This is a genomic window from Streptomyces sp. NPDC057638 (assembly GCF_042800315.1).
Taxonomy (GTDB): domain Bacteria; phylum Actinomycetota; class Actinomycetes; order Streptomycetales; family Streptomycetaceae; genus Streptomyces.
This window is the reverse complement of record NZ_JBHVHF010000005.1, coordinates 1-57,671: the sequence shown is the minus strand read 5'-3', so window position 1 is coordinate 57,671 and position 57,671 is coordinate 1. Positions and strand designations below refer to the sequence as shown.

The 57,671-nt window shown below is 69.4% G+C and carries 39 protein-coding genes, 3 pseudogenes and 3 CRISPR repeat arrays; of the genes and pseudogenes, 24 read left to right on the top strand and 18 right to left on the bottom strand.

Going from position 1 to position 57,671, the window contains the following annotated elements; all coding sequences use genetic code 11:
* Positions 1-289: 289 nt before the first annotated feature.
* Positions 290-1,264 (top strand): hypothetical protein, encoded by a 975-nt coding sequence (locus tag ACFVIM_RS01530; RefSeq protein ID WP_384297201.1) that lies wholly within the window; start codon positions 290-292, stop codon positions 1,262-1,264.
* A 438-nt stretch (positions 1,265-1,702) separates the two neighbouring features.
* Here the strand turns inward: ACFVIM_RS01530 and ACFVIM_RS01525 are convergent, their stop codons facing one another.
* Together ACFVIM_RS01525 and ACFVIM_RS01520 are read right to left on the bottom strand one after the other, a co-directional pair.
* Complete coding sequence (locus ACFVIM_RS01525) at positions 1,703-2,110, bottom strand: DUF721 domain-containing protein (RefSeq protein ID WP_384297231.1); 408 nt, start codon at positions 2,108-2,110, stop codon at positions 1,703-1,705.
* A gap of 282 nt (positions 2,111-2,392) precedes the next feature.
* Positions 2,393-2,767: a hypothetical protein gene (locus tag ACFVIM_RS01520; RefSeq protein ID WP_384297200.1), complete on the bottom strand. Its 375-nt coding sequence runs from the start codon at positions 2,765-2,767 to the stop codon at positions 2,393-2,395.
* Positions 2,768-4,089: 1,322 nt separating this feature from the next.
* On the opposite strand from ACFVIM_RS01520, the gene ACFVIM_RS01515 reads away from it, so the two are divergent.
* From ACFVIM_RS01515 to ACFVIM_RS01495, 5 genes are all read left to right on the top strand, one after another.
* Positions 4,090-8,271 (top strand): hypothetical protein, encoded by a 4,182-nt coding sequence (locus ACFVIM_RS01515; RefSeq protein ID WP_384297198.1) that lies wholly within the window; start codon positions 4,090-4,092, stop codon positions 8,269-8,271.
* Positions 8,268-8,912 carry a hypothetical protein gene (locus tag ACFVIM_RS01510; RefSeq protein ID WP_384297197.1) on the top strand — a complete coding sequence of 215 codons (645 nt, stop codon included), beginning with the start codon at positions 8,268-8,270 and terminating at the stop codon, positions 8,910-8,912. The genes ACFVIM_RS01515 and ACFVIM_RS01510 overlap by 4 nt, the downstream gene beginning before the upstream one ends.
* 422 nt (positions 8,913-9,334) lie before the next feature.
* Positions 9,335-9,742 carry a hypothetical protein gene (locus ACFVIM_RS01505; RefSeq protein WP_384297196.1) on the top strand — a complete coding sequence of 136 codons (408 nt, stop codon included), beginning with the start codon at positions 9,335-9,337 and terminating at the stop codon, positions 9,740-9,742.
* Positions 9,743-10,637: 895 nt separating this feature from the next.
* Positions 10,638-11,588: a DUF3883 domain-containing protein gene (locus ACFVIM_RS01500; RefSeq protein WP_384297195.1), complete on the top strand. Its 951-nt coding sequence runs from the start codon at positions 10,638-10,640 to the stop codon at positions 11,586-11,588.
* A gap of 164 nt (positions 11,589-11,752) precedes the next feature.
* Positions 11,753-13,660, top strand: coding sequence for a DNA/RNA helicase domain-containing protein (locus ACFVIM_RS01495; RefSeq protein WP_384297193.1), 1,908 nt, complete (start codon positions 11,753-11,755; stop codon positions 13,658-13,660).
* A gap of 217 nt (positions 13,661-13,877) precedes the next feature.
* Here the strand turns inward: ACFVIM_RS01495 and ACFVIM_RS01490 are convergent, their stop codons facing one another.
* Together ACFVIM_RS01490 and ACFVIM_RS01485 are read right to left on the bottom strand one after the other, a co-directional pair.
* Positions 13,878-15,023, bottom strand: a complete 1,146-nt coding sequence (locus ACFVIM_RS01490) for a helix-turn-helix domain-containing protein (RefSeq protein WP_384297229.1) — start codon at positions 15,021-15,023, stop codon at positions 13,878-13,880.
* Positions 15,016-15,636: a hypothetical protein gene (locus ACFVIM_RS01485; protein ID WP_384297192.1), complete on the bottom strand. Its 621-nt coding sequence runs from the start codon at positions 15,634-15,636 to the stop codon at positions 15,016-15,018. The genes ACFVIM_RS01490 and ACFVIM_RS01485 overlap by 8 nt, the downstream gene beginning before the upstream one ends.
* Before the next feature lie 551 nt (positions 15,637-16,187).
* Between ACFVIM_RS01485 and ACFVIM_RS01480 the strand changes: the two genes are divergently transcribed.
* From ACFVIM_RS01480 to ACFVIM_RS01470, 3 genes are all read left to right on the top strand, one after another.
* The gene (locus tag ACFVIM_RS01480) at positions 16,188-18,404 is read left to right on the top strand and encodes a hypothetical protein (RefSeq protein ID WP_384297190.1); all 2,217 of its coding nucleotides are present in this window, start codon (positions 16,188-16,190) and stop codon (positions 18,402-18,404) included.
* A gap of 922 nt (positions 18,405-19,326) precedes the next feature.
* Positions 19,327-19,611 (top strand): hypothetical protein, encoded by a 285-nt coding sequence (locus tag ACFVIM_RS01475; protein ID WP_384297189.1) that lies wholly within the window; start codon positions 19,327-19,329, stop codon positions 19,609-19,611.
* 240 nt (positions 19,612-19,851) lie between these two features.
* On the top strand, positions 19,852-20,082 hold the full coding sequence (locus ACFVIM_RS01470) for a hypothetical protein (RefSeq protein ID WP_384297188.1): 231 nt from the start codon (positions 19,852-19,854) through the stop codon (positions 20,080-20,082).
* A 2,235-nt stretch (positions 20,083-22,317) separates the two neighbouring features.
* Here the strand turns inward: ACFVIM_RS01470 and ACFVIM_RS01465 are convergent.
* The 3 genes from ACFVIM_RS01465 to ACFVIM_RS01455 form a co-directional block, all read right to left on the bottom strand.
* A complete protein-coding gene (locus ACFVIM_RS01465; protein WP_384297186.1) occupies positions 22,318-23,028 on the bottom strand; it encodes a hypothetical protein in 711 nt (236 codons plus the stop codon).
* Positions 23,029-23,147: 119 nt separating this feature from the next.
* Entirely contained in the window at positions 23,148-23,861 is a 714-nt protein-coding gene (locus ACFVIM_RS01460) for a hypothetical protein (RefSeq protein WP_384297185.1), read from the bottom strand.
* 966 nt (positions 23,862-24,827) lie between these two features.
* Complete coding sequence (locus ACFVIM_RS01455; RefSeq protein WP_384297183.1) at positions 24,828-25,178, bottom strand: hypothetical protein; 351 nt, start codon at positions 25,176-25,178, stop codon at positions 24,828-24,830.
* Positions 25,179-25,473: 295 nt separating this feature from the next.
* On the opposite strand from ACFVIM_RS01455, the gene ACFVIM_RS01450 reads away from it, so the two are divergent.
* Positions 25,474-25,947, top strand: a complete 474-nt coding sequence (locus ACFVIM_RS01450) for a hypothetical protein (protein WP_384297182.1) — start codon at positions 25,474-25,476, stop codon at positions 25,945-25,947.
* Between the two features lie 367 nt (positions 25,948-26,314).
* On the opposite strand, the gene ACFVIM_RS01445 is transcribed toward ACFVIM_RS01450, so the two are convergent.
* Entirely contained in the window at positions 26,315-26,566 is a 252-nt protein-coding gene (locus tag ACFVIM_RS01445; RefSeq protein ID WP_384297181.1) for a hypothetical protein, read from the bottom strand.
* 18 nt (positions 26,567-26,584) lie between these two features.
* Positions 26,585-26,863 carry a hypothetical protein gene (locus ACFVIM_RS01440; RefSeq protein WP_384297180.1) on the bottom strand — a complete coding sequence of 93 codons (279 nt, stop codon included), beginning with the start codon at positions 26,861-26,863 and terminating at the stop codon, positions 26,585-26,587.
* 572 nt (positions 26,864-27,435) lie between these two features.
* Between ACFVIM_RS01440 and ACFVIM_RS01435 the strand changes: the two genes are divergently transcribed.
* A complete protein-coding gene (locus ACFVIM_RS01435) occupies positions 27,436-27,732 on the top strand; it encodes a hypothetical protein (RefSeq protein ID WP_384297178.1) in 297 nt (98 codons plus the stop codon).
* Positions 27,733-28,116: 384 nt separating this feature from the next.
* A CRISPR array of direct repeats spans positions 28,117-28,572; the repeat unit is 28 nt; unit sequence GGTCCATCCCCGCGTGTGCGGGTTCGAC.
* A gap of 269 nt (positions 28,573-28,841) precedes the next feature.
* Here ACFVIM_RS01435 and ACFVIM_RS01430 read toward each other — a convergent pair.
* Both ACFVIM_RS01430 and ACFVIM_RS01425 read right to left on the bottom strand, forming a co-directional pair.
* On the bottom strand, positions 28,842-29,858 hold the full coding sequence (locus ACFVIM_RS01430; RefSeq protein ID WP_384297177.1) for a sensor histidine kinase: 1,017 nt from the start codon (positions 29,856-29,858) through the stop codon (positions 28,842-28,844).
* A gap of 380 nt (positions 29,859-30,238) precedes the next feature.
* Entirely contained in the window at positions 30,239-30,919 is a 681-nt protein-coding gene (locus ACFVIM_RS01425) for a response regulator transcription factor (RefSeq protein ID WP_384297176.1), read from the bottom strand.
* A gap of 210 nt (positions 30,920-31,129) precedes the next feature.
* Between ACFVIM_RS01425 and ACFVIM_RS01420 the strand changes: the two genes are divergently transcribed.
* A complete protein-coding gene (locus ACFVIM_RS01420) occupies positions 31,130-31,423 on the top strand; it encodes a hypothetical protein (protein WP_384297174.1) in 294 nt (97 codons plus the stop codon).
* Positions 31,424-31,628: 205 nt separating this feature from the next.
* Complete coding sequence (locus ACFVIM_RS01415) at positions 31,629-31,907, top strand: hypothetical protein (RefSeq protein ID WP_384297173.1); 279 nt, start codon at positions 31,629-31,631, stop codon at positions 31,905-31,907.
* Between the two features lie 139 nt (positions 31,908-32,046).
* Positions 32,047-32,200: a CRISPR direct-repeat array (repeat unit 27 nt; unit sequence GGTCCATCCCCGCGTGTGCGGGTTCGA).
* Positions 32,201-32,466: 266 nt separating this feature from the next.
* Positions 32,467-32,870: direct repeats of the CRISPR family, unit length 24 nt; unit sequence GTCCGCTCCGCGCGAGCGGAGGTG.
* A 116-nt stretch (positions 32,871-32,986) separates the two neighbouring features.
* Here ACFVIM_RS01415 and ACFVIM_RS01410 read toward each other — a convergent pair.
* Positions 32,987-33,583, bottom strand: a complete 597-nt coding sequence (locus ACFVIM_RS01410) for a hypothetical protein (protein ID WP_384297172.1) — start codon at positions 33,581-33,583, stop codon at positions 32,987-32,989.
* 378 nt (positions 33,584-33,961) lie between these two features.
* On the opposite strand from ACFVIM_RS01410, the gene ACFVIM_RS01405 reads away from it, so the two are divergent.
* Positions 33,962-34,564 carry an HD domain-containing protein gene (locus ACFVIM_RS01405; RefSeq protein ID WP_384297171.1) on the top strand — a complete coding sequence of 201 codons (603 nt, stop codon included), beginning with the start codon at positions 33,962-33,964 and terminating at the stop codon, positions 34,562-34,564.
* Between the two features lie 722 nt (positions 34,565-35,286).
* On the opposite strand, the gene ACFVIM_RS01400 is transcribed toward ACFVIM_RS01405, so the two are convergent.
* Entirely contained in the window at positions 35,287-35,949 is a 663-nt protein-coding gene (locus ACFVIM_RS01400) for a GntR family transcriptional regulator (protein WP_384297169.1), read from the bottom strand.
* Positions 35,950-36,080: 131 nt separating this feature from the next.
* Here ACFVIM_RS01400 and lhgO point away from each other — a divergent pair, with 131 nt between their 5' ends.
* The 5 genes and pseudogenes from lhgO to ACFVIM_RS01375 all read left to right on the top strand — a co-directional run bounded on the left by lhgO (position 36,081) and on the right by ACFVIM_RS01375 (position 40,747).
* Positions 36,081-37,328, top strand: coding sequence for an L-2-hydroxyglutarate oxidase (lhgO, locus tag ACFVIM_RS01395; protein WP_384297168.1), 1,248 nt, complete (start codon positions 36,081-36,083; stop codon positions 37,326-37,328).
* Positions 37,329-37,423: 95 nt separating this feature from the next.
* Positions 37,424-38,824: an MFS transporter gene (locus ACFVIM_RS01390; protein WP_384297166.1), complete on the top strand. Its 1,401-nt coding sequence runs from the start codon at positions 37,424-37,426 to the stop codon at positions 38,822-38,824.
* 527 nt (positions 38,825-39,351) lie between these two features.
* Positions 39,352-39,876 (top strand): annotated as a pseudogene (locus ACFVIM_RS01385) (RICIN domain-containing protein); the annotation flags it as partial.
* Positions 39,864-40,256 carry a metalloregulator ArsR/SmtB family transcription factor gene (locus ACFVIM_RS01380; RefSeq protein ID WP_384297165.1) on the top strand — a complete coding sequence of 131 codons (393 nt, stop codon included), beginning with the start codon at positions 39,864-39,866 and terminating at the stop codon, positions 40,254-40,256. The pseudogene ACFVIM_RS01385 and the gene ACFVIM_RS01380, both read left to right, overlap by 13 nt.
* Positions 40,253-40,747 carry an SRPBCC family protein gene (locus ACFVIM_RS01375; RefSeq protein ID WP_384297163.1) on the top strand — a complete coding sequence of 165 codons (495 nt, stop codon included), beginning with the start codon at positions 40,253-40,255 and terminating at the stop codon, positions 40,745-40,747. Before ACFVIM_RS01380 ends, ACFVIM_RS01375 begins: the two co-directional genes overlap by 4 nt.
* Positions 40,748-40,891: 144 nt before the next feature.
* On the opposite strand, the gene ACFVIM_RS01370 is transcribed toward ACFVIM_RS01375, so the two are convergent.
* Entirely contained in the window at positions 40,892-42,199 is a 1,308-nt protein-coding gene (locus ACFVIM_RS01370) for a cytochrome P450 (protein WP_384297162.1), read from the bottom strand.
* Positions 42,200-42,659: 460 nt separating this feature from the next.
* On the opposite strand from ACFVIM_RS01370, the pseudogene ACFVIM_RS01365 reads away from it, so the two are divergent.
* Positions 42,660-43,388: pseudogene (locus ACFVIM_RS01365) on the top strand (hypothetical protein); the annotation flags it as partial.
* Between the two features lie 243 nt (positions 43,389-43,631).
* Here the strand turns inward: ACFVIM_RS01365 and ACFVIM_RS01360 are convergent.
* The 3 genes from ACFVIM_RS01360 to ACFVIM_RS01350 form a co-directional block, all read right to left on the bottom strand.
* Positions 43,632-44,993, bottom strand: a complete 1,362-nt coding sequence (locus tag ACFVIM_RS01360) for an ATP-binding protein (protein WP_384297161.1) — start codon at positions 44,991-44,993, stop codon at positions 43,632-43,634.
* 164 nt (positions 44,994-45,157) lie between these two features.
* Entirely contained in the window at positions 45,158-45,856 is a 699-nt protein-coding gene (locus ACFVIM_RS01355; protein ID WP_384297159.1) for a response regulator transcription factor, read from the bottom strand.
* 80 nt (positions 45,857-45,936) lie between these two features.
* Positions 45,937-47,499 (bottom strand): alpha/beta fold hydrolase, encoded by a 1,563-nt coding sequence (locus ACFVIM_RS01350; protein ID WP_384297157.1) that lies wholly within the window; start codon positions 47,497-47,499, stop codon positions 45,937-45,939.
* A 101-nt stretch (positions 47,500-47,600) separates the two neighbouring features.
* Between ACFVIM_RS01350 and ACFVIM_RS01345 the strand changes: the two genes are divergently transcribed.
* From ACFVIM_RS01345 to ACFVIM_RS01330, 4 genes are all read left to right on the top strand, one after another.
* Complete coding sequence (locus ACFVIM_RS01345; RefSeq protein WP_384297155.1) at positions 47,601-47,753, top strand: hypothetical protein; 153 nt, start codon at positions 47,601-47,603, stop codon at positions 47,751-47,753.
* Between the two features lie 1,316 nt (positions 47,754-49,069).
* Positions 49,070-55,156 (top strand): RHS repeat-associated core domain-containing protein, encoded by a 6,087-nt coding sequence (locus ACFVIM_RS01340; RefSeq protein WP_384297153.1) that lies wholly within the window; start codon positions 49,070-49,072, stop codon positions 55,154-55,156.
* 409 nt (positions 55,157-55,565) lie between these two features.
* Positions 55,566-56,984, top strand: coding sequence for a DEAD/DEAH box helicase (locus ACFVIM_RS01335; protein WP_384297152.1), 1,419 nt, complete (start codon positions 55,566-55,568; stop codon positions 56,982-56,984).
* An 89-nt stretch (positions 56,985-57,073) separates the two neighbouring features.
* Complete coding sequence (locus tag ACFVIM_RS01330) at positions 57,074-57,412, top strand: thioredoxin family protein (RefSeq protein ID WP_384297150.1); 339 nt, start codon at positions 57,074-57,076, stop codon at positions 57,410-57,412.
* Here ACFVIM_RS01330 and ACFVIM_RS01325 read toward each other — a convergent pair.
* Positions 57,384-57,671: pseudogene (locus tag ACFVIM_RS01325) on the bottom strand (hypothetical protein); the annotation flags it as partial. The gene ACFVIM_RS01330 and the pseudogene ACFVIM_RS01325 sit on opposite strands and share 29 nt — an antisense overlap.

The following is a 57,671-nucleotide window of genomic DNA, read 5'->3' as shown; positions in this document are numbered from 1 at the left end:
GTCGTGGACGTAGAGGTCGCCGTTGGCACCCCCGTACTGGCCGGGAGCACCACGCCCGGCGAGACGGACCCGCTGCCCATAGCGGTGCGTGGCGCGCGTACGTCGACTTCCGCACCGTCCGCCGGCGCTTACCGTTCCCTGTCTCGAACAAGCGGCCCTTTCTCGTGGCAGCGTTTCAGCCCTTACCCGAAGCGTTTGAGTCAGGCCGTGCCATGCGGCCCGGCGGGGTGCTACTACCTGGTCAGACTACGCAGCGAATCCGACTGATCACTTAATCTGTGGGGGACGTGTGGCTCGTAACGACTGGATGACCGCTCTTCTTGACACCCGGCGGGCGCTGGAGGAACAGGTCACCGCGCTGGGGGAGCGTGTGGAAACCTCGCGCCGTGAGATCACCGACTCGGTTACCGCACAGGTGTCCGAGCTCCATGCCGACAACCGGGAGACACGCAACCGCGTCAACACCGCGGCCACATCGCTCTCGGAGATCAACAAGTCGCTCCCCGGGCTACGCCAGGACGTGGCCGACCTGGTACGCACGGTCCATGAACTGCGCACTACGGTAGGCGATCTCTTCGCCCGCCTGCCGGAGTCTGCTGCCGTCGGCGAGAAGCCGGTCCAGGAGCACGCACTGCCTTCGGCACAGCCGGAACATGGATGGGACACGCCTTCTGGCGCCGCTTTTCCTGGGAAACCGGACACCGCCGCGCCAGTGAGTGAGGAGACCGAAGCCGACGGTGCGGCGGTTGCACCGTCCGGCGGGCCCGAGGCTGAGAGCGGGGGCGGCGCCGCCATCAGTCGGCAGGCCGTCAGCGAGGAAGTCGCCAATGTCCAACCATCCACGGAGAAAGACTCCGAGCAGCCCGGCCTCACCGCGTCGCAGAGGGCACTGGGCGCACACGACGTCGTGCTCGGCATGGCGGCTACCGTCGGCACGGTGCACCTGATCTGCCACCGTGACCTGTGGGACTTCATCGAGGAACATGCCGCGGATGTTCCTCACTTCCGAGCCCCGGCGACTCCATCCGAGGAAGGAAACGACCGGTTGCGGATCACCATGTCCGGCCGTTCCGTCATCGGCGTGCTGATCGCGATGAAAAGCATCCGGCCCAGGACTGCGGAGTACGGCAAGGACGACGGCGCATGGGTCCTGTCGGGTGCCGTGTACGAGCGGTTGGCACATGATCTCAAAACCACCAGCCGAAACGGCACCGAGCCCCTGACCGTAACCTTCGACGACGGCGTCGGCTCCGCACCCCAGTGACCGGGTCGTGCACGCCCTTCCTTCGAGCTCGGGCCGGGCCCCGAAGGCGCGGGGCCCGGACGTGGTCCGGAGAGGAGGCCACCGCAGTGCGCACGGGCACCCCTACCGGCACCGCACCCTGGTCATCTGGCGGTTCGTCAACCCGGCCGATAGGCGATTCGCCCGGGAGCAGGGGCGGGCCGGAGGAGCGTCAGGCCAACTCCGCGGTTGCCCGGCGGGCGGGGGACGCCGTGGGGAGGGCGGCTCCGGTTCGCTCGGCGCGGGCCCGCCGCAGGGCGGCTGCCTCCGTGACTGCGGCTTGGCGGCGCCGCTGGGTACGGACCACCTCGATCGGAACCGCCGCATCGTCCGGCACCCCGTCGGGTTCGGGGAACGCCCGGCGGGACAATGCGCGCATCGCGGCGGTCTGCCGTTCCACCGCTGCCGCGATGCCCGGGTTCACCCGGCGCGGCGGCGCGGCCTCCTGGTGCGCGGCGAGCGCGCGGCGGTAGCCCTCGGACGCGGTCTCCCGGGTCCTGACCGGACCCCTGGGGGCGCGGCCGGGGCCGGGTCTGCCGGGACAGTAGCGGCCGGGCCGGGCGCGGGGGCAGCGCCGGGTGTCAGGATCCGCAGGGCGCGTACGACGGTGCGGCCCGCCGCCTTGTTGGCGGCCGCGATGATCCGGGTCTGGTCCAGGCGGGCCTTCGTCACCCAGGCCGTCGACTCCGGGCACACGGTGAGCCGGCCGGAGTCCGGGTCGTACGACACGGCGGCGACATGCCCGGCGAGCTCGGGGGCGATGGCCGCCCACCGCTCCCGCAGCGTCGCGCCGGCGGCCGGGAGCTCCCACGCGCGTTCGGTGACCAGCGCGCCGATCCCCGCTCCGAGACCTATCGGCTCGCGCCGTCGCGCCGCACCGTGGTGACGGCCCGCAGCTTCCTCTTCGCCTTCTGGCCGCCGCCGTTCTTGCGGGCCGCCTCCATCGCAGCCCCCGCAGCGCGACCCTCGCCAGGTCGACGCCGGACGTCTCGCCGCCGCTCACGCCTGCCCCCGGGTGGTGCAGCCGAGGTCCAGGTGCCCTAGGTCGGCCAGGCACTGCACTTGGGCGACGAACGCTCGGGTGCACAAGCGCTGCGCGGACAGCTCGCGCTACCGGTCGATGTGGTCGAAGACAAGCTGGTGGTCGGCGACGGCGCGGGTGCGCCAGTCCAGGACCTGCTCGCGGGTGAGGTCCTCGAGGACAAGCTCCTGGTCGTCGTCGACGTCGGCGAATTCCGGCTCCGCAGCGGGGACGACTGCGGCTGGGAGCGGCGCGGGCATCGCGTCCGGAGCCACCGGCGCGGCCGGGACGTCGTCGGTCGGCTGCGCGGCTGCGGCTTCGGCGCGGTGGGCCTTGACGGCGGCCTGGCGGGCGCGGACCTGCTCCCACTCGTGCTCGCGGGCCCATCCCTGGGCGGTCACCCGCTCGTGCAGTTGCCGGTCGGCGGCGGCCGCGCGGCGCTCTTCCTTCGAGGCCCCGGGCATCGCGGTGTGATCCTCACCGGCGCCCGAAAGGGTCCATCCCCGCGTGTGCTGGGGTGGGGGTTCCACACGAAGCTATCTGGTCGGCCTCAGATCATGGGAGGATGCTGCGCATGATATGCAGCAGAAGGGTCCGTGCCTCGTAGAAGACCGTCTTCGCTTCGGTCGCGGCAACGCGTCGGAGGAAGCCCTGGGGTTGCGTATCGCGATGTCCCGCGTCTGTCGGGAGCGGCGAATGCCGCCATCCGTGTGCTCGAACGGGAGCGATGGTCTCCGGGCATCGTGGCGGTGGCGCTCAGCGTGTGGTCTGTGCACGTCCATGGCGCCAAGCGCCAGTGGAGGTGGTGGGAGGCTGAGTTCACCTGCCCCTGCTGCGGCGAGGGCTGGGCCCGGGACAGACTGCACGACGCCATGCTCATGCTTCCGCCCAGGGCCGCCCGCGAGCTCCGGGCACAGGTGGAACGCCTCGACCTGGTGCTCCTCGGACGAACGCACCAGGAGCCGATGGTAGACCCGGATCTGGCGTGGTGGCATCGACGGTTCTGACTGCGCCTCTGCCGCCGCCGCCGAGCCGTTCCCTCTACGACGGCCCGCATCCGAGGGACCAGGGGGTTCCGCCTCCACAGCTGCGTACTCGTGCCTCCCCTGTTCGCCCACCCCGTGCTGGTCCATTTGACCGGCTTCGAGGACCGTACGGTGCCGGCCGGCCTGCCAGGTATCTGGCTGACCCACGTGGCTTTTCACCGCAGGCCAACGGTGTGTGCTGGCTGCGCGCGGTCTCGTGTTGGAGTGGTGATGGTGGGGTGCTGGGGTGGTGACGCTGTGGTCATGTCCGGGGTGTCAGGCTCGGGGAGGGAGTGTCCGCGTGGTTGCCGGTTCCTCTGCGGCACCACGGGGTCCGAGGGGAGGCCGGGTCGGTGCCGTTACCGAAGGCACGCGCGCCACGTCCGAAGAGCACCGTGCCGGGCACTGTGGTGTCCAAGGCCCGGAAAGAGTTATCAGGCCCGGCGCCCGAAGAGCGCCCGCGAGTATCCAAGGCGGCCGCCGCCGCGCCCGCGTCCGGCCCAGGAGGTACAGGCCGGTCCGCGCGTCCGCCGGGTGGAGCGGCACAGAGCCAGCTCGGCAACGCCGGGGTCGCCGCCGCGCTGAGCGGTGACGGTGGGCGGGTGCCGGTGCCGGGCCAGGACGCGGTGGGCAATGGCGCGGTCGCCGCCGCCCGGGCTGCGGAGGCGCCAGCGTCGGGTGGTGCCGGGCGTCGCGCGGGGCCCCGCGGGGATCCGAAGTTCGTGGCGCTCACGGCGGATGTGGGGCGTAAGAAGCGGGCGGTGGCGTCCTCGCATCCGCCCGCGCGGGTGGAGGCGGGGGCGGCGCAGGCGGCGGCTGTGCCGCCGAAGGACGATGTGGTCGCGCAGGGGAAGACGGCGAACGCGGAGCGGATGAACAAGGCCGAGCCCGGCACGTTCGACAAGGGCGCGTTCATCGCGGCGGTGGAGAAGGCGATCGCGGACCGGGCACCGAAGAACCTCGACCAGGCGGACAAGTTCGCTGACTCGGGCAAGGCCGACGAGGTGAAGGCGGAGGTCCAGGGGAAGGTAGGGGAGGGCAAGGAGGCCTCCGCCGGCCAGATCACGGACACTACCGCCGCACCGCCGGACACTTCCGCCGCGGTGGTGAAGGAGGTGACCCCGCTCGCCGCCGACCGGCCCCCCGGGGCCCCGGCCGCGCCGGACGCCGCGAGCGCGGTGCCGGACCGGCTGCCCCGGTCCGCGACCGACCTCTCGCAGGGTCCGGCCCAGGTCAACCGCGACCTCGCGGCGAGCCAGGTCACCGAACCCCAGCTGAGGAAGGCGAACGAACCGTCCTTCACCAGCGCGCTGGAGCACAAGAAGACGGCGGAGCGGCACTCGGCCACCGCCCCCGGCCAGATGCGGCGCCATGAGGCGGGGGAACTGGCTGGGGCGACCGCCCAGGCGCGGGGCACGGGTGCCGCGGCGATGGCGCGGATGGCCGGTGCGCGGGTGGCGACCGGACAGCGGGTCGGCGCCGGCAAGACGGGCGCCAAGGGGCGGGACGAGGAGCGGCGGGCGAAGGTCACCGCCCGGCTTCAGAGGGTTTTCGACGCGATGAAGAAGGACGTCGAGACCATCCTCACCGGCCTGGACACCGCGGTGGACCAGCAGTTCACCCGGGAGGAGAAGACCGCCCGCGACGCGTTCACCGCCGAGCACCAGCGCGAGATGGCCGCGTACAAGAAGCGCCGCTACGACGGCAAGATAGGCAAGATCCGCTGGCTGCGGGATCTGCTCAAAGGGCTGCCACCGGAGGCGGACCGGATCTTCGACCGGGCGCGGGAGGGCTACCTGCGCCGGATGAAGGAGATCATCGCCCGGATCGCGGATCTGATCGCCCGCGAGCTCAGCCGGGCGAAGCAGCGCATCAAGGAAGGACGCGGGGAACTGCGGGCGGAGGTGGAGCGCCTGCCTGTGGGGCTGCGGGCGATCGGCCGTCAGGCCGCCGCCGACTTCGAGGGCCAGTTCGACGAGCTGGCGCAGTCGGTGAACGACAAGGGCACCGAGCTGGTCGACACCCTCGCCACCAAGTACACCGACGCCCTCAAGGCCGTCGACAGCGAGATCGCGGCGGAGAAGGAGAAGAACAAGGGCCTGGTCGACAAGGCCAAGGACGCCATCGCGGGCGTCATCAACACCATCCGCGAACTCAAGGCACTCCTGGCCGGTGTGCTGGCGAAAGCCGGCACCGCGATCATGCTGATCCTCAAAGACCCGATCGGGTTCCTCAAAAACCTCGTCACCAGCGTCGGCGCCGGACTGAAACTCTTCCTCCGCAACATCACCCGTCACCTTCAGCAGGGCATCATGGGCTGGCTGCTGGGCCAGAGCGCGGCCGCCGGACTCCAGCTCCCCGCCCGCTTCGACACCCGCGCCGTGTTCACCCTGCTCGCCTCGCTCCTCGGCCTGTCGTGGGCGAACATCCGCGCCCGCCTCACCCGCCGCGTCCCGGAAGAAGCGGTCGCGGCGGCCGAGACCGCGCTCCCAATCGTCGCCGACCTCCAGCGGCGCGGGGTCGCGGCGTTGTGGGACGACGTCTGCGGCAGAGTCGGGGACCTGCGCAAAACCCTGCTCGACAAGGTCATCGCCTACGTCACCCCCACCATCGTCACCGCCGGGATCCTATGGATCCTCTCCCTCCTCAACCCCGCCTCCGCCTTCGTCCGCGCGGTCAAACTCATCATCGACATCGTCACCTTCGTCGTCACCCAAGCACGCCAGATCATCGACTTCGTCAACGCCGTCCTCGACGCCGTCGTCGCCATCGCCCGCGGCGCCACCGGCGGCGTCCCACCCCTGATCGAACGCGCCCTCGCCCGCACCATCCCCATCCTCCTCGCCTTCCTCGCCGCACTCCTCGGCATCGGCGGCATCACCAACCGCATCCGCCAAATCGTCCAAGCCATGGCACGCCCCATCAACCGCCTCATCGACCAGGCCATCGACAAGATCGCCGGTCTGGTGCGGAGGGCTTGGGCTCGCGCGCGGCCGGGTCGTCAGAGGGCGGGCGGCGGTCCGGGGCGGCGGCCTGACCGCACGCGCCCCGGCCGTCGCCGCTACCCGCAAGACCAGCAAGGCCGCCCTGAGCGCAGACGTTCCGACAGACGATCTCGCACAGACATGGAGCGTGCTCTCGACGCCGCAGTCCGCGACGCTACGCGCTTACTCGAAGCCGAGTCCGCGTCGGAGGAAAGCGTGCGTAAGGGGCTCCCGGCCATCAAGGCACGGCACCGGCTCTCGCATATCGGACTAAAACAGGCCACGCCGGGCCGGTACTTCGTCACAGTGGCCGTCAACCCCAGCCGAAAGACCTCGTACCAGAGCCTCTTCCCCTACAAGATCGGCCCAGCCGGCAAGGGCATGGAGATCCAGCGGCATCCGCATGCAGTAGAGCAACTGCACGATGTCCCGACTCCCGCCGAGAAAGCCGACGGCTGGATCGGCTTCGTCATCAACATGGCTGCCATACCGAGCGAAATCGGAAAGAACCCCAAGGTGGCGATTCGATACCTCGACGAAGCATGGCGGGACAGCGGAGCCCGGAACGCCGGGGACATGGCCGCCGCGCGGACCGCCGTGGTGATCGGCGTCAACACCTTCGAGAGACTGGATCCGCGAGAGGTCGACACCACCCTCCAGGAGGCCGTCGACAGTGTTCAGCGGCGGCCGGAACTGGTACTAGCCGTCTTCGGTTTCATCTGGACGCCAACCTGGCTCAACAAGGACGGGAACAAGGTCCCTATCGAGGAGGTGCGCGCCGCCTACCAGCTGCTCAAGGGCCGCAAGAAGGCTCGCGCCGAGTCCAACGAGAAGAACCTGCGCAACAAGAAGGCGCTGCCCTACGGCATCTTCCGGGAACAGGTGCTCGGATCGCCGTACACCCGACGCGCGGTCGACATCCTCAGGGTGGTCAACCGCCAGGTCCATATCGTCAGCCAGGACGCCGACACAGGGGTGGCCGCCATCAGCGGCGTGGGCGTGCTGCGGGCCTACGAGAAGGCGCTAGCCGAGATGGAACGGCATCCACTGCTCACCATCGGCGGCTACCACTTCGAGGGCTTCGACTGGGGCCGGAACGCCGACCGGCGGGCCAAGCAACTGACGCTGCTCGCCAACCGTCTGGACCGGGCCATCCGGGTGGCGATCGCCCGGCAATATCCGCAGATGCTCTACCCGACGGAACCGAACATGCTCATCAAGGCGTGGGACGGAGCCCACTCCGACGGGATCTTCCAGAACGCCCGAGTCAACGCCCTCCTCGCGGCCGGGCAGAAGATCTACGGGGTCGGCGGCGCCGAGGGGCGCACTCTGCGAGAGGAACTGAGGAAGGCATTCGGCGATGACTTCGCCGTCCTCTACGTCCCGGACGCGAGTACCGGCACCAGCCCCTTGCCTGGCGACCGTGACAGAGGGCTGACCGTTTATCCCGAAGGAGTGCGCTGGACCGCGCGGGGCCGGATGCCGAGCGGCAGACCGGGGGAGACGGTCCGTGTCGCGCACCGGATGTACGCGCTCGTCGTCCAGTCGCAGACGACGGCCAGCGCCAAAACATTGGCCAGGGAGTTCACTCGTGCCACCCGAGGGGTGAACCAGGCCCTCCATCGCGAACTGGAGAACAGGGTCTTCGTCCATGTCGAGAACATCGCGCTGCTGATGGCGGACAACCCTCGGCTGACCGGCCAGAGCCCGGCTGTCAAGGAGGCGTTGCGAAGGCTGAACGACGACGTACGGGTACTGCTGGAACGGGCCGAGCCGGAGGGTGCCGGTGTATCCGAGGCACTCAACGATCGTCAGAAGGCCGCTGTCCTCAAGGCACAGGAGATAACCCAGGAGATCATCTCGGCGATGACGGCCCCCGAACTGGCCGGTTTGTGGAAACGTATCCGCTGGGCGCTGGAAGCCGTCACCGGGAAGCCGTCGAGACGGGGGAGACGATGACCGCCGAGGAGATCGACCGGTTCCGGGCCGAGGCGTCGCGCGAGGACTACGCGTCGATGGCCCGGCTGGCACGGGCGCTGTACGGGACTGGACTCGGCACACGCGAAGTGCTGCGACAGTGCTACGGCGTCTCGTTCCCCGAGGAGGTCTTCGTCATTGCTGACGCCGGACCTTGGGGATTAGGGCTGTTCGCACGCTTCACCAACCAGCCCTGGCAACTGGCCGTCCCTCCCGGACGCGGGGGTCCGGCCGATACCCCTGGCGGCATGGCCGCTGAGGAGCGGCGCATCGTGGCTGGTGACCCGGATCTGCTGCCCGCCATGCGCATTCCCGCTGCCGCGTCCGAGCGTGAGGATCGCCTCGTGTGCTACCGGCTCGGCGAACTGCGGGCTGGCCGCTCGACGGCCTTCCGCCTGTGGTGGTCGGACAGCCCTGAGGAGGCGCTGTACTGCGGCGATTCCCTGCTCGATGTTCTGCACAAGGAGCACGCCCGCGCCCTGAGAGAGTTGCAGAAGGAGTTCTTCTCGCCGTCGAACTGGGGCGCCGGTTCGGTGGACCACGAGGAGGTGGAGGAGGCACAGGAGACCTTGGAACGAGTCCGAGACTTCCAGAGACAGGTGGCCAACCGTCAGCTGGGCTGAACGGCCTGCCGCAGCCATCCACACAGACACAGCCTAAGGGCGAGTTCGGAGAGGCCGACGGGCTGGTGTGCCGGGTGCTGCCTTGTGGGTGGCTCAGGACGTGGCCGGGCGCCTGTTGAATCTGTCACAGAGGACTGGCGGTGCTGCGGCTCCTGGGGGCCGTGATGACGCCGGGCTGGACACCGGGACGGGCGGGTCACTCTGGCCGGGCTGATCCGTGCACGCTTCGTATGGTGCCGCGCCGTCGACATTGTCGACCAGAAGTAGGAGCTCGTCCGACGCCTCGCCCGGGCAAGAGGCGGTGAATCCGAACGGGTGGCCCCGGCATCGCTGATGACGGCCGCGCCTCCGATGGCAGCACGACCAGGCGCAGGCCCTCGCCCGAGAACTCGTCGCCGATCCGGCCGCCGTGCTCCTTGGTCGTGGATGTTGCGCCCGACTCGCTCCCGGACGCGCAGGGCGTCGCCGTGGTCTCTGTCCACGACCGTCGAGTCCTCTACGCGGCCCCGGCCGGGGCGTACGGCACCCCCAAGCGTGGCGCCGTCCGCGACCGACTTGATGACCTCCTGGCCGACCGGCGGGTGGCCAAGGAACCCGACTACATGGGTCCGGTCAGCCGCTACCCGCAGGCGCTGCTCCGCTCGCCGAACCCGGGGCCGTTCGCCCCCGGTCGTCGGCCAACGACCGAGGGCGAACGCGTCGAGACCACGCGCCACCAGAAGCAGCGGGCGCGGGTGCGGCGCGAGCTCGCCCTTCAGGCCGCTGGGTGGCGGACCGTGCCCGCCACAACCTCCCCACCCCCACCCTGGCTGCCATCCAACCAGCTGTAGGCCGGGCGCTCGTTACCGACGCGGAGCGGATCCGCCGGGCGGCGTCCTGGCCCGTGCCCACCCAGGGCGGCCCGCAGCTACCGCTCGCGGCATGGGCCACACCCTGAACCGCACAGCATCCCAGACCGCCACAGCCCCGGACCACCCCCGCGGGTGCGGGTTCGCCCTTCGAACGGCGGGCGGCGAGGGTGGGTCAGAGTTCGATTCGGCACTTCCACCATGGGAGGGCGGGTGCCGCGAAGGGGTTGTTGACCGTACGTCGGAGAACCTGGTCGTCTGCGGGTTCGATGGCTGCGCGGAGTTCGCGTCGTGCCTTCGTGCGGAGGGTGTGGAGCGTGAGTTCCAGCAGTGTGCGGATGTGGTATTAGCCGTTCCGCAGGTCGGTGTCGTCGTAGTCCAATTCGTAGTCGTAGAAGGGAGTGATGTCCCTCCGTGGTCTTCGGGCAGGGGTACTCCACCGGCGAAAGGTGTGTGCGACCTCGCCTGCGGGGAGCCCGTGGCTGCGCTCGAACTGTGCGATCTGCCTGTTCGCGGATGCGGACAGCCCTCGGATCACGGGGGTCCGCTGAGGCCTGAGCCGGTTGACCCGGCGTGGGAGCTGAGCCCTGATCTCGCCTGGTGACCGGCGAGGCATGAACACTTCCCGATAGGAAGACCGGTAGGTCTGCCGACCATAGACCGCCTCTGCGCGCAAGAGCAAGGCCTGAGGACGTGCCGACGGGCCAATGCTCGGCCAGCATTGGCTTGTTCGGCGCGGGCACGGCTTCGCACGAGCTCGAGCGCGCGGTCACGTGAACCGTTTTAGGCTGATTTGATTCCGATGCGGCAATCCGGAGTCAGCCCAACCTGGGAAACATATGGAGCAGTCGATAGGCCGTGCTTTATCGTGCTCTCCATGGAGACTGCCAAGTTCGTCATGGTCCATGTCGGCCAGAAGGTCGGCCAGCAGCGCAACCTGCAGCACGGCATCGAAACCCGTTCCTGGGGCTTCCCTATCCACAAGCCCTGGTACGACGAGGTGAAGCCCGACTTCGCGGTGCTCGTCACCGGCGCCTCACCGCGGGTGCAGTTCGACGAGTGGGTCAAGGGATCCGCCACTGTCTACCTGTTCGCCGTCCAGGCTGCCGTCTACAAAGGCTCAGCCCCGCACTGGCCCGACGAGGAGGCTCAGGGGGAGATCCTCTATCCGTACCGGATGGGGCTGACACCCCTGGCGGTCATCGAGAACGTCCCGCTCGGTGAGGATGGCCCGCTGACCCTGGACGCCTCCGATGCCGCCCGCTGTTCCGGTACCGAAAGGGGTGTCGGTCGGCTCGTTGACATGTCACCCCAGCCCCTGCTCGACCTGGCCGGCATCAGCGTTGACTGGGCGTCCGCCCGCACGGTGCCACTGAACAAAACCCCTGGCTTCACTGCGGAAGCAGTGAAGGGGGAAACCGCTCCGAAGCGGAAGCGGCGCGGAGCCGGCTGGGTCTCGGACCCGAAGAAGCGCAAAGCCATTGAGGAGCACGCTGAGAACCTGGCGATTGCGCACTACACCAACGAGGGGTGGGAGGTCGAGAAGCTCGGCAAGCCCTACGACCTGCGCTGCACCCAGCCGGACAAGGAACGGCACGTTGAAGTCAAGGGCACGACAGGCGCGCCCACCAGCGTCGAACTGACCATCAACGAGATCAACCACGCACGCTCGGCGGAGAACACCGTCGATCTCTATGTGGTCAGCGACATCCGGATCGCACAGGACTACACGACCAGCGGGGGCAACGTACTCCACCTGACGGACTGGGAACCCGCCGAGGAAGACCTGCGGCCCCGGAAGTTTGAGTACCGCCTACCCCAGAAGTAACTGTCGCCGAGGGCGAGCCCAGCGCTACCGAGCCCCGCTGGCTCCGGGCCTGGGCCGTGGGGCGCCAAGCCCCATCCTGGCCAGCGCACCCACGCACACACGATCCCGGGCATTGTGAAGGGACTATGACAGCCAGCCACTCTGACATCAGCACCACTCCTCACGTGACCCCCGCCACCGCAGGGGGACCGCACACGGTGCGCTGTGCCGCAGCGGGCCGGGTGCACGAGATCCTGGCCCTGGTGCGCGAGCCGGGCTTCGTCGCACGATGCGCGGCCCGCTACCGGGCGGCTGGCTTCGGTGAGCCCGGCGAGAGCGAGATCCGCAGCTGGCGCGCGAGCTGGCCCCCGCTCCTCGACGCCCTCCTCCGGGCCGGCTGCGGGGACCTGTGGCTGTACCTCGAGTACGGCACCCCGGGCGGCGGGCAGCGCCTGGACGCCCTCCTCCTCGGGCACACGGAGACCGGAGTACTCGGCCTCGTGGTGATCGAGCTGAAGCAGTGGCAGCGCGCCCAGGTCCTGGACGCCGAACGGGTCCGGCGGCCGGACGGGCTCGTCACCCCCCACCCCGTGCACCAAGTGCGGAGCTACCTCGACTTCTTCCGCTTCTGGAGGCCCGCCGAAGCCCCCGCCCTGGAACTGCGCGGTACGGTCCTCCTCCACAACGCCACCCGGGCCCAGGCGGAAGGGCTGCGCGACCGGGACGGCGACGGACCCCTCATACCGATCGTCACCGGGGACGACCTCACCGCGAACGGAAACCCCTTGGCCGCCGCCCTCGGCTGCACCGGCCTCAAACCACCAGCGGCACAGGAGGTGCGGGCGTTCGAGGGCATCGCGTGGGTGCCGTCGGAACGCCTGCTGGCCCAGGTCGGCGGGCTGCTGCGGGGGCAGACAGTCTTCCCGCTCCTCGGCGCCCAGTTCGACGCGTTCGTCAGGATCCGTTCGCTGGTGTCGCGGATGCTGGACCGGACCGACACGGAGGGCGCGGTCATCGCCGTCACTGGTGGCCCCGGCAGCGGAAAGACCGTACTCGCCGTCCATCTCCTCGGGCACCTCATGCAGTACCAGGCACAGTCCCGGCCCCGGTTCACCACCCCGTCGGGCACCCTCCGAGCCCACCTCCTCGATGCCGCGGACGGACACCCGCAGGCACGTGATCTGTTCCCGTCCGTGGCCTCCCTGCATAGCGCCGCCCGCACCGCCGGCACCGTGATCGTCGACGAGGCCCAGCGGATGACCCGGCTCCGCGGGTCTATGCCGCCCGAGCTGGCCTCCGTCATCCGCCAGGTCCGCCTGGTCGTGGTCTTCCTCGACGAACGGCAGACCGTCCGGCCCGGCGAAGGCACCACCGTCACCGAGATCGAGGCCACTGCCCGCGCTGCCGGGAGGCGCTACCACCACCTCGAACTCAAAGGCTCCTTCCGCTGCAACGGCTCCGCCGCCTACACCAACTGGGTCGACAACCTCCTCTATGGCACCCCTACCGTCTGGCGGACCCACCGCGAGTACGGCCTGCACCTGTGCGAGGACCCGTTCCAGCTCCAGGAAGTGATCGACCACGCCACCGCCGCCGGTCACACCGCCCGCACCGCCGCCGGGTTCTGCTGGTCCTGGCCCCGCACCAACAACCGGACCGGCCCACCCTCTCTGGACATCGAGATCACCACCCGCACTACCGGCCGGCCCCGGGTATGGAAGGCCGCCTGGAACGCCTCCACCACGCGCACCGGCCCCGACGGCGCCACCATCGCCCCCCGAAGCCAGCTCTGGGCCACCCACACCAGCGGCCACCAGCAGATCGGCTGCATCTACAGCGCTCAGGGCGTCGAGTACCGGCACGCCGGCGTCATCATCGGCCCCGACCTCACCTGGACCACCACCGGCTGGACCGCCCACCCGGACAAGAGCCACGACGCCCACCTCCGCGACCTCACCCCGGAGGAGTACCTCCCCTACGCCCTCAACATCTACCGCGTCCTCCTCACCCGTGGCACCCACACCACCCACATCCACGCCACCGACCCCGACACCCACCGAATGCTCACCAGCCTCATCCCACCCACACACTGAGCATGCACTCTCCCCTCCAGTGCAGCCCAGCGACCCGCGCACACCGTTCGGCGACAAACGGCCAACGGACCACAGGCCACCTCCACCCCCGGGGACCCCGTCCACCAGACCACAGATGAACAGCGGACAAACCGGCGCATCCAGATGCCACAGGCACAGCGAAGTACCCGTCGAGCCCATCTCGACGGGTACTTCGCCGTGCGTGGTCAGGGGCAGCTCAGAGCGCCTCAGCCTCAAGATCGTCACGGGGCCGGAGCGCCACCACGTTCCCAGCTCTTCCTGCCCTCGGCCGCCCCACCGGGACGTCCGGTGCCAGGGACCGCATCAGCACCGGGTGCATCCCCAGGTCGTCTGCGGCCTGCAAGAGAGAGAGCCGCTCACCGTACCGGCGCACGAGCATGGCCCGGAAGAGCGCGGGCTGCTCCGCGTGCACCACCACCGGCTCCTCAGTCCGCCAGCCCCGCGCACTGAGCTGCTTGTACAGGCTCTCGCGGCGGCTGTCGTCGATGATACCGAGATGGTGCGCCCGCTGGATGAGGGCCTGGATCGAGATGCCCCACTTTTGCTTGAGTCCGGCAAGGTCCCGCAGCGTGAAACCGGGCGCGAGGGCCTCCTCGGCACGCTCGCGCGGCATGAGGAACGCCCCGGCGAACCGGTGAGCTTCCCTCTCAGCGTCCGCAACGGTGACCAAGGCCCGGCGTGCCGGGTGCAGAACGAGATGACCAAGCTCGTGGGCAGCGGTGAACCGCTGGCGGTCACCACTGCCAGCGGAGAAGTAACTGATCAGATACGGCTCCTCGGGGCCGCGCCAGCACGAGACACCGGAATGCCCCACGACAATGTCCTCGCCGTGTCCGGCGGCATCCACCAGGACGAGAGGGACAACGGGGATACCCGCCCGCTCGCAGGTCCGGATGACGTGGCCGATAACACCGTCCCGGGCAACACCGAGGGCATCGCGGGTCTCGGCGGCCAGGTCCTCGATGTCATCAACGGTAAGGGGACCCTCGGCCCGGGGCAGTCTGCAGCGCCGCACCCTGGTCTGGGTCAGCAGGGCAGCGGCGACGCGGTATGCCTCACGGACGGTGGCCTCCACCCGGCCGACTTCCTTCGCGGCGGCCCTGGCCTTCTTCCGGAAGAGCAAAGTATCGGTGGGGAGATCGGCCGGGTCGACGTCAAAGAACGACCGGGGAGTGCCCGTGGCGCGCGCGATACGCTCGAGTACGTCGTCGGTAACCGCGCGGGTTCCCTTCTGCATGGCAGAGATGAGCGGCTGCGAGACCCCTGCGGCGGCGGCTAGCTCCCCTTGGGTCAGGCCCATGAGGAGCCTGAGTGTTCGGACCCGTTCCGCTGGATCATGCACCACTGCCTTCGCCTTCCTCGCGCTGTTCCTCGTCGAAATCGAAGGGGAGAGCGATCCCGCGATCGTCGGGGAAGAACTCCCAGCCTTCGAACGTTTCGGTCTCCCGGGGCAACTCGAAGTCGAGATCGAACTTCGGGGTACGTCCGAGCTTCCATTCACTGATGGGTCGCACGATACGCACCGAGATTTCGCCTCCCGGTTCGGGGGGTGAGAGCCATACGGCGAGCAGGTTGCTGGCCTGTACCCCGAACAGGTCGGTCGCCGGGTTGGCGTAGTAGCTGATGCGAGCCCGGTTCCGGCCCGGCGCGGGGACCAGGTCAAACGGAGTCGCGTGCAGGACCCGCAGGGTCAGCATCTCGTTGCGGAGCAGAATGCGCCCGCTGAGGCTGTTCGCCAGCTCCCATCCTCCCAGATGCCGCTGCTGTTCCAGGTGGCGACGCGCATGATCCCGGGTGAGATCGGTGCGCCCCTTGGTATAGCCGGTCCCGGTCATCCCGTGGTCGTCGTAGTGGCCGTGGGCGTTGTTGTAGCCCTGGTCGAGCCCGGCGTAGAGAGGGGCCGCGAGGCCCTCGACCGACGTGGTGATGAAGGCAGCATCCTCATGTGTGAGCATGAGTGTAATTTTATTACACCAAGTTTCACGCCAGCAAGAGGTACGCACCACTCGATGGAGGGCCGATCCACCCCAGACCCACACGCGATGCGCACTCCCCCAACTGCCGTCAGAGCCGATTCGGGGCGTCAACGGAATCGTCGAGGCGCGAGTCCACGACTCACATAGCTCTCACGGCGACATCGCGCCCACAGTCGCACCGGATTGTCCGCGCACCTCCACTCCGAACTCCAGCAGTTGGTGACGCTCCACCTCGGGGGCTGGGGCGCGATGAGGGAGCACTTGATGAATCCGCCAGGCTCCGCCGTTATTAGCGGCGCCTTACCGTCGGGTTCGGGAGTTCAAATGATGTCGGTTTCAGTCGATAGGTCCATCCCCGTGTGTGCAGGTTCGCCATGAGGGCCTCTCCGTGAACGCGGGGGGCCATCCCCGTCGATTCCAGAGCCGCCATCGAGCCCTCCGCCCGGCGGTAAGATCACCGTTTGTATGACGGAAGGCGGGATCGCCCCAGCGTCTGCCGATCTGTGCCGAGGGCCGAGAGGAGGGACAGGATGCCCGAGGGGAACGGATCGCTCAGCCCGTCATTCGAGCGCATCCTCAAGATGGCTTTCGAGCGCCTGGCGCCGGGCCCGGTGACAGTGCTGACCACGAGCGCGGAAGAAGGCCAGCCCTCCTTCGAACCGCCCTCGGAGTGGCGCTCGGTTCAGGAACCGGCCTGGCAGGACCTAGGCTCGGGCGTTGCACGTCTCCTGGGGCAGGGCCCGCTTCTCCTCGTACCACCATGGCAGCGCAGCATCGGCGCCCGGACGCCGCGCCAGGATGTGTCCCTGTACGTGTACGACGATGTTCTGCGCGCGTGCAGTCCCGCAGACGCCAGCAGCGGCATGGCCGTCCTGACTCCTGCCGAACTTTGGATCTCGGAGTCGCCGCGTGCGGCGGAGCTGCGCAGGATGCTGGCCGAGCACTGGGACATCCTGGCCGTCATCTACAGCACGGGCGTGGTTCCTCAGATCCATCAGACTTTCGTCGTGGCTGCCTGCTTCCTGAAGGCCAAGCAGGAACACCGCCCTCCGATGAAGATCTTCCGGGCGCCGCGCGGGGACGACGAAACGTTTGCCGAGAAGGACTTCCAGATGCTACTCAAGCGCGGAGGAGGCAGCACCCGGTATGGCTACGTCATCCGTGACCTCCCGCCCGCTACAGAGAGCCTCGACTTCGACCGTCACCATCCGGACGTCGTATCGCAGCAAGCCGACCTGGCGGGCTTCGGCAGCCTCACCACGCTGGGCGAGCTGTACGAGACCGTCCCCCGCATCCACATGGCGGGACACTCTCACTGGATCAGCTCCGAGGAGCAGCCCAGCGCCGTTCGGCTGCTGGGAGGTCGTGACATACGGCGCGACGGCTCCATCGCGCTGCCCGCTGACGACAGCTACTGGGTCAAGGCTCCGCCCGAGTACCTCCTGCGCCCAGGCGACCTCATCCTCCGCGAGATCCACGGACCACACGATCCACCAGGTCTCATCGTTGCCGAGGTGACCGAGCAGGACCTTCCCGCCGCGCCCTCCCAGATGACCGTCGCCCTACGCCCTCGTGCCGCCATTACACCGCAGCAGATCAGACTGACCGTCCAGTTCCTGCGTACGCCGTTGGCCGACAGGCTGGTTGGCAGATCCAGCCTTCACATCACGGTGAAGCGGCTACAGAAACTACCTGTGCCGCAGCCGGACAGCGTTCTGACCACAGTGCTCGACGATCTTGATGCTGCCCGTCACCGCCTTGAGACCTGGGTTAAAGAAGCAGAAACACTTCTCGAGTCCGCGTTCACGTACAAAACAGCGGTTCAGGCTCGGGAAAGAATCATCGACCAGGGCCGTGGGCTGCGTTTGCGTGTAGAGGCCGCAACACTGCTCGACGACCTGGGGCACACCGTGCGCACGCGCTTCCCCCTCCCCATCGCCTACCGGTGGCGTGAAGCCGAAGCTCGCATGAGCGCCGGCGATCAACAGGCGGCCTACAACGCCGTCCTGGACACCGCCGAAATCCTACTCTGCTACATGGCGCTGCTCTCCCTGGCGCTCACCTGGGAAGCCGGGATCCCGTTGGGCTCCATCGCGGCGATCAAAGAGAAGCTCACCAGCGGGCGCAGCGGCCCGGGTCTTGGTGACTGGGCCGCCGTGATGCAGGAGGCCGCCACAAGCCGCAAACTTCGTAAACTACCACACCAGCACCCCATGCACAGCATCCGCTCCCTGCTGGCGGACCAAGACGCCGCCGACGCACGCCAGCGATTGAGTGAACGCCGCAACGACGATGCCCACCTCCGTCGTCTCGATCCCATCGATCTCCCGACCGCGGTAACAGAGGCCTTCGCCGATCTGACTCTGCTCGTTGAACGATCCCGCTTTCTTGCCGACTTCCCGCTCTGGCACGTCACCGAGACCCGCTGGGACAGCCTCTCCAAAACAGCCAGCATCCGCTACCGCGAGCTGACGGGAGACCATCCCGTTGTACCGACCAAGGCTGCTACTTCGATGAGACACGACTTGGAACCCGGCAGCCTCTACCTGCGGGACTCCACACATGAGCTGCACCTTCTGCGCCCGTTCCTGACAGGCGAGGTATGCCCGACTTGCCGCACATGGTCGACGTTCCATGCTGATCTCATCCCCAAGGGCAGCGTGCAGCTGAAAAGCCTTGAACATGGGCATGTACTACATCAGTCGCCAGACAAGTCAGAGGCGTTGGCGATCGTCGGACTGCTCTGACGTGCAGTTGCCGCCTGAGGCCTCAGCCGAAGGACGCCCACCGTCAGCACCAGCCTGGAATCGCTACTACGATCCCCATTTCCGACGGCTGTCCGCCCAAAAGCGCGCAAAGGGTCCCGGCGAGCAATGCGCTACTGTGCACCCGGCCGTGGCTCCAGCGGTGTCAGCTATCAGATGACGAGTCACCCAGTGTTCGGCCCGGTCACCAGGAGAGGACGAAGCGCACAAACTGGCCCGGTGTTCGTCAGCATCATGCGCAGGAGGGCCTGCTGAGCGACGCATGGCCGACGCGGGTCGGCCATGCGCCACTGACTCAGACCAACCGGCCAGCGAGCTAGCTCTTGCACCCTCAGGGGAAGCATGCCGCGAACTGCTGCGCCGAGCGATTCCGGTACACAGACGGAGTCTCAACCGGAGGCCATTCTGATCTCCTCGCTGGCTGTCTCGCACTCCCGCTCTCCGCCCGACTGGCCGTCTCGGTCACTGTGGAGGTTGTCGGGCTCGGCGCGGATCCTGTCTGAGACACGGACGATGCCCTCGAGGGCGTCTGGCTCCAGGCGGCGGAGATGCGGTCCCTGCCCAGCCCCGCCCACTGGACTCCGGTCACCGGCGCCCTCGGCAGCACTCCAAGCTCGTCCCCCAGCTCGCCGGGACCGCCGCCCCGCGCCGCTGCCCCAGCAGTAACCGCCTGGTCGACCTCATCGAATTCAGCGCCTGGCATACCGAGGAGTGCCGAAGCGGCCCCGACCGTTGCCTCACGCCGGAGTCAACACCTGCTGTCCCGGTTCACCGCCTAGCCAAGGCCCATACGGAGCGGCCCGGGCTCGGGGTTCATCTCGCGGCCCGTGCCGACCAGGCCCGGCAGGAGGTCGAGAAGCACCGGAGGGTCTGCCCTGTGTGCGGGGTGGGTGGCCGGTGCGTGATGGGCCGCGACCTGGAGATCTACCACCGTGAGATCGAGGCGACCCGCACGATCACCCGTGAGATCGACACCAAGCGGTGCATCCGGGAGCAGCGCCAGCGGGCGAAGGTGGTGCTCTGTGCGGTGGAACAGGCGGACCTGCGGCGCCATGACCTGGTTCTGGAGCCCTGGGTGGCGGGCACCAGCTTGGTGACCGGCCAGGAGCGGATCCGTTGGGCGGCGTCCTGGCCCGTGCCCACGCAGGGAGGCCCGCAGTTGCCGCTCGCCGATTGGGCCACACTCTGAACCTCACCTGTGCTGGCTTCGTTCACTTCAAGCGGCAGCGTTTGTCCAGCACTTTGGGAGGCAGTTGGTGCTCTACTGGCTTGCCGATGTTCACGAGACATGAAGGCAGTCTGATGTCCAAGCGTCCGGGATGATCGGTGAGGAGTTCAGATCCGGGAGGGAAGGGGCAGCGCGATGGCGATCAGAGGGCTGAGCCCAGAGAGGACAGCCCGCCTTGAGGGGCTCGTCGACGAGTGCCGATTGCTCTTGGTCGGGGACGACGGGATGGCCGCCGTGCAATGGCTGCTGAGTGAGCGCCGGGTCGAGGTGCTTGATGCCGTGGTGATCACGCGCGAACTGCTGGGGGCGGGTCCCACGTCGCTCGCGGAGGCAAAGACCATCGTTCTGACGAGCCCCGGCAGAGGGCGTGAGCTGAGGGTGCACGAGCAGTTCATGGCTGATCTGGAGCAGGACGGCGCCTTCGGCCAGTGATGACAGTTTGGTCGGAGGGATGCCCCCGCCCGACCACGGCCACGGCCCGGCGCTGGCCGCGATTCCGGACTTGACCTTGGTCATGGTCCCGGCTTTGGCCATGGTGGCGCCGCGCTCGGTGTTCCGCCCGGGTCGTGGTGAGGGTGGGGAGGCCGTGTCCGTCCTGCGGCGGCGGCAAGGGCGGACGCACGATCGACACCAGCACCGGCGAAGTGACCCGCCGCACGTGGCGGTTCTGCACCGCCTGCAAGGAATCGGGGACCCCTCAATGACCGGCCTCACCGCCGTCACGGGCTGCACCCGGCTCACCGACGCCGAGCGCGAGGAACTGTCCCGGAAGAACCGGGAGCAGAGCAAGAGGTCAGAGGCGAACCGCCGATGACCCCCACTCCCCCGACGGTACCTCGGCCCACGCCGCCGTTGGCTACCCCGACACCGCTGCTGCCGCGCCAGGCGAGAGTGCGGGGCTCCTGGGTGGGCGGTACTCGCGGAAACCCGCCCACCTGTACGAGGGTCGGCGACCAAGACTCCCGGCGAGCGAGCGTGGCCTGCCCGCCGAGGTGGAACCAGGCCAGCCGAGAGAGGTGAGCTGCGGCTGTGTACCCAAGGACACGCTGGGTGGTGCTGGCTTCGGTGCTCGGATGCCGAGTCGGTCAAGTTCACTTGCGCGACTCGAGGCAGTGCCCTTACGGTGCGCGGGGATGGGCCCCGCCCAGGCTGTGACCCTAGACGGGAGCTCACCGTGCAGAGCCGGGGCTTTGATCTGAGCCTCCGCTCTTGGGGCTCAGGTCAGCCCTTGTGCCACCTCCCCAGCCACCACGCCGTACGGACCAGGAGGTCCTCGACGCGCTGCCGGACAGACGGTTTCGGCTTACCGCGACGCCCCATGGCGGCTCCTCTCAGACCGGCCGCCGGAAGAATCCCGGGCAGCGGCCCTCACTGTTGGGTTCGGGCCGGGCCCCGAGGCACTGGGGCCCGGACAGGCCCGTCAGTGGAAGGCGCCGTGCGACGCGAGCAGCACTCTATTTCCGGGGCAGTGATGAGGCCCGGCGTCGGTCAGCGCCACGCCCCGCCAGTGCGCCCCATCGAGTGGTGCACATCCCGGTAGGGGGAGGGTGTCTGGCGCCACGACACGGTTGTGGGAGGTGGCGCCACATGCCCGGTCCGTGTGCCGGCCTGCAGACGCGGCCCGGGTTCCTCGGTCACGGAGGGGCGTTCCTGAGGAGCGTTCGGTGTGATCGGCCCTGGCTGACAGTGCGACCGTCCGCAGCTCAGCGGTCTGGGCGCTGAACGGGCACAGGTGACCGGCTATGGTCACAGGACTGGCGACAGTTGATGGAGGAGGGGACCACCGGATCCAGCTTTGCCACGACGAGTGCCGAGTCGGTCAAGCAACGTGACTGACTTCGGCTCGGGACTTCAGTCTGCCAGGCAGGCCCGATTCAATCCTGATGGATCCGTCTCTGGATCTTCACTCCCCAGGGTGAATGGAACTGAGGGGCTTGCGCGGTGTTGGCTGGGCCGGGACACCGGCAGCGGCATCGTGTCAGTCGCGAGGTCCGTAGGGCTGGAAGGGTCGTAGGGCTGGGCCGACGCGGGAGCGGTGAAGGTCCACATCTTTGCCACTGGCGGCTTGTTGCCCAGTCCGACCACTCCGGGTACAGGGTCAGCCGACCGGAGGTCTGCTCGTATCACACTGTGCCCGGTGAGCTGAAACTGCTGGTGCAGAAGACCGACGTGAGCTAGACCGTCGGCTATGAACAACCCGCGACCGTGCCCGGCGGCTACGCGCAGAGAGCCGTAGATACGGCGCGAGCGGGCCGTCCAGGGCGCGGCTCCAGGTCCATCCCGGCCTGAGGGTTCGGCGGGCTGACGGGGATCGTCGCGGCACTGACCCCGGGTCCATTCCTGCGTGTGCGGGTTCGATTCGGCGAGGCCCGGCCGTTCGTCGTCGCCTGCCGGTCTATCCCCGCGTGTGCGGGTTCGACTTCTTGCCAGCGAACCTGTGAATCTGAATCGACATCGATGTCACAACCCACCCCAGGCCCCAGACGACGCTCAACATCACCACCAACGACACTGAGCCGAATGGGTGACGGCCGACGGGTGCTCAGGGCTTCAAGATCATCCCGTTGCCCCTTTGGCGCGTATCTCGGTCACACCCCACGATCGGGTCTGACGCGACCGGCGGTTCTGCGGTCCCTCCAGGATGGTGCTGCCCGGGGACGGCAGTGCCTAGAAGGGCATCATCTCCACCGAGACTGTCGAGAAGTCGAAGCGGAGGTTGCCGAGCACCGTCTCTGGGCGTGGACCGGTGTCGCCGTGGTGGTACTCCAGCACAGCGCTCATCAGGTACTCGCGGGTCCGGTGCCAGTTCAGCAGTTCGTCCTTGGCCACCAGCGTGATCCACTCCGGGATGTCTTCGTCCTCGGTGGTGTGCACCGAGCGAAGGAGCTGGTCCAGAGCGGCATACCACTCGGTGAGCTGTTCCCGGTGGTGGCGTACGAGTGTGTCGACGCCTGAGGACCCGCCCCCGGCCGCTGCGGCGCGCAGGTCCTTGCCCTGGAGGCAGGATTCGCGAGTCTGGTGCCTGCGGTCCACATAGCTGGCGTACTGCGGCCTGTGTTCCGGTGGGACCAAGGCACCTTCGCGGCTGCCCCACCCAGCGTGGAAGTAGTCTGCGTGCCAGGTCGGCACGTCCGGCTGGGACACGAGGCGCACTTCAGCGTCCCCGTCGGTCACCGTGTGGACGGCGTTGCTGATCCGGCACCACGAGGCGCCATCGGCGAAGTCCTCCCGCAGCGCGTGCCCCAACTCGTCCAAGTCGCCACCGAACCCGTTCACCAACTCAGCCGACGCACTGGTGACACGCAGACCAGCGAACGCGACGTTCAGACCGGTGATGTCGAGCCGGTCCTCGTCCACGAGGATCTCTACCTTCGTCATGGCCGAAGCGTCGCGTACCCCAGGGGACCGGCAGCGTGTCGACACTCCCCGGGTCACCCGTCCGCTCCGAAGCGGACGGGTGGCCCGCCTGGGCTGCTGGTGTTGCGGTGGTTACGACCTCACAGACCGAGGCCGTAACCGGGCAGGGGTCGGGCTACACCGAGCCGCTCATCCACGGGGGCACGAACCCCGACCCGGGGGAGACCAGAGCGACACCACTGGGAAGGCGGCTGTTGACGTGCTCCACGAACGCGCGCGGCAGGTAGGGGGATTCGTAAATCCGGAACAGCGCCTTGACGGCGAGCCGCGGGGTGGACAACAAGCCCTGTACCCATGCTGCGGTCGAGCGGCTGTTCCGTCTTGGTGACCACGACGCGGACCAGACCGTCAGGAGCGCTGGCCAGAGCGGCGTGATTGGTCGGTGTGAGGTGCAGGGTCTCGGCGTACAGGAGGCAGTCGTCCCAGGCGATGCCGTTCAGCGTGCCGTCCGGCGTGGCGAACACGACGCCCCACTGGGCCTCCCCGATGGCAGGGTCCGCGCCATCGGCCCAGCCGTGCTCGATCATGTGCCAGAACGGGTCGGCGCACGGCCTGCCGAGCTGCGCCGAACTTGGCCACTGGTACACGGCCCCCGGTGCGACACCGGTCAATGACCGGTTTCCCGGAGCCGTCCAGTTCGTGACCACCAGGGTGAGGCAGCCCGGACCATCGTCCCCGAACTGCCTCATCACCACGAGGTCGGGGACGGACCGGAGCCCGGCGACCGTGTAGGGCTGGCCGGTCATGGAGGCCCGGGCGCGGGCCGCGGACTTGCGGGCGTGGTTCTTCGTCATCGGTTGTCCTTCACGACCCGCGGCCCATGACCCGCCGAACGCGGTCGACTGGTGTCACTGGGCCTTGGCTGTCTGCCGGTGATGGGACCGCACGCCCCGTTGAGGGGGCCAGGACGGGCTCTCACACGCGGTCGTGGCGCTCGTGTGTGAAGCTCACCCCTGGTGGCGGGTCCCACGTGAGCCCTTCCTTCTCCAGGCTGTCGAGGATCCACTTCCGGCCGGCCTGCCCAGCGACCGCCCAGGTGTATTCCATGGAACGGAGGCGCTTCCGACGGAGATGCCACGGCCTCGTTCGTGCACGAGATCCCGCCAGATTGTGCACGAGATCGGCAAGCCAAGCGATGCAGGCGACATAGTCATCGCCCATCCACCCATAGAAGGGCTCCCGGCGCCGGGCCATAGCACGAATCTGGACCACAGCCAGATAGGCCAGGAACCCGGCTGCCTCGTCATCGTCTATCGCTCTCATGGCGCGCCCCCATTCCACTTGTGTCCGTAGCACTGTATGACCGCTTGAAGGGGCTGCTGACCTGCTTGGTTGAGTCCGGACGGTGCAACTCAGCGCAGGTCAAGGTTCAGTGTCATCGGACAGCGGGCGGCCAGCCGCCCGTGAGGCGGCAGCGCGCGGGGGCCTCGAGGGATCCCGGGGGCCAGTGGCGGTTGCTGACCGAGGAACTCCGCGCGTCCGGAGATCCGCCAGGGCGACATCGGGCTGGTACAGCGGCTCGTCGGTGATGTCTGCGGTGGTGGCGCGCACGCGCTCCCAGCCGGACTCGGTCACCCCGTCCTCCTGGAGGTCGCGGGCATGGTGCTCGGGGCCGGAGCCGAGGGGACGGCGGCGGGGCGACGTGGTCATTACCGGGATCGTACGACGCCAGTACGGTTCCACGGCCGTGACCTTGACCGCTCCCTTGAACGGCAGGTGGTCAAGGCGGCCCGTCCTGCGAAAGCCCGGCCACCCGGAAGTCAGGGGGGAGGCACGTAGGTGATGGCCGACGTCGCCGGCGGCCGTCGCGGCGAGAGCCACCACCGCCAGATCACTGCGGGGACGCCGTCCCGGGGCCCGTCGCAGGCATCGTTGAGGAGATCCACGACCAGCGACGCCGGCGCGCCGTCCGGCCCGTGCGCCAAGAACCTGACCTGCTGCGCCGTCCAAGGGTCCTCTCCGGGCGCCGCGAACTCCACCAGGGCGTGGTCAGCCACGAGGTCTGTGCCGTCCCGGGTGAGGATGAGCGTGCCCGCCTGGAGGTCAAGGCCAACCTTGACCTGGGTGTCCTCGTGCGTCACGACGGGTTCGCCGGTGGCACTCAGCTCCATGCTGCTCTCCAAAGGGACGGCGGGATCGTCTGCCGAGCATCCCAGCCGGCCGTCTCCCGTGGGTGCCGATTGGCCAGCACGGTGACGCCGGGGCTGATGACGATGGCGAGCGGCGCCGTTGCCGATCACTCGCCATCGCCGTCACACCTGGCCGGGCCGGTGACGCCCTGGGGCGGCCCGGCGTGCCGGGAGGGACGGGGTGGCGGTCGCGGCCTGGTGTGTGTGGGTGCCTCTATGTCTTTGGTCAAGAGAAACGGAGGTGCGGTGGGTCGGTGTACCGGGGCAGCATGGCAGGGTGCCTGATTTGCCGTGGGATGATGTGAAGTGCTTCTTCGACCTGGACTTGATGGGGTCGCTGCCGGACGTGCGCATCCCGGATGACTGGCAGACGGTCCTCGATCTGGTCGCGGAGAAGGGCTGGAAGTGCCAGTACTCCGAGGGAGAGACGGTGCTTCCAGTGCCCCGGGCGGACGCTGTGCTGTCCCGTCCGGCGGATGCCGAGTGCTCTGAACTGCGGGTCTGGCCGGCTGCCGATGTGTTGGCGATCTTCCGTTTCCACGCTGCCGATGAAGTCGACTTCGACGTCGACCTGCGGGAGTTGCAGGGCCAGGAGCGACTGGATGTGTTCTGCGGCTTCCTTCGGGAGATCGGGCGGCAGCTGGGCGGGCCCGTGCTGATGGACCCGGAAGGCGACTATGGCCATCCGGTGCTCGGCTTCGATGTCGGGGCTGACCGAGTCGTTCTCCTAGCAGACCCGCAGGTCAGGTGACGCGGCCGACGGCTGAGGTTCGGAGAAGGTGCCGCCGCGGCGCATGGCGAACAGGACGTCAGCCCGGCGCCTGGCGAGTAGCGGCTCTTGGTGGGGCTGTGGTCCATCCCCGCGCGTGCAGGTTCGGCCCTGCGGGGTGAAAGAGGCGTGCCCGTACACCCTCCGTGCGGGGGTGCCGTGGTAGGTGCGGTCCTTGTACGCCATGTTGTGTCGCCTGCCGTTGACCTTCACGTTCGCTCTGGCCTTGCCAAACGCGGGTGCAGGCGACAGGACGCGATCGTCGAGCTTGCGGAGCGAAGAGTTCGGCGGTGGCTCGGGCCGCCAGATGTCCGCCGTCCGCATGGGTCAGGCTTATCGAAAAGGCCACTCACCGGATCTGCAGGTGGGTGACCTGAAGGATACGGACGGCCTTTGCCGGAATGTGTGTGATCAGGAGTACAGCCATAGTGTGCGAGAGGACGAGATGGCGCGTCATACCGTCGTCCACGCCGTAAGGCACGGTCGTGGCATAGGGGTCCTTGCAAACCCTGATCATGGCCTCTCTCAACTCCACCCGCGCAGCCTGCGGTAGGGAGTCCAGCACAGCCTTGACAGTGGTGTCGTACCTCAGCTCGTACACGCTGTTCAGCGTGTCAGATCAGGCGGCACCCTGGGATCGGAATCGGTCAGCATCCTTCAAGAGGTCGACGGTGCCGTCGACCTCCCCGGGAATCTCTTCACCGCGCTCCAGAGCTGCGTGGATCTGCCGGCCGCGTTCGACCGCGTTAAGAGTGTCCTGGGCGATGCCCTGCCAGCGGGCGAACGTAGGGAGGAGATCGTGGGCGGGGGCGCGGTTGATCTCAGTGAGGAAGCGCTGGGCGGCGACGGGGTTTCCAAGGGCCTCGCAGATACTTTCGATAGTCCACTGGTCGCTCATACCCTGCGCCTCCTTGTGTGCGCCGACCCGGCTAGTTCCGTTGGGCGTGATTCCACGGTAGCGCCCGGTCGGCCAGGCGGACGGACGGATCCACACTCCCGGGCGGGTGTCAACGGCCGCTCCCCTGCTCCTCAGCGCCATCCCGGTCCAGGAGTACACCCCTCCTGCCCGGCGAGGCATTCGTGGTTTGCCCTGACTGCCGGACCTGGGTACCCATCACCGGTGCCCACAGCACCAGCCCGAAGCTGGTGCCCCACCACACCCGGCGTGCCGGGTCCGCCGGCCCGCGCCGTTGCCCTAGCAGCAACCAGCTCGTCACCCTCGACGTGGATGTCGACGCGTGGCGCGAGGAGGTCCTGGCGGTCGATGCCACCGTGGCTTATCGGCGCCCGGCGCGTCAGCACCATAAGCCGGAGCCCGCTCTTGGTGTCCCGGTTCACCGCCTGGCCGGCGCCCGTACGGAGCGGCCCGCGCTGGGGGTTCGTCTCGCGGCCCGTCAGGATCAGGCCTGGCAGGAGGTCGAGGAGCACCGGACCGCTTGTTCGGTGTGCGGGACAGGAGGGCGGTGCGCAATGGGCCGTGATCTGGAGGTCTACCACCGGGAGATCGAGGCGACCCGCACGCTCACCCGCGAGATCGACACCAACCGGCGGGCCCGGGAGCAGCGCGAGCAGCGCCAGCGGGCGAAGGTCGTACTCCGTGCGGTGGACCAGGCCGACCGACGCCGTCACGGCCGACTGGTGGTGAAGCCCGGCGTGGCGGAGGCGAGTCTGGTGACTGTCCAGGAGCGGATCCGCCGGGCAGCGTCCTGGCCCAGCCCCACCCAGGGCGCCCCGCAACTGCCGCTTGCCGAATGGGCCACACTCTGACCCTCACCCCTTTGTACTGCTGCGGCCCCGGACCGCCTTCCCGACGAATGAGGAGGGTGGCCGGGGCTGCGGCGCCCTTCGGAGAACCCCGCGTGTGCGGGTTCGACGGGGCAAGCCGAGCGCCGGGGAACCACACCGGCCGGAGAACCCGCGTGTGCGGGTTCGACACTTGCTGACCTGGGGTTCTACCGGCCGGTAACACGTTTTTGCTTTAGTTGCATTCGAGCCTTCACGGTCCTCGTGTCCTCGATGGCTTGACGTTCTCTCACGCTACCGGTCCGACTGCCGTCCGGTCCCAGGCCGGGCTCCCCAGGAGAGCTTCGCTGGGTTCCTCTGCCCGCGCGGAGCCACGATCCGGCGACCAGGTTGAAGCCGATCTCGATCGGGACACCTCCGCGTGTGCGGGTTCGACGTCCGGCCGGTGATCGCCCGGCACACCCTGTGCAGGTCCATCCCCGCGTGTGCGGGTTCGACCCCGCGTGCCCGCCGTCGACGCCGAGGCTGCTGGGTCCATCCCCGCGTGTGCGGGTTCGACGGCGAGCGCCGGCCCGCCGAGCCGGACCCCGCGGGTCCATCCCCGCGTGTGCGGGTTCGACCGGACTGTGACGCGGGCGGTGGCGGGGGTGAGCGGTCCATCCCCGCGTGTGCGGGTTCGACAACGGCACCACCACGCTCGGCACCGTCTCAGTCGGTCCATCCCCGCGTGTGCGGGTTCGACCCGGACCACAGGCCCTTGATCAGATCCTTGCCCGGTCCATCCCCGCGTGTGCGGGTTCGACGTCCGCCGACCGGTCCGCCGCTGCTTCGGACGCGGTCCATCCCCGCGTGTGCGGGTTCGACACTTGCTGACCTGGGGTTCTACCGGCCGGTAACACGTTTTTGCTTTAGTTGCATTCGAGCCTTCACGGTCCTCGTGTCCTCGATGGCTTGACGCTTTCTCACGCTACCGGTCCGGCTGCCGTCCGGTCCCAGGCCGGGCTCCCCGGGAGAGCCCTGCTGGGTTCCTTTGCCCTCACGGAGCCCACCCGACCGCGCCTCTCGATCGACTCCTTGCACTCCGGACCACCTCCGCTGGTGTGGGTTCGACAAACGGGGAGAGGAAGCGACCTCTAACTGCGGAGTTCGGCGGCGGAAGTGAGACGGGCGGGGAGGGCGAGAAGGAAGCGGCTGCCGTGTTCGCTGTCGGCGACGCTGAGGGTGCCGTGGTGGAGTGTGGCGATGTGGTGGGCGATGGCCAGGCCCAGACCGGCTCCGCCGGTGCTGTGGCTGCGGGCATTGTCGAGGCGGGTGAAGTATCCGAAGACGCGGGTACGGTCCTCGGCTGGTATGCCGGGTCCATCGTCGCTGACCTCCAGCGTGATCTCTTCGGTACCCGGGGCGTGGCTGAGAATCACGGTGATGTGTGCGGTCGCGTAGCGTTCGGCGTTGTCAAGGAGGTTGCCCAGTACTCGCCCTAGGAGTGAGGGGTGGCCGCAGGCTGGTACGGGTTGCTGGCAGGTGGTGACCGTCAGGTCGAGGTGTCCCGGCGGGGTACGCCGGGCGCATTCCTCCCGCACCAGCTGCGTCATATCCAGGGGCTGCCCCGAGTCGTAAAGCGTCGCTCCCGGGTCCAGGCGGGTGAGCATGAGGAGATCATCTGTCAGCTGCTGAAGGCGCACTGCGTCTCCCAGCGCCCCTTCCACCACGCGCGGCCAGTTAGCGCGGTGCGGCTGGGCCAGAGCGATCTCCAGCTCGGCCCGCAGCGCCGCCAGAGGGGTGCGCAGCTCGTGCGATGCGTCCGCTGTGAAGCGACGCTGTTGTTCCACTGATCGTTCCAGTCGGCCGAGGGTGTCGTTCATGGTTCGGGCTAGTCGGCTGATCTCGTTGCTCCGTCGTGGTACGGGTACGCGCTGGTCTAGGCGGTGGGTGCTCAGGTCCGTGAACTGCTGGCGGATGGCTTCCATGGGCCGCAGTGTGCGTCCGGCGATGAACCAGGCTCCGGCCGCGGTGAGAAGGACCAGTCCCGCTGCTGTGGCGACCGTCCGTTGGGCCATAGCGTCCAGGGCTGCCTGCTCCTTGGTCAGGCTGATCGTGGTGACAAGCCGGTGCGCTGAAGGGGTTCCATACTCGGGGTAAACATGACGCATGGGTCTGGTCTCGCTGGTCCCTTCAAAGAAATCTGGCCACAGCCAGAGAGTCAGGGCCCCCGAGTCCTCGTAGTACTCATCCGATCGCAAAAATTCTCTGTTCTCGCCGATTAATACAGGTGTCGGCTCTCCAGGAATGCAGTACTGACGTATCCCTGAGGGAAGTTTACCCAGGCCTGGGTTAGTTCCTCGGGCGCAGTAATCGACGACTGATATGTCGATCCCGAACTCTGTGCCATCCTCGAGTAGGTAACGACGCCAGAAGTCTGTGGCCAGGAAAGATCCAAACGCCAGCAGAGGTGTCACCAGCAGAGCGGACAGCAGTGCGGCTTTGGCTCGCATGCTCACGGTTGGCAGGAGCCGGATGCGTCTGAGGGCTCTCACGAGCGGGCCGGTTGATCTTCGAGGCGGTATCCGGCGCCTCGGACGGTGTGAATGGTGCGCCGCTGAAAGGGGTTGTCGATCTTCTTCCGCAGGGCGCTGACGTACACCTCGACGACGTTGACGTCTCCGTCGAAGTCGCCCCAGACGTGTTCCAGGACCTCGGTCTTGGAGACGACTTCCCCGCGGCGGCTTGCCAGGTACCACAGCACGGCGAACTCGCGTGCGGTGAGGGGAACTGGAACCTGCCCGCGGTAGCAGCGGCGCGCTGCCGGATCCACTCGCAGGTCGCCCAGTTCGATGGCCGCAGGGCGTTCCCGTTGCCCCCTGCGCACCAGGGCTCTCAGACGGGCTACCAGTGCGACGTAGGAGAAGGGCTTGGTCACGTAGTCGTCGGCGCCGGTGTCCAGTCCCTCTGCCTCGTCGTACTCTCCGTTCTTGGCGGTGAGCATGAGTACCGGGACCCAGATTCGGGCCTCTCGCATCCGTGCACAGACCCGTAATCCGTTCATACCGGGCAGCATGATGTCGAGGACGACGACGTCGTACTCGTTCTCCTGCACAAGCTCCAACACCCGTGGCCCGTTACCGACGGTATCGACGACAAATCCCTCTCCCTGCAGGCCCCGTCGAAGCAGTCCCACCAGCCTTGGATCGTCTTCCGCTACCAGTATCCGCATGCATGAAGTATCGCGGGGATCACCTGAATCCACGCTGAGAACCGTCTCCTTTTGCCGAGTCCCGCAGAATGCCGGATACCGATGCATAGATAGCCATCCTGAATGATCCTCAGGACTCCTCAGCCTCTCCACAGGGACAGGGGGCCACTGTGGTGTCAGTGAAGCCCAAAGGCCAGCCACCCGAACACAGTCGTAACGAATGGAGAAACCATGCTGAAGAAGATCACCACCTTGGGCGCGACCCTGGCGCTGGCTGTGGCCGGAGCGGTTGCCGTGACTGCTGCTCCCGCGACTGCGGCGTCGTCCACCGTGCAGACGGCTCCGGCAACCGTGGGCGGCGGCACCTCCGATACCGCCATGGGGGAGTGGATCTACGTCAGGTCCTTCTCCACCAAGGCCGCGTGCGAGCGCTTCGGGAGCAGTGCCGCTGACCCCTATGACTGCGCCAAGAACTACGACAATGGCAAGTGGGAGCTCTGGATCTGGGTCCCCAGCTCCGTCTGAGGCATCCGGTAAGGGTGCGTGTGCCTCACCGGGTACACGCACCCCCTGATCCGTCGAGCAGGAGGACAGCGTCTGGGGCGGCCTCACGAGAACGAGAGCCGGGCGATCCGAAATTGCACCCGTAACGGCCCGCGCTCGGGGTTCGTATCGTGGCCTTGCCTACCAGGCTCGGCATGAGGTCGAGGAGCACCGGAGTGCCTGCTCGGTGTGCGGGGCAGGCCGCTGTGAGATCGAGGCGACCCGGACGATCGTCCGGGAGATCGACACCGCGCGGCGTGTCCGGGAGCAGCGCCAGCGGGCGAAGGCTGTGCTCCGCGCGGTGAACCAGGCCGACCGGCGCCGTCACGGGCGGCTGGTGGTGGAGCCTGGCGTGGCGGGTACGAGTCTGGTGACTGTGCAGGAGCGGATCCGCCGGGCGGCGTCCTGGCCCAGCCCCACCCAGGGCGCCCCGCAACTGCCGCTCGCCCCATGGGTCACACCCTGAACTGCATAGCCTCCCTGTATTACTGCGGCCCCGGACCGCCTCCCTGACGAAGAGGAGGGCAGCCGGGGCTGCGGCGAGCTCCGGACAACCTGGTGTGTGTGGGTTAGACGGCACTATGCAGGACCTGCTGATGCGGCAGGGGGTCCATCCCCGCGTGTGCGGGTTCGACGCGCACCAGGGCGACAAGATCAGCGGCCCCCGAGGTCCATCCCCGCGTGTGCGGGTTCGATCCGGTCCGGGAATCGGACCACTTGTGGTCCGGAGGTCCATCCCCGCGTGTGCGGGTTCGATACTTGCTGACCTGGGGTTCTACCGGCCGGTAACACGTTTTTGCTTTCGGGTCTTCACGGTCCTCGTGTCCTCGATGGCTTGACGTTCTCTCACGCTACCGGTCCGGCTGCCGTCCGGTCCCAGGCCGGGCTCCCCAGGAGAGCCTTGCTGGGTTCCTCCGCCCGCGCGGAGCCACGATCCGGCGACCAGGTTGAAGCCGATCTCGATCGGGACACCTCCGCTCGCGCGGAGACCACGTCTCGGTGCAGACACTCCCCCCTGCTCGATCGTCCGCTCCGCGCGAGCGGAGGTGCTCCGGGCAAATTGCTCGGCTCGATGGGCGCGGGCGGGCTGGCCGTGGCGTCCGCTCCGCGCGAGCGGAGGTGCTCCGGCGGCCGCAGCCGCTGCCGCAGCGGTGTCGCCGTCCGCTCCGCGCGAGCGGAGGTGCTCCGCGCCGGGGCATCGTGGTCCTGAACTGGCAGATGTCCGCTCCGTGCGAGCGGAGGTGTGCTCCGGCCGCTTCCGGGTCGATGTCGTCCGGGAGGGCGTCCGCTCCGCGCGAGCGGAGGTGCTCCGGCGGTCACGGCGGTCTGCGTGCGCGGTCCGTAGTCCGCTCCGCGCGAGCGGAGGTGCCCCGTAGTGCTGTGCGAGCCCCTCTTCCATCTTTGCGTCCGCTCCGCGCGCGGAGCTCACTTCCCCGGATCCCTCGGCCTTCTCTGTGACTCCGGTTCATCTCCGCGCGCGCTGATCGGGCTGCTCGACGAGGTGTTCGCCGGGCTGGAGGCGGTGTTGGAAGACGCCCAAGAAGATCACGCCTCACCGAGGCGGGTACGTGCCTCCTTGACGGCGCGTTCCCACTTCCAGGCCGGCTCGGCGTGACGGGCAGCGAGTTCCGCACCCATACCGCGGCGGTACCCGCCGGCACTGCGGAGATGGGCCAGGGTCTGATTGATGTGGACTTCGGTAGCGGGAGAGTTACCGGTGCTGCGTCTAGTGCCGGGAGGGCGACCGGAGGTGCCAGTGTTGTCCCTGTTCCTGGCCTGGTCGAAGTGTTGGAGGTCGGTGCGGCGGAAGGCAGAGATGAGGCGCCCGTTGGGCCCTTCGAGGCTGTCAGTGGGCTCGGGGAAATACCCCGGCTGGGCCTTGAGGTACTTGCGGATAACGCCCGGTCCGGCAAAGCCCAGCCAGGTGGCGGCGTCATTAATGGAGACCACATCCTGTGCATCGCCCTCGTCAGGTGCGTCATCTGTGGGCAGTACTCGGGCACGCTTCCGTTGTTGCCAGGCGGTATGAAACGTCTCGAAAGCCTCGCGGTCATAGAAAACGATGCGGTCGATTGTGGTGACCTTCTCCGGGTGCCGCGTCTTCGCGGGCTGTTTGTGCCGCTGGGTGTACCAGAGGTTCACTGTTGCTCAGCTCGCCCCCGTTCGTTGCGCCATCCAGTCACGGTGCACCACGGCACGCCCTGGTGGAGTCGCTCCTGCGGGTTGGGTTGTTCGCCCATGCTCTTGGCCTCCGTATCTTGGTGCGTACTAGAGTGGAGACACCCCTTCCCGTGGCGGGTTGGAGTTCGATGACCGGCTGGACGTTCGACTGGGGTTGCCGCCCTGGGTCGACACCCGCAGGGGTGATCCCCCGGCCATCACTTGTCGCACCTGAAGATAACTACAAGCGTAACTGTGCTCTGGTCGGCCGGGCCTTGGAGCGTTGATCGCCTACGGCAGGATGTCGGAGATCCTCAAACTTTCGGGATTCGCTGAGGATCACATTGCTATTCTTCAGAAATGACTTTTCCGACTGTTGAAGAGATCCGTGCGCTTCACGAACGCTATGCGCCTTCACCTGTGGCGTTCGAAGTCGTCTACAGTCACTGTGAAATCGTCTGGCGCATCGCAGAAGATCTCCTCGACGGTCTGAACGACACCGCCATGGACAGAGAACTGGTTCGGGCAGGAAGCCTCCTCCATGACATCGGCGTCTACCGTCTTTATGACTCCGCCGGGGACCTCGACCACAAGAACTACGTCCGCCACGGGCTCCTCGGGCACGAGATCCTCACGGCCGAAGGCATCCCCGAGACCCTTTGCCGCTTCTGCTCCTGCCACACCGGCGTCGGCCTGACAAAGAGCGACGTGATCTGTCAGCAGCTGCCCCTCCCTCCGGCCGACTACCTGGCCATCACCAACGAGGAGAAGCTAGTGATGTATGCCGACAAATTTCACAGTAAGACCACTCCGCCGAGGTTTCTCACCGCCGATGCCTACGCTGCCTATGTCAGCCGCTTCGGACACGACAAGGTCGATGCCTTCACTCTGTTCCGCAAGACCTTCGGCGAGCCCCAGGTGCGCACCCTTGCGGCTTCGTACGGTCAGGATCTTGCCGGGTGAGACCGCACAGTCGTCGGCTGCCCGGGCAGCGGTAGCGGCGGGCTCGCGGTGTGCCTCCGTTAACCGGAGGGGCCCGGACGGTGGCCCGGGCCCCTGTCTCATCAGGTGAGAGTGATCACGCTCCCTACCGGTCGGCCCTCATCCGGCACCCAGTAGGTACGGAGATGCGTGGTCCGTGGGCCATCGCAGGTAGTGACGATTCCCGTAGCCGACTACGTACCCGCCGTCGGCGATGCAGAGCTTGGCCGTCTGGCCGCTGTCGAGAAATGCCCCCCACTCAATGTCTGCTTCACCCATGATGCTGGCCGCAGTCTCGTGGGGGGGGTGACCCCCATGAAGGACGCCGATCCCGGTCGGCCGTCGAAAAGCCGCAGATGGGTCAGGCCGTCGGACGTCCCGAAGGCGGTCATACGGGCAAGGGGACGGTCGATGAAGCCCCGGCTGTCCCCGAGAGACAAGTCACCGTTGACCGGGTGGGCGGTGAAGTCGGCCGTATCGAGTGAAGGGCCAACCGATACCGCCGCGAGGGGGACTCGAAGCGACCTCCCTCTCTCCCCGTGGCCGAGGGTGGGCGGCTGCTGAACGTTCCGCTTCCCGCGCCCGGGCCCGGCGATGAACCACCGCTCACGCCCGGAGCCGGTCCCCCGCGGGCGCGGACGGCACCGGGCCACGACGCACGGAGAACCCGCACAGGCCGCGATCCCCGAAGGGAACGCTTGAGGTCAGTCCCTCCGCTGCGCGGCCATGACGTGATCACGGCCGCCTTCGACGTGCGCGGTGATCGCGCGGCGCAACGCCGCGGCGTCGCGGTCGCGCAAGGCGTCGACCATCCGCTGGTGTTCGTCGTCGATACGTTCCAGGTCGTGGCCCGAGCGCACCCAGCGTCGGCTGTACGGCTCGACCAAGTGGAGCAGTTGGTCGATGAAGCGCAGGGTGAGCCTGCGCTCGGACAGGGCGTACACGCGTCGGTGGAACTCGTAGTTGAGGGCGGCGCGGACCGCCGCGTCGGCGCCCTGGCGGCGCATCTCGTCGGCGAGTTCCTGGAGTGCGTCGATGTCCCGCTCGCGGCAGCCGCGCACGATCTCCTCGGACAGGTGCGGCTCCAGCTGAAGACGCAGTTCGAAGAGTTCGGCGATCTCGGTGTGGCTGAGCTCGGCGACGATCATGCCGCGCTGCGGCACCACCTCGATCAGGCCCTCGGCGGCGAGTGTGTGCAGGGCCTCGCGCAGGGGGATGCGGCTGACCTCCAGCTCGGTCGCGAGCTTCTCCTGCACCAGGCGGGTGCCCGGGAGCAGTCCGCCGTCACGGATGGCCGTGCGCAGGCGTTCGGCGATGACGCCGGCGCTGTTGCTTGTGCTGCTGGGGGTCCGGGCTGCTCGGGTCACGTCGTCACTCTATCCCTTGTGCTTCCACGCAGCGACTGTATACATTCGCCACTCGTTCACGCCGAATGTATACAGCCACTGCGGCCCACACGTTCGCGCCATGCCGCCACGCCACCAGAAAGGGCTGCCGGATGTCACGTGCCATCGACGTCGCCGTCATCGGAGGAGGGCTGCTCGGGCTCGCCACGGCCCGGGCGCTGCTGCGCGCCAGGCCCGGCCTCTCCGTCACGGTCCTGGAGAAGGAGGGGCACTGGGGTGCCCACCAGTCCGGGCACAACAGCAACGTGATCCACAGCGGCCTGTACTACGCGCCCGGGTCTCTCAAGGCCCGGCTCGCCCGGGCCGGCGGCGAGGAGATGATCCGGTACTGCCAGCAGCACGAGGTGCCCGTCAAGCGCACCGGCAAGCTCGTGGTGGCCACGTCCACGGCCCAACTGCGCGGTCTTGACGCGCTCGCGGAGCGCGGGCGGGCCAACGGCGTGACCGTGCGGCGACTGAGCAGGGGCGAGTTCGCCGAGCGGGAGCCGCACGTCTTCGGGGTGGCCGCGCTGTCCGTCGCGGACACCGCGATGACCGACTTCGGCCAGGTGTGCCGCGCGCTCGCCGCCGAGCTGACCGGACTCGGCGCCGAACTGCGCACGCACTCGCCGGCCCTGTCCTTCGACACCGCGGGCGACCGGACCGTGATCCACACGCCCCGCGAGGAGCTGCGGGCCCGGATCCTCGTCAACTGCGCCGGGCTCCACAGCGACAAGATCGCGGCGGCCGCCGGTGACCGCCCGACGGTGCGGATCATGCCCTTCCGGGGGGAGTACGCGGAGATCAGGCCGGGGCTCCGGGGGCTGATCAACAACCCGGTGTACCCCGTGCCCGACCCCGAGCTGCCCTTCCTCGGCGTGCACATCACCCCCATGCTCGACGGCACGGTCCATGTGGGCCCCAACGCCGTGCCGGCGCTGGCCCGGGAGGGCTACCGCTGGCGCGATGTCGAACCCCGTCTGCTGGGCGAACTGCTGCGGGACCCGGCCCTGCGCGGTCTCGCACGGCGCTTCTGGCGACACGGGGTCACCGAGATCACCCGCTCCCTGGTCTGGCCCCTGTTCGTCCGCGAAGTCCGCCGCCTGGTCCCGGCGATCGAGAGCCGGGACATGCGACGGCACGGCAGCGGCGTACGCGCACAGGCGGTCACGGCGGACGGGCGACTCGTCGACGACTTCATCATCGACCGCACCCCGCGTGCCGTCCACGTACTCAACGCGCCGTCCCCCGCGGCCACGTCGAGCCTCCACATCGGGAGCAGGATCGCGGCCGATGTGTTCGAACAGCTCGGTCACGAGGAGGCGGCCCGGGCCGCACGCGAAGAGTCCGCCGCGACCTGACCGTCCCTTCCTGACCGACGCAGACTCCGCCCCCCACTTCCCTTTCCCTGCTCCACCCCGCTCTTTGCTCTTTCCAAGGTGATCGAGGACAGCACATGGCGAAGCACTCGCAGACAGACGCGCCGGACTCCGGACCTCCCCCCGCCACCGCCCGCCGCCGCGTCGCCACCGCCACCATCGTGGGTTCCGCGCTGGAGTGGTACGACTTCTATCTCTACGCCTCCATGGCCGCGTTGGTCTTCGGAAAGATCTTCTTTCCGCAGACCGACGACGCCGCCGGCACCATGGCCGCCTTCGCGACCTTCGCGGCGGGCTTCCTGGCCCGGCCGCTGGGCGGCATCCTGTTCGGTCACCTCGCCGACCGCATAGGCCGACGCAACGTACTGATCATCACCTTCGTGCTGATGGGCGTCTCCACCGGGCTGATCGGGCTGTTGCCCACGTACGACAGCATCGGCGTCGTCGCGCCCGTCGCCCTGGTGGTCCTGCGTATCCTCCAGGGACTCGGTTCCGGAGCCGAGTACGCCAGCGCCGCGGTGGTCGCCTACGAGCACGCCGACGAGAACCGGCGCGGTCGGCAGGGCGCCTGGCCGGCCCTGGGGCTCAATCTCGGACTGCTGCTGTCATCACTGACCGTCACGGTGCTCACCACCCTGGACGAGGAGGTGCTGCTGGACTGGGGCTGGCGCGTCCCGTTCGTCGCGAGCTTCGCCCTCGCGGGCGTGGGGCTGTGGGTGCGACGCCGGGTGCCGGAGTCGCCCGACTTCCAGCGCGACAGGAAGAAGGAGCAGGGCGCCGCCCCGCAGATGCCGTTCGTCACCCTGCTGCGCCAGCAGCGGCGCGGCCTCGCCGTGGTACTGGCCGTCTCGCTCGGCTACAACGCCCTCAGCTACATCTTCAAGACCTTCTCGCTGGCCTATCTCGCGGACTTCCAGGACGTCTCGGCGGGCGTCGGTGCGTTCGGCATCACCCTGGCCAGTGCCGCCGCCATCGTCTCCGTGCCGTTCTTCGGCTGGGCCAGCGACCGCTTCGGCAGCCGCAAGGTGCTCGCCGTCGGCGGCGTCGCGTCGGCGCTGTTCGCCTTCCCGTTCTTTATCCTGCTCGACACGCGGAACTCCGTGGTGATCTGGGTCTGTCTGATCATCGCGACGGGCGTGCTGGCACCCATGATGTTCGCCCCGCAAGGGGCCTTCCTCTCCCGCCAGTTCCCGGCGGACGTTCGGGTCAGCGGGGTCGGCACCGGACGGGAGATCGGCGCGGCGCTCTCGGGCGGTCTGGCCCCCTTGGCGGCCCTGGCCATCGTCGGCGCCAGCGCGACCAACGCCACGTGGGGCGTCTCCCTGATCCTCGTCGGCGCGGCCGTCGTGGTCGTGGTCGGTGCCGTCTTCGACGGGGGCGCCCGCCCGGCCCCGCCCGCCGCACCGCACGCCGACGGTGAGCCGGCTCCCCCACAGGCTCCGGAGCGGGCCGGGACTCCCGCGGGCCAGGCACACTGACCACGCGTACCCGCGGGTACGAGATCGGCCCGGGCCGCACGGTCCGGGCCGATCCTGTGCGCGGGGGCGGGGACCTCGTTCCCGCCTCCTCGCCGGGCCCGGCGAGAACACCGGCGCCACCCTGGACGCGATCACCAGCTACCTCGGCCCTCGGGAAGGGCTCGGGCTCCTCGTCCCCACGTCGGCACCCCGGGCCGACGGCCTACGGAGTGCCGGTGCAGGCGAGGTGGGTTCCCGCAGCGGCGGCAGCGGAAGAGGTGGGCCATCGGCCGCCGTACCCCGGGGTGCCGCGCCTGGCAGGACCCCCGGTGGCTCTTCCACTGCGTGACGGGGCGGCCTACCTGGGTCCGGCCCGGCGCCGCCGAGCTCGCCGGTCACCCGGACGCGCTCCAGGCGTTGCGGAGCGAGATCGAGAGCTGGGGCTGGCCGACCGGGGAGCCCCAGGCACTGGCCGGCGGTGACATGGGCGTCGCCCCTCTCGGCCGCCCGGCCGTCCGCGGTACACCACGGGCACAGCGGTCCACGGCGCTTCGGCCGACGATGGCGCCAACGTCGGCCAGGGGAGCTACCAGAGCGGCACCAACCGGCACTGGCACCTGGAGGACACCGGCAACGGCACCAAAGTGAACCATGTGAACAGCGGCCAAGCCCTCGACGTGGACCGGCAACAGACCCAGGGCGGCGCGAACGTCCTCCAGTGGCCCTACGTCCCATCCCCCGCACGGGGGGATGGAGCTCGTGTTGGTCGCGTCCCTTCTCTCGAACGATTTCCGCGAAGGTGGGGAGACGCTGAGCTCGTTCTCTGTCGATCAAGATCGGCCAGGTCTGCCGATATCTCTGCGCTGGCGCACAGGATCACCTTCGAGGTCAGCTGCGCGTCACAGAACGAGACGTCTCAACCGCCGGTCCGAAGGGAATCCGGACCGGCCACCATCGGACCGGTAGACAAAGGACAAGCTGAGCTTGTCTTCCCACCTCCGCGCCGTGTTCAGCCTGTGACCGACCTCATGACGCGTAACCTATGGGTTACGCTTTTGGTGTGGACGACCTGAGCGAGGTGGCCGACGCCATCGCCGATCCGGTGCGCCGGGAGATCTTGATGATGTTGCGCCGCACCCCGCTGACGGCAGGCGACATTGCCGCCCGGTTCGCCATCAGCCGACCCGCGGTCAGCCGTCACCTGCGCGTGCTGCGGGAGAGCGGCCTGGTCCGGGACGAGCAGATCGGACGCCATCGGCGTTACTCACTCATCCGTCCCCGGCTGGGTGAGCTCGCCGCCTGGCTCGCCCAGTTCGACACCCCGCGTGTCGACTGGTCGCAGCGGCTGGCCGCGTTGGAGATGGAGGTTCACCGCACTCGACGAGACCGCAATCGGGCTGAGCCCGCTGCCGATCAGCACACCGCGCGCCAATCCAAGGAGGACACGGCATGACCCTTGAGCCCACCGGACAGCTCATCCCCACGCCGACGGGGCACGACCTGATCCTTACCCGCAGCTACCGCGCCTCCGCCGACGATGTCTGGGCGAGTGTCACCGAGCCGGAACGCACCGCCCGCTGGTTCGGCCCGTGGCGCGGCCGGGCGGCGGTCGGCCTCACCGTCGAGGTGCAGATGGTGTTCGAGGAGTCGGCGCCCTGGTGCGCACTGCGGATCGAAGCGTGCGAACCGCCGCGCCGACTCGCCGTCTCGATGGAGGACGAGGCCGGATCCTGGTCGATGGAACTGCTGCTGGCCGAGAACGACGGCACCACCGAACTCCGGCTGGTCCATCACCTCGCCTCCACCGAGCAGCTCGGCCAGACCGGCCCGGGCTGGGAGTACTACCTGGACATGCTCACCGCCGCACGGACGCGCGGGCCACGGCCCGACTTCGAGGACTACTACCCCGCGCAGAAGGCATACTTCGAGTCCTTGACAAACTAGGGCTCTCACCTGGGTGTTCGCCGGACAGCAGGGCGGTCTTCATCTGATTCATGTGCTCCGACCCAGGTGCACCGATCCTCTGGCATCAGGGCCGGTGCGGGCCCGGGGGCCGCCGTACTGACGGTGTTGCGGGTTGACGTGACGTCAGGTGGATCGAGGCGGACGGTGGACCAGCCGACAGGACATCCCGGTGGGCAGCAGGACCGGCCCGTGGCTGGCTCCGACCTGGTGGAGATCGGGCACCTCCAGGTCGTACTCGGCGGCCAGGTGTGCTGCGGCGAGCAGCAGGATGCTGAGTCCGAGCTGGGTGCCGAGGCAGCCACGGGGGCCCATGCTGAAGGGAAGGTAGGCGTGGGGGGCGTGGGGGCGGTGGCTGGTGCTCCAGCGACCGGGATCGAACCGGTTCGGGTGCTTCCACCAGCGTGGGTCGTGGTGCAGCAGATAGGGGCTGAACATCACGGCAGTGCCGGCCGGAAGACGTGCCTGGCCCAGCCGGATGTCGGTGATGGTGTCGCGGCCCAGCAGCCAGGCGGGAGGGTGAACCCTCAGGACTTCCTGGACGAAGCTCCGGGTGTACGGCAGGACCTGCTCAGGTGTGGCGCAGAGGATATCGGGGTCGCTGGCAGCGGCCTCGCCGCGGATACGTTCACGGGCTTGGGGGTGGGCAGCCAGGTGATACAGCAGCCAGCACCATGAACCTCCCATGGTGCCTATGGCGCCCAGTGCGCTCATTCCCACAGCGGCATGAGCGATGTCGGCGGGTACGGGATCGGGGTCGTCGCGCAATATCTGCAGCAAGGTAGTGGGCTGGTCGCCGTCCGGGCGGGGAGAGTCGTCCTGCAGCATCAGCGTGATCTGGTCCCTGAGGCGTTGATCGGCGGCTTCCACCCGGTGCCGCAGTCGGCTCGGCCACCAGCTGGGTACCCGGCCGACCGAGGTGGTGGGGGAGATCTGCAGGAAGGCGTCGAGGTAGGCGTCTTGCAACTGCGGTGATGGACAGGGAGCGTACAACGGCAGCATCGCCCGTACGCTGATCCTCCACGCCTCCTCGGCCGGGTCGAACCAGTGCCCCGCCAGCGCGCGCAGATCCTCTGCCATCATCTGCTTGACCAGTGCGAGGCGTCGTGGGAGCGCGGTCGGCTGCAGTACCGACAGGGCCCTTTGACGTGCCAGCATCCACCGCTGGGTCTCGCGCTCTGTGGGAAAGCGCCTTCCCCGTAACGGATTTGCGTTGGGAACCGAGTCGCGGTTGGTACGCACGAGCACCTGGTGGATCAGCTCGGGGTCGTTGACCACGACCACGTCGGTATCAAATCGGAACACGTCCCCGTACCGCTGGCTACACCCCGTCAGGTACCCGGCGGGATCGGCCTCGTACGCCTTGAGATGGCGTGCGAAGAGCCCACCTCGGGGGCCTGGGATGTCTGCGGCTGACGCTCGGTCGACCACCATGTCTGCCCTCGTGTCTTCGCCCCGGGATCCACCGTCCCTGTTCGCCTGTGGCACTTCCGGCGGACCAGGTGGACGCCCACCGCCGAAGTCCTCACAACGGTCGCGGTGTCGGAAGCGCCTCGCGGGCTCCCGACACCGCGACCTCAGTCTCTACCGGACCCGGTAAGGTTCGTAGCGGCCGGGCATCTGTCCGCGGTGAGTACCCAGCATTCGCTTGATCAGCCTCTTCATGACCGTGACCTCCTCCTGGCGTGGTCTCGGGGCGACGGGTACCTCGTTTTGTGCTGTTGCCTTGTTGGGGCCACCCGGGGTGACGTGTCACCTCTTCCCTCAGTTCCTCATCCGGAGGAACGAAGAGTCAGGCGTCGCGCACAGGGTGACAGCCGCGTCGGGAACCGCGGCCGCCTCTTCCCCACGCCACCACTACCACCCCCGTCGACATCCACGATGAGGTGTACCGGTGGGCCAGTCAAGGGAGGCGCGTTGCGGCGCATATTCTCGTCAGCTGCATGCCACCTGGCAGGCGGAGATCACCGACGCGCTGGTGGAGCTGCTGGTCGCCCTGCCCCACCAGGCGACCCCTGCGGCCGCGCCGCCAGCCCGGTACGAGGCGGAGAACAGGGAGCTGTTCTTCGGCCGTGATGATGTGGTCAATGAGCTCGTCGGGCTGTTGTCGGCGCAACGGGTCGTGGTGGTTACCGGGGCGTCGGGGAGCGGGAAGTCGTCGCTGTTGCGCGCGGGGCTCCTTCCTCGTCTCCGGGAACGGGCGGGGGACGGGTTCGCCGTGGCCGGTATCAGGATTCTCACGCCCGGTCCGCAGCCTGCGGCCGCTTACGCGTCCCTCCTGGCTCCCGCGTCCTCCTCCCAGGAGGCGGACGGCGAGATGGGTGATGTGGTGGTCGCGGTGGACCAGTTCGAGGAGGTTTTCACGCTGTGCCGGGATGGCGCGGAGCGCGAGCGGTTTCTTGACCTGCTGCTGGCTGCGCGTGATCCGGACCGTCGGCTGCGGGTGGTGATCGCGGTGCGGGCGGACTTCTATGGCCGCTGCGCGGAGCATCCTCGTCTCATCACCGCGTTACGCGAAGGGCATCTGGTGGTCGGGGCGATGAGTTTGACCGAGCTGCGCCTCGCGGTGGTGGGCCCGGCCCGCGCGGCCGGGCTGATCGTGGAACGGGAGCTCACAGCACGGTGCATGGCAGGAGCGCGCGGGGGGTGCAACGCGTCGTGCGTTCCCCGGCCGGGCTTGGTCCCCTCCACGGGCGCGAGGACCGGGCAATTCCCGGCGTGGCCGTCCGGTCGTCGGCACAGACGCGGCGGCGGACGATCCAGCGGGTGGGCCGGGAGCCGGGTCGGCGCCGTGTCCGCGACATCGCCGGGCCCGTGCCACCCGAGGTGGAGGTGCGGCGCCCCGGGCGGGGACCTGCGGATGTCCTCACTCCGTCCGGCTCGCCTTCCGCAGCCGCCGTCTGACAGTCAGTGTGTTCGGGGAGGACCCGGACGGCGGGAGGACGAAGCCGACCTCGGCGCCGCCGCCGTCGGCCTCCGTCGCGAACACCGTGCCCCCGTCAGCCGTGACGCTGTCGTGCACGATGGCCAGACCGAGCCCGGACCCGGGGGTGGCCTGGGTGCGCGAGCCCCGGTAGAAGCGGTCGAAGACGGCGTCGCGGTCGGCCGGCTCGATGCCGGGACCCCTGTCGCGTACGGACAGTCGGCAGCCTTTGACGTGCAGGGCGACCGGGGTGTCCTGCGGGCTGAACTTGACCGCGTTGCTCAGGAGGTTGTCGACACAGCGCTGGAGCGCCCGGGGCCTGGCCCGTACCGGAACGGGCTCTTCGGCGGTGACGGTGACGGTGCGGCCGGTACGGGCGCGGTGGCGGAGCGCGGTCTCCTCGGCGAGGACCGTCAGATCGACGGTGACCGGGGCCTCGTCGGTGTACCGGTCGGTGGCCAGTTCGACGAGTTCGCACACCAGGTCGTCGAGGGCGGCCGCCTCGGTGACCAGGGTGGTCAGGATCTGTTCCTCGTCCTCGGCGGCGAGTCTGCCGCGGCCGCGTTGCAGGAGTTCGGCGCTGCCGCGTACCGAGGTGAGCGGGGTGCGCAGTTCGTGGCTGGCGTCCTGGACGAGCCGGTGCTGCTGCTCCCGGGAGCGGCGCAGTGCCGTGAGCATCGAGGCGAAGCTCCGGGTGAGCTGGCCCACCTCGTCGGAACCGGCCGGAGGCAGATCGGTGGAGAGATCCTGGGTGGCCGTGATGCGCGCGGTGGTACGGGCGAGGTTGCGGACCGGCCGCAGAATACGGCCCAGAGCGAACCAGCTCAGCAGGGCGGACAGGGCGAGCGCGGCGGCGGTCGTGCCCGTGATGCGCCACAGGAACGCGTCGTCGACGCGGGCGGCGCCCTCGTGGCTCTGCGCCACCATGACCGCGCCCCCGTGGGGCAGCGGCCGGGTGAGGATGACGTAATCGGTTCCGTCGATGACGACGTCCGCCATGTGTCCGCCCTGCCCGGTCCGGGCGACCTTCAGGGCGGATGCCGAGACCGGGATGCGCGGGCCGGAAGGGGTGAGGCGGCGCACCGTGCCTCGGTCGGACAGGATCTGATCCGCCATGCCCTGCCGGGGTGGCGGTGTCAGGCCGGCGGCGACCAAGGTATGGACGCTGTGCATGCGGTCCTCCAGGCCGCGTTCGAGTTCGTTGTCGACAAGCTCGCTGACACCTCGGTACGACATGACGGCGGCGAGGGCCATGGCGAGCGCGGCGGCGGCGACGACGACTGCGGTGATCTTGCTACGGAGCATGACGCGTCCCGGACGGTTCGCGCCGACTGCCGGACGGTCCGCACGGGTCGCCGTACGGTCGCGCCGGGTGGCGTCCGGCAGCGCGTGCGTCGGCGGCGTGGCGCGGTCGGGACGCACCTGGGCCGCTCGCTCAGCGCCGGGCCGCGCACCGGACGTGCGCGCCATCAGCAGGACCGCGCGGTGTAGCCGACGCCACGTACCGTGTGGATCAGCCGGGGCTCGCCGCCCTGTTCGGTCTTCTGGCGGAGGTAGCCGATGTAGACGTCCAGGGAGCGGGAGGTGGTGTCGAAGTCGTAGCCCCAGATGCTCTCGTATATCTGGGAGCGGGTGAGCACCACGCCCGGATGGCAGAGAAGGAGCTCCAGTACGTCGAACTCGGTTTTGGTGAGGTCGAGTTGGCGTGCGCCGCGGAACGCCAGTCGCGCCTCGGGGTCCAGGGTGAGGTCCGCGACCGCCGGTGCTCCGCCCGTCCCGGCCGGCTCGGTGCGGCGCAGTAGCGCTCGTATCCGCGCGAAGAGCTCCTCGGTGGCGAACGGCTTGGCCAGGTAGTCGTCGGCCCCCGCGTCCAGCCCGGCCACCCGGTCGCCCACTTCGTGGCGTGCCGTCAGAACGAGTACGGGCAGCCGGTCGCCGCGCCTGCGCAGCATCCTGCACAGGCCCAGACCGTCCAGGTTCGGCATGACCACATCCAGCACCGCCACGTCCGGCCGCTCCCGTTCGAGGAGTCCCAGGGCCTCCAGTCCGTCGGCGGCCAGCAGCACCTCGTAGCCCTCGAAGCGCAGCAGCTGGTCCAGGGTGCTGCGCACTCCGGGATCGTCCTCGGCGACGAGCACCGTGCGGGGGTGCTCCATTGCGGCTCTCATGTGATCATCTTCGCCGGTGGCGGGCCCGGGCCTGGCGCCGGCCCGCTCGTACGGCCGGCTGCCCGCCCGGGGTTCCACGGTCACATGTCCACAGGATCGACCGTGATCGGAGCCAGGCCGCGCAGACAGGATGTGTCGCCGGGGCCGCCGGTGCGCAGAAAGCGGGTGGAGACGCCGGTGACACAGCCGGTCGGCTCCCACTCCGGGACGTGACCGGTGTTGATCACCGAGAGGAAGCCGCTGCCGCGGAACTGCCGTGCGGCCCGCGCCCCGTTCGCGTCGGGGGTGTTGGCGTCGAGGTCGCCGGAGAGCACGAGGACCGGTACGTCGGGCAGCTTCGGGTGTGTGGGCTGCGGGTCGGGCGCGGTGTTCTCGCGCGGCCAGTCGACGCAGACGTCCCCGCCGTCCGTGGGTCCCTCGTTGAAACCCTCGGCACTGAACGCGCCGTACTCGCCGCGGTCCGCTCCCGCCAGTGCGGCCCGGTACTGGTGCCACCGCGCGGGCAGCGTCGCCTTGGCCGACCAGGGCTTGCGGTAGTCGTTGCACACGACACCGATGTACGGGGCCTGGTCCTCCGGACCGCCGGACGCGCCATCCTCCTGGACCAGCGTGCGCAGCGCCGACACGTCGCCGTGGGCGAACCGGTTCAGCGCCCGGGGCAGCCGTCCCAGCAGCGAAGGCTCGCCCGGGGCCGCCCCGACCTCGCGGCTGGCCGCCTCGTACAGCAGGTTGGCGAGCTTCCCCTCGGTGAACCGTACGGTGTACGTGCCGTGTCCGGTGGTGACCGGGACGGTCATCGGGCGGTCCCGCAGCCGCGCGGCGGCGGTCGCGAGGTCCCGTACCGCCTGCTCCCCGTCGCAAGCGACCGGGACGCTGCGCTCGCACACCCGGCGCAGAGTCGTGGAGACAGCCTGGGCCTGGGGGCGGCCCAGCGGGTCGAAGGCGAGGGGGTAGGCACCCGACGCCACGATCGAGCGGACCCGCTCCGGATGCCGGGAGGCGTAAACAGGCATCAGATACGTGCCGTACGACAGCCCGTACAGGGAGAGTTGGGGCACGCCGAGGCGGGCGCGTACGGCGTCGATGTCGTCGGCGGTGGCCGCGCTGGTGTACGCGGCGGCCTTGGGCCCGAGGTTCGCGGCACACCGTTTCACGGCGGCGCGCTGCTGGGCGCGGGTGCCGAAGCGGTACTCGGCGTCGGTCACCCCGCAGGGGATCCGCTCGGAGCGGCCGGTGCCGCGCGGGTCGACGAGGAGGAGATCGTGGTCCTTGAGCAGGTCGCCGAGTACGTGTCCGAGGGTCGGGGCCCGTCCGATGGCGGCCTCACCGGGACCTCCGGTGTTGACGGCCACGGTGCCCTTGGCGGCGCCGGGCGCACTGTGCCGTACGACCGCGTAGCTCACCTTGACCTTCCCCAGCGCAGACGTGCCCGCGACCAGCGGACGGTCCAGCGTGTCGCAGTCGACCCGGTGCCCGGGGACGGTGGGGCACCACGCCGGGGCGGTCGCGGCCCGAGGCGCGGAGGGAGCCGCCGAAGCCGCCGGTCCGCCCACGGGCGGGGTGGCCGCAACGGTTGCCAGCAGCGCCGTGACGGCGACGGCCGGCCCCACCCGCCGGGCCCCTCTGTCGTTCCTGTGCGTCATGTCCACTCCCTGTGTGCGCTCCGGCGAGGCCGTTCCCCGCCGCCCTTCGCTCGGCTGCGGGAACGACATTGCCGGACGTGTTTCACAGCGACGGCAGAGCGATGACAGAGCCACGTAAGAACGCGGAGGGACGGTGGGAGCACCGGTTCCGCTCCCGGCTCCCGCAGTCGTCCGTATGGCCGCATGACCGCTTCGGGCGACGAGGCCGACAGACCGTCACGATCCGTGCCGAGGTCCTCAGCCCCCTCACCTGAACAGGTGTGCACCTGCGCGACCCTCGGGGGCCCTGGTCGGCGAGGACGGTGAGGGAGCGGGCCTGTTCATGGGGCGGCACGGCCCCGTGTGCCTGGATGAGCGCACCCTGTCTCCCCCGGAGCGGAACTCCTCCGCGCACGCCAATCGGGCGACGTGAGCCTCTCGCCATGACCTTGGACGAAGGACGCCTGCTGGCTCTGGAGATCGACGCGAACTACGGCCTCGTTCCGGGACCGGACTCCTTTCCCACAGTCCCGCGAGATCCTTCCCTGCTCGCGGTGTGGGCATGGTCCCCCCCACGGACGCCTTCTGGCACTCGCGCTCCCCGGCCCCATAGGCGGACGGGAGCAGGAGTACAGCCCCGGCCGGCTACCCGACGCCCTGCGCTGTCCGGTCGCGCCCGTCGGCGACCGGTCGGTGTCCGTCGAGGGCGGCCCGTGTTTCGTCTTCCCGGACCATCTCGTCGCCCCAGACCCGGCCCCACTGCCCATCATCGACTCCGGCCCCGATGGCCGACGCGCCGCCGGGCATCGTCGTGACCGGCCCGCCACCTGGGAGCCCGGCGAGTGGAACGACCTGATCAGCGGGCGCATGGGCGAGTGGGCCATGGCGATCGGAGCCAATGTGTCGTCCGGCCAGCCTCCCTGGATTTCTCCAGATCCTCATTTCCCCGCGTGCAGGATCCCGTCAACTGATCCCGTTTGATTGATATGCGCCTCACCCTGAATTCCGCGCGGGGCAAGCACCTGTGACGTTGAGACTTCTGCCAGGTCAGGGTGTCCATCGGTGGCTGCCCAGCGTATGGCGGACGGGAGAGCACGGCGTGATCGCGAGATTCTCGTACGTGCTCCTCCCATCATTACGATCTACCGAAACCGTCCCCGCGCGGAACGGCGGTTACCGGTCTATGGAGATGCGCGGCAGGCTGTTACATTCTTGCAGCCACTCATGACCCGGGGAGATTGCGCGAGTTTCCGTTGTCGACGCCATCCATGACAGCACCGAGAAATCTGTCCAGGATCCGCTCGACCAGATCGCCCCGGCCAACTCACCGGACAGCGCGGACGCACCACCCCCGTCACTCGCATGACGGCTCCGGAACCCCAGCCCGGCCCGCACTCCCCACCCCTCGACCAGCCCAGCCCCCACCCACCGGACGACACGAGGGGGTTGTCGAGGAGGCGGACACCGTGCGGGAGCCGAGGGAATCGGATCCCTCCCCTCCTGGCGTCGCGGCAGCCTGGCCGTCATCTCTCGAAAGGGCTGAGTGTTGTTGACCATCCTTTCCCACGCCGGCAGACGGCGTTGGACCGCCGTGGTCGTATCGGCCGCCCTGGGTGCCTCCCTGCTCTCCGCGATCGAGGGGACCGGTGCCGCCGCGTCCGCTCCGGCGCCGATGGCGGGGTCCGGCGCCCTGCCTCAGGGCCCCGCGCAGGACGTTCCGTCGGCGCTGCTCGCCGCGAGGCTGGGCAAGGAGCGGGTCGAGGTCCTCGATATGCGCTCCGAGACCTCGACGACCTGGGCCGATCCCCGAGGGACCTTGACCACGGAGGTGGGCCTGGGGCCGGTTCGGGTGAAGAAGGGCACGGGCTGGGTGCCGGTGGATCCCACCCTGGTGCGGGGCGCCGATGGCGGGGTCCGGCCCCGGGCGTCGACCGCGGACATCGCCTTCTCGGGCGGCGGAACGCCCCCATCGCCCCGCACCGCCGCCCCCATGGGACCCCTGGGTGGGGATCCGGCCGCCCCACGGCAGCGGTTGGCCTCGGTGGGGGACGAGGGCAAGGCGGTGGCGCTCGGCTGGAAGGGCGCGCTGCCCGTGCCCGTACTCAGCGGAACGAAGGCCACGTACCGGGAGGTCCGGCCCGGGATCGACCTCGTCCTGGAGTCGATGCCGACCGGGATCGAGTACTTCGTGGTCGTCAAGAACCACCGTGCGGCGGACGCCGCGAGAACGATCGAGCTGCCCGTCGACGCCCAGGGCCTCACGCCCCGCAAGGCGGCGTCCGGCGGGCTTGAGTTCACCGACGCGGCGGGCAAGGTCAGGGGCCGGATGCCGGCCGCCGTGATGTGGGACGCGGCGGTCGACCCGATCACCAAGGAACACCGGCGGCGGGCACCGGTGGACATGCGCTGGCGGCAGCGGGGCGACAGCGGCCTCACGGTGACGCTCACCCCGGACCGTAAGCTGCTGCGCGATCCGAAGGCGACGTTTCCGATCACCATCGACCCGGTGATCGAGTGGGGTCTGTCCTTCGACACGTTCGTCCAGCAGGGTACGGAGTGGAACAAGGACAACTCCGACGACCGCGACCTGAAGATCGGCAACAACGGCCTGGGGCAGATCGCCCGGACCTTCATGTTCTTCCGGCTCCCCACGGACCTGTGGGGCAAGCACATCCGCAACGCCCGGGTGTTCATGAACAACTACCACTCGGCGACCTGCGTCCCGCAGCCGTGGGAGATGTACGTCTCCGGGGTGCCCGACCGCACCTCCCGCTGGTCCAACCAGCCCGCGCTGTACGGGCTCGCCGCGGCGGGCACCATGACCAAGGACAAGGACACCGACGACGCCCACCAGTGCGACTCGGACAACGCCTGGATCAGCGCCGATGTCACCGGGACCCTCCAGGGCGTCCTGGACCAGCGCTGGACCACCCTCTCGCTGGGCATGAAGGCCGGGAACGAGGCCACCGTCGACGGGTGGAAGCGCTTCCACTCCGGCAACACCAACGCCTACCCGAAGATGAACATCGTCTGGAACTCCTACCCGGACGTCAGCGACCTGCGGGTCGCACCCGTGGGCACGGTCGGCAACGGCCAGCCCGGCAACCCCGCGTACACCTCCTCGCCGCGCCCCACCGCCTCCTTCACCGTCAACGACGCGGACGGCGGACTCGTCCAGTCGATCGTCGAGGTCCGCGACGACCAGGGCACCATCAAGCGGTTCGTCCTGGGGTACGTTCCCGCCGGCTCCCGTCAGCACTGGCAGGTGCCCGAGGGCCTGCTCAAGGAGGGCCGCGGCTACGGGATCCGGGTCAACGTCGCCGACGGCACCACCTGGGCCCGCGGCTGGACCGCATGGTTCGACGGCATCACCGACACCGCGCCCCCCAGCGCGCCGGGGGTCACCTCCACCGACTACCCGAAGGGCAAGTGGGTCAAGGGGGCGGGCCAGACCGGGGCATTCACCCTCACCCCGCCCGCCGGGGAGCAGATCGCCCTGGAGTGGTCGCTCGACGGCGCCGTCTGGACCCGGGTCGCCACCGGCGGCACCACCGCCCCGGTGACGGCTCGGGTCACCCCGCCCACCGCGGGCACCCATACCCTCCAGGTCCGCTCCGTCGACCGGGCGGAGAACACCTCCGAGGCCGCGGCCTACCGGTTCCACGCGGGCGCGGGCGGCATCACCAGCCTGACCGGCGGCCAGCGCACCGCCGCCCGGCTGCCGCTGGCCGCCGAGGGCGACGCGTCGAGGTACACGGCCGTGGCCTTCTCCTGGCGCCGCTCGGACGCCGACGCCTGGGCGCCGGTCCCCCCGGCCCATGTCACCCAGGGCGGCCAGCCCCTGGCCGCGTGGCCGGTCGCGCTCAGCGACGGCACCAGCCCCCGGCTCGCCTGGAATGCCACGACCACGGTGGACCCCGGCGGCCCGGTCCAGATCCGCGCCGACTTCACCGGCCCCGGCGCCGCCGCCTCCAGCGACGTGCTCCGCGCGGTCGTCGACCGTACGGCGGACGGCGCGACGAGCACGAGCGTCGGCCCCGGATCGCTGAACCTGCTCACCGGCGCCTACCGGCTCGGCGGCGTGGACGCCACCGCCTTCGGCGTCTCCGTCAGCCGCACGGCCACCTCACGTCTCCCGGACGCGCACGGCCAGTTGGAGGGGCAGGCCGCCATCTTCGGGCGGGAGTGGGTCTCCGGGGTCCTGGCCGAACAGACCAATCCGCTCTACACGGCCGTCCGCCGGACCAGTGACACCTCCGTCGACGTGGACACCAAGGACGGCACCACGATCGGGTTCACCGCGAACGCGGCGGGCAACGGCTGGATCCCGGAGCCGGGCGCCGAGAACCTCACCCTCACGGGCTCGCTGACCGGCGGCTTCACCCTGGCCACCGACGACGGTGACATCGTCACCTTCGCCAAGGCCGACCCGGGCGCGGCGGCCTGGACGGTGAGCACCTCTCTCGCGGGCGGTCTGGAGCACTCCACGACCAAAGTCGTCTCCGAGAGCGTCGCCGAGGGCGGCAGGACCCTGGTGCGCCCCAAGCGGATCATCGCGGCGTCCAGCGCCGTCACCGCCGCCACCTGCGAGCTGGACCCGGCCCGGCGCGGCTGCCGGGTGCTGGAGTTCGACTACGCCCCCGCCACCACGGCCACCGGCCAGGCGCTGGGCGATGTCGCCGGTCAGGTGCGCGCCCTGCGACTGTGGGCCACCGCGCCGGGCGCGACCGCCTCGACTCCGGTGGGCATCGCCCGCTATCTGTACGACGAGCGGGGCAGGCTCCGTGAGGTGTGGGACCCCCGCGTCAGTCCGGCGCTGAAGACGGCGTACGCGTACGACGGCGCGGGCCGGGTCACCCAGCTCGGCCCGGCCGGGGAACTGCCGTGGACCTTCCGCTACGGCACGGCGGGCGGTTCCGCCGCCGCGGGCGAGGGCATGCTGCTCTCCGTCTCCCGCCCGACCCTGACCCCCGGCTCGGCCACCGAGACCAATGGCACGGCGACCACCTCGGTGGTCTACGGCGTACCGCTGACCGGCTCCGGCGCCCCGTACGACCTCGGTGCGCAGGCGGTGACGGCCTGGGGCCAGCGGGAGACGGCCACCGACGCCACGGCCGTCTTCCCCGCCGACCAGATACCGGACGGCGGTGACGGTTCCCGGCTCCCCGCCGACGCCTACGGCCGGGCCACGGTGACCTATCTGGACGCCTCCGGCCGGTCCGTCAACACGGCCCAGCCCGGCGGGCATATCTCCACCACCGAGTACCACGCCTCGGGCCGGACCGCGCGCGAACTCACCGCGGCCAACCGCGCCCTGGCACTGGGCACCGGCCCCGGCGCCCACGCCACCCTCACCGCACTGGGCATCTCCGCCCTGTCCACGGCGGAACGGGCCCGGCAGCTCTCCACCCAGCACACCTACGACGCCGACGGCACCCGTGAGCTGGAGACCCTCGGGCCGCTGCGCACCGTGGCACTGACCCACCACCTGGTCGACGGCGCGACCACCATCGCCACGGCGGGCGCCCGCGTCCCCGCCCGGGCGCGTACGGTCCTGGAGTACGACGCGGGGCGGCCCACCGACGGCAGCGCCGTCCTGAGTGACGCGGTGACCCGGACGACCACGGGCGCGCAGCCACGCTCCCACCCGGCGCTCCTCGCCGACCGCCGGGTCACGGCGACCGCCTACGACTGGGCGAAAGGGCTGGCCACCAGCACCACTCAGGACCCCGGCGGGCTCGCGCTGACCAAGACCACCTCGTACGACGCCGCGGGACAGGTCACCAGAACCACCCTGCCCGCGTCCAACGGCTCCGACGCGGGCGCCACGGTCACCGCCTACTACAGCGGTGGCGGGTCCGGGCCGTGCGGCGGGCGACCCGAGTGGGCCGGCGAGATCTGCGCCACCGGTCCCGCGGGCACCATCGCCGGGGGCGGCCCCAACCCCGACCAGCTCGTCTCCAAGACCTTCGAGTACGGACTCCTCGGCCAGATCACGAAAACCGCCGAGAGCGCGAACGGCGTCACGCGCACCACGGTCCGCGAGCACGACGCGAGCGGCCGCGACACCGCCGTCTCCGTGACCGGCGGCATCGGCGCACCCGTGCCGACGGTGACCACGGCCTACTCCCCCGAGACCGGCCGGACGATCGCGACCACGACCGGATCCGACTCGATCACCCGCGTCTTCGACCGGCTCGGACGCCAGATCTCCTACCGCGACGCCGACGGCGCCACCACGACCACGCGCTACGACCAGCTGGACCGCCCCACCACGGTCACCGACAGCGCGCCGTCGACCACCAGCTACACCTACGACACCGCCATCGACCCCCGCGGCACGGCCACCTCGGTCGCCGACTCGGACGCGGGCACCTTCACCGTACGCCGCGACGCCGACGGGGGCCTGCTCGTCCAGGGCCTGCCGGGCGGCCACACCATGCGCCAGAGCCTCGACCCGACCGGCGTCCCCGTCACTCGTACGTACACGCGCGACGCCGACGGCGTCCCGCTCTCCGCCGACGCGGTCGCCCCCACCGTCCACGGCGAATGGGGCGACCGCGCCCTCACCACCGGTCGCTCGGTGTCCCAGACATACGCCTACGACCAGGTCGGCCGTCTCACCCGGGCCACCGACACCGTCGCGGACGTCTGTGTCACCCGCGCCTACGGCTACGACCGCAACAGCAACCGCGTCAGCCGGTCCACGGCCACGGCCCAGACCGGGGAGCTGTGCGAGACGGCGACCCCGACGACCTCCCACCACACCTACGACAGCGCCGACCGCCTCACCGACCCCGGCCACACCTACGACGCCTTCGGCCGTACGCTCGCCCAGCCCGGCGGTGTCAGCACCGGCTACTACGCGGACGACCGGGTACAGACCCAGGCCAAGGGGGCGCACCGGCAGACCTGGACGCTGGACCCGGGGATGCGCCCGCGCGCCTGGACCACGGAAGGGGGCCAGGGCGGATCCGGACTCCACCACTACGGCGACGACACGGACAACCCGCGCTGGACCGTGGAGAACACGGCCAGCGGCGCGGTACTGCGCAACATCATCGCCCCCAGCGGTGAACTCGGCGCCCTCACCACCGGCCCCGGCAGCACCGCGCTGACCCTGGCCGACCTGCACGGCGACATCACGGTCACCCTCCCCCTGGGCGGCACGGCCACGCCGGAGGTGCGGGAGTACGACGAGTTCGGCACGACGACGGCGGGCCCCGCCACCCGCTACGGCTGGCACGGCGCCCGGCTGCGCTCCGCCGGGACCCCGACCGGCCAGCTCCTGATGGGCGTGCGCCTCTACCAGCCCGCCACGGGCCGCTTCCTCCAGACGGACCCGGTCCTGTACGGCAGCGCCAACGCCTACGACTACGCCGACCAGAACCCGGTGACGAACCTGGACCCGACGGGCCTGTGGCGCGTGAGGTACGTGCGGAACTACACCAACCTCGGTGTGCGCTTCGACCGAAGGATCACCCAAGCCGTCGCCTGGGGTGGGAGCGCGGTCTGGCTGGCCTCGTTCCTGGCGCCCGTCTGGGGGCGGCTGATCCGTGCCACGATCAGCAGCGCGGTGGGCAACGCCTGGTACGCCCTCTATCGGGAGAGGTGCCTGTATGTGAACCTCTACTACTACCCCCGCTATCCGAAGTGGGGTAACACCCCCTGCTTCTGAACCAGGCGGGGGCCACCGCTCGGGCCGTCCCACGGCCTGAGCGGTGGCCGGGCCGGAGCCCTGGTGCCTCCCAGCCCTTCACCGATCACGGACTGACCTCCGGCGATGTCTCAGTCCACCTCGCCCCGTCCCGTACGACCATCATGGCCCTCCGCACAGGCGTCCGGCTGCCCAGCAGGGCCGCGCGGCACATGTGCGCGGCGGGCTCCCCGCACCGAGCGCGCTGGGCGGGCCCCGGCCCCGTGCAGCGGCGATCCGCGCGTGAGGGGCCTGCCGCGGCGGGCATCGGGGCGGGGCGGGCACGGCCCGCACTGGTAAAGTCGGAGGCACGCTCGTATACCGCCTGGGCCCGTGCCGGACAAGGTACGGGCCCAGGCCCGTACAGGGCACCGAAACGAGGAAGGACCCCATGAAGGCGAAGCCGCCGGCCTCCGGCCGCTCCGAAGCTGGCAGGTCCGACCGGGAGAGGGCCCCTCGGGGCGAGATCCCGCTGCCGGGGACACCGACGCCCGGCCTCCCGGCGGCCGGATCCTTCGCGGAACTGGCACTTCCGGTCGAGCTGGGGGAAGTGCTGACACGGCTCGGCGTACGGGACCCCTTCCCGATCCAGGCGGCCACCCTGCCGAGCGCACTGGCCGGCCGTGACATCCTCGGCCGCGCGCGGACCGGCTCGGGGAAGACGCTCGCCTTCGGACTGCCGCTCCTCGCGCGAACGGCGGGCCGGCGCGCCGAGGCGAAGCGCCCTCTCGCGCTGGTCCTGGTGCCGACACGGGAACTCGCGCAGCAGGTGAGCGAGGCACTGGCACCCTACGCGGAGGCGCTCGGGCTGCGGTCGGTGACCGTGGTCGGAGGGCTGGCGATCAACCGGCAGGTGGCGGCCCTCCGGGCGGGTGCCGAGGTCGTGGTGGCGACGCCGGGACGGCTGGCCGACCTCGTCGCCCGGCGGGACTGCCACCTGGACCAGGTGCGGATCGCGGTACTGGACGAGGCGGACCAGATGTGCGACATGGGTTTTCTGCCGCAGGTCTCGGAGGCTCTGGACCGGATACCCCCCGGCGGGCAGCGCATGCTGTTCTCCGCGACCCTCGACCGTAACGTCGATCACCTGGTCAGCCACTATCTGAGCGAGCCGGTGCTCGCCACGGTCGACCGGGCGGAGGGTTCGGTCGCGAAGATGGAGCACCATGTGCTCAACGTCCATCCCGCCGACAAGTACGCGACGGCTACCGAGATCGCGGCCCGCGACGGGCGGGTCCTGATGTTCCTGGACACCAAGCACGGCGTGGACCAGTTCACCCGCCATCTGCGGAGCAGCGGCATCCACGCCGGCGCTCTGCACAGCGGGAAGTCGCAGCCGCAGCGCACCCACACGCTGGCCCAGTTCAAGGACGGCGGGATCACGGTGCTGGTGGCCACCAACGTCGCCGCCCGCGGCATCCATATCGAGGACCTGGACCTCGTGGTGAACGTCGACCCGCCCGCCGACCCCAAGGACTACCTCCACCGCGGCGGGCGCACCGCGCGGGCCGGGGAGTCCGGCACCGTGGTCACGCTGGTCACCCCCGGCCAGCGCCGGGACGTGAACCGGATGATGTCGGACGCCGGAATCCGGCCCGTGATCACTCAGGTACGCTCCGGCGAGCAGAAGCTGACCAGCATCACCGGCGCGAAGCGGCCTCCGGTCCAGGACAAGGCGAAGACCGGCAACGCCGCCTTCCGGGGTCTGGGCACCCGTGCGGGCCGCCCGCCGAAGGAGTCCCGCAGGGCCGCGGAGGCACGCGCGATGGCGGAGGCCCGCAGGGCCGGCCGGGTGCGCAAGTCCTTCTGACGGGCGGTACGCGCCGCGGCGGTCGAAAGACACCAGCACACAAGGAGGCACCCACTGCCTCGCATCGAGTGGAGCGTTGGGGAGTGCGGATGGCGAACAGGGTCCATCAACCCCAGGAGGAAGCCGAGTTCGACTTCATCCTGGCGCGGGCGGACGTCCCGGTGCTCGCGTACTTCCACGGGGTGTGGCCCAAGGCCGCGGCGGCATGCAAGGAGATGGATCCCCTGGTCCGGGAGGTGGCCGACGCCTACCAGGGCCGGCTGATCGTCGTCAGGGCCGACATCGCACGGTGCCCCGGCCCCGTACGGCGGTACGGTGTCACCGGCGCGCCCTTCTTCGTCATGATCGACCGGAGCGAGGAGATCGCGGCCCACAGCGGTCCGATGGCGGGAACCGCGCTCAGGGAGTTCCTGGACACCCATCTGTGAGCAGGGCCGCGCACCGGCTGGTGCGGTTGTGCCAGCTGGCTGCCGCCAGGGCGAGGAGTCGTTGGGCGGTGTGGGCGAAGACTCCGGCCGGGGTTCTGCCTCCGTGTTGTTCCAGGCCGACCTGGCCCTTGAGGGTGTCGAAGACCGCCTCGATCCACTGATGTGAGCGGGCGAGGCGGCGGCCCTGGGCGGGGCTTGGGGCCACAGTGGCTTTCAGCGACCACGGGATCGCGCTGTGGGGCCGCTCTCGGGCCAGGCC

Coding starts and splice junctions, on each gene's coding strand:
- ACFVIM_RS01520 (WP_384297200.1), bottom strand. CDS start 2,767: ATGCCCGGGGCCTCGAAGGAAGAGCGCCGCGCGGCCGCCGCCGACCGG.
- ACFVIM_RS01510 (WP_384297197.1), top strand. CDS start 8,268: ATGACCGCCGAGGAGATCGACCGGTTCCGGGCCGAGGCGTCGCGCGAG.
- ACFVIM_RS01500 (WP_384297195.1), top strand. CDS start 10,638: ATGGAGACTGCCAAGTTCGTCATGGTCCATGTCGGCCAGAAGGTCGGC.
- ACFVIM_RS01485 (WP_384297192.1), bottom strand. CDS start 15,636: ATGCTCACACATGAGGATGCTGCCTTCATCACCACGTCGGTCGAGGGC.
- ACFVIM_RS01480 (WP_384297190.1), top strand. CDS start 16,188: ATGCCCGAGGGGAACGGATCGCTCAGCCCGTCATTCGAGCGCATCCTC.
- ACFVIM_RS01475 (WP_384297189.1), top strand. CDS start 19,327: ATGGGCCGCGACCTGGAGATCTACCACCGTGAGATCGAGGCGACCCGC.
- ACFVIM_RS01465 (WP_384297186.1), bottom strand. CDS start 23,028: ATGACGAAGGTAGAGATCCTCGTGGACGAGGACCGGCTCGACATCACC.
- ACFVIM_RS01460 (WP_384297185.1), bottom strand. CDS start 23,861: ATGACGAAGAACCACGCCCGCAAGTCCGCGGCCCGCGCCCGGGCCTCC.
- ACFVIM_RS01455 (WP_384297183.1), bottom strand. CDS start 25,178: ATGGAGCTGAGTGCCACCGGCGAACCCGTCGTGACGCACGAGGACACC.
- ACFVIM_RS01440 (WP_384297180.1), bottom strand. CDS start 26,863: ATGAGCGACCAGTGGACTATCGAAAGTATCTGCGAGGCCCTTGGAAAC.
- ACFVIM_RS01435 (WP_384297178.1), top strand. CDS start 27,436: ATGGGCCGTGATCTGGAGGTCTACCACCGGGAGATCGAGGCGACCCGC.
- ACFVIM_RS01430 (WP_384297177.1), bottom strand. CDS start 29,858: ATGCGTCATGTTTACCCCGAGTATGGAACCCCTTCAGCGCACCGGCTT.
- ACFVIM_RS01425 (WP_384297176.1), bottom strand. CDS start 30,919: ATGCGGATACTGGTAGCGGAAGACGATCCAAGGCTGGTGGGACTGCTT.
- ACFVIM_RS01420 (WP_384297174.1), top strand. CDS start 31,130: ATGCTGAAGAAGATCACCACCTTGGGCGCGACCCTGGCGCTGGCTGTG.
- ACFVIM_RS01405 (WP_384297171.1), top strand. CDS start 33,962: ATGACTTTTCCGACTGTTGAAGAGATCCGTGCGCTTCACGAACGCTAT.
- lhgO (WP_384297168.1), top strand. CDS start 36,081: ATGTCACGTGCCATCGACGTCGCCGTCATCGGAGGAGGGCTGCTCGGG.
- ACFVIM_RS01390 (WP_384297166.1), top strand. CDS start 37,424: ATGGCGAAGCACTCGCAGACAGACGCGCCGGACTCCGGACCTCCCCCC.
- ACFVIM_RS01375 (WP_384297163.1), top strand. CDS start 40,253: ATGACCCTTGAGCCCACCGGACAGCTCATCCCCACGCCGACGGGGCAC.
- ACFVIM_RS01370 (WP_384297162.1), bottom strand. CDS start 42,199: ATGGTGGTCGACCGAGCGTCAGCCGCAGACATCCCAGGCCCCCGAGGT.
- ACFVIM_RS01360 (WP_384297161.1), bottom strand. CDS start 44,993: ATGCTCCGTAGCAAGATCACCGCAGTCGTCGTCGCCGCCGCCGCGCTC.
- ACFVIM_RS01355 (WP_384297159.1), bottom strand. CDS start 45,856: ATGAGAGCCGCAATGGAGCACCCCCGCACGGTGCTCGTCGCCGAGGAC.
- ACFVIM_RS01350 (WP_384297157.1), bottom strand. CDS start 47,499: ATGACGCACAGGAACGACAGAGGGGCCCGGCGGGTGGGGCCGGCCGTC.
- ACFVIM_RS01345 (WP_384297155.1), top strand. CDS start 47,601: ATGACAGAGCCACGTAAGAACGCGGAGGGACGGTGGGAGCACCGGTTC.
- ACFVIM_RS01335 (WP_384297152.1), top strand. CDS start 55,566: ATGAAGGCGAAGCCGCCGGCCTCCGGCCGCTCCGAAGCTGGCAGGTCC.
- ACFVIM_RS01330 (WP_384297150.1), top strand. CDS start 57,074: ATGGCGAACAGGGTCCATCAACCCCAGGAGGAAGCCGAGTTCGACTTC.